Consider the following 57,671-nt stretch of genomic DNA (forward strand, 5'->3'; position numbering starts at 1 on the left):
ATATGAATTTACAATTCACGGGTATGACCAGACGTAGCATTGCTACGTCTCTACAATGATTTGGCATCGAGCTACAAAAATGTATGCAAACATAATTCATGACCAAATTCAGCAACGCCTTTTGGGGCTTACGCATTTTTAACAGATACTTTCCCATCAAGCTCACCTTGGTACTGGTACTTTATTTAGTATCGATGCGATCGCCGCATCTATTTGCAAACCATCCAGCAGCGCTTCCGGTTTAAGAATCAGGCGATGACGCAACAACGGAGGTGCTACTGCTTTCACATCATCTGGAGTGACAAAATCCCGTCCTGCTAAGTATGCAGTTGCTTGCGCTGTCACAAACCAAGAATTAGCAGCGCGAGGTGATGCACCCAAAGCTAAATCTGGATGCTGTCGCGATGCACGTACCAATGCCAACAGATAATCAATAATCGCCTCTGAAACTTTCACTTGTTTGGCTTCTTGCCGCGCCTGTAAAATTTCGAGTACTGTGGCTACAGGTTTAAGACGGGCTATATCAAAGCGACGTGCTGCAAAACCCGCCTGTCGATTTAATAACATTTGCTTTTCCGCTGCTTCATCAGGGTAATCTACCACCAACTTGAATACAAACCTGTCTAGTTGCGCTTCTGGCAAGGGATAAGTACCTTCAAATTCCAAGGGGTTTTGGGTTGCAATCACCCAAAATAACTCAGGTAAGGGTAAACTTTCACCATCCAGCGTTACCTGCATTTCTTCCATAGCTTCTAGCAACGCCGCCTGTGTTTTGGGGGGAGTACGGTTAATTTCATCTGCCAACAGCACTTCGGTAAACACTGGCCCCTTTTTCAAGGTAAAACTGCGGCTATTTAAATCAAAAATATTCGTACCGATAATATCGGCAGGCAATACATCTGGCGTGAGTTGAATGCGGCGAAACTCCGCTTGAATTATCTGTGCCAGCACTTTTACCAAGAGTGTTTTACCTGTTCCTGGTACTCCTTCCAAAATAACGTGTCCACCCGCAAGCAACGCTATCAGTAGCTGTTGTACCAGAATGGATTGTCCGACAATGACTCGGTTCAGCACTTGGCTAAGGCGATTAAATACAGAATGGCTTTCGCTCATGTTGTTATTTATACTGTTAGCGGTTAGTGGTTAGTGGTTGGTAGTTTAACTACTAACTACTAACTACTAACTACTAACCACTCCGATATTTATGTTTATTTACGCACAGTTACTTATTTAAACAAGTAATTTTTAATTTTTAATTTTTAATTTTCCGTAGGGTTTGCCATTTCCCCAGCCAGCTAATCAAGTCTCGTTCGCTGATGCGGTGTTTTCGAGATTGTTGCTGCAAAACAGCATCTAGTTCTGCCGTAGCAGTGCCTATTTGCTGCTGCCAAGCATTGACTAAAGTTTGCTTATCTAGTAATTCTGGCCCTAATCCCAAAGCTTTTTGAAGTTGCAGTTGTTCTTGTTTACCGATCATCTCAATCACAAAGTCGGTGGATTGAGCTTTTTGCAGCACTCCTGCCAATGCCTGGATATAGGCTTCGCTGTTATCAAGTTCGGGTGTATCTAAAGCTACTAGCTTACCAAAACGGCGATTCTGCGCCCAAATTAGCACCACTAGTAAAACTCCTGCCTGGATAAATGCAGGCAATAATGGGGTTTTAATTAAATAACTAAATAAATTCCCTTCGCCTTCACTCTCCCTGACATCGGCATCTTTGTAGCCGTGGATGTACTCATCTACAAATACTAAGTTATTTTTTTGTGTAACTAAATTAGCTAAATACTGGAAATTACTTAAATAATCTTGATAGGCATTGGCAGCCAAATGGGGAGTAGTAGAAAAAATAACTTTGCCTTGACCATGTTTTTCTTCCCAGACAATAGCACCAAAGCGATCGCCTAAAGAAATTTTCCCGTCCTTTGATACAGAAAGCTTTCGTCGTCGTGTTGCGATTTTGACATCACCAAAGGGTGAATTTTGCATGGTGCTAAAGTTAGCCGCTGTCACCCTTGCGCCCACACCTAGAACTACTAAAGTATTGCCAGCTTTTACCCATTCTTTTTGTTCAGACAATAGAATTGGTTCACTTAACAGGCTGTTAATTCTCAAGAGAGTGACGGGACGTTCCTCTACTTTTAAATCCCCAAAAGGCTTTTGCCAGCGCTTGATCGTCGTACCGCGTTCTTGCATAAAAGCATACCAAGCACCATAGCCATCAGGGGCACGGCTATAGGTGGAACCACTATTAATTTTGCTACTACTGGGAGCAGCGATGAAGGTAAGTAAGATTATTACTGCTGTGGCGATCGCACCTAGCCAGACAAGACGGTTTGAGCGTTTCATATCAAAAGGCTAATGGTTAATAGCTAATGGTAAGAGAACAATTAGCTATTAGCAAATTAGCCATTAACTATCTCTTGATATGCCTGCTGACACTGTTCGTAATTTTCCGGTAAAATCTCGGTGCTGCCAAAACACAATTGTTCGTGAGTGGTAATCAAAGTCTCGTAAGGCTGGATTTGCGGACGAGATAAGCCTAGCAATTGCAGATATTCACCATCAGTGCGGCTTTTTTTGTGAGGGAGAATGGCTTGTTCGTGCAAGTGCTGCAACATCGCCAAATAAAGACAGCGACAAGCCTCTCGGTAATTTTCCTGACGGTAAAATTCTTGCGATCGCGCCAACAAACTAGCTACCGACAATTCATTGTCTTGGACTTTAGCATCAGAATTATTAAGATTACTACCTCTAGCAAGCCAGGAATATAAATAAGGACTAAATTCTCGCCATAACCGCCACACCAACCAAGCTAAGAACAAGCCTAGTCCTAGCCAAAACAAAAACTTCAACAGTGATATGAACCAAGGATCTATCGACCATCCAGAAGGTAATTCTGGCAGCGTCGCATCGAAGCGAGACAACTGGTATTCAAACCATTCTCCCACTTGTTGCTGAAACAGAGAAATCTGCCAACCCCAACTAGTCTTTTCAAAAGAATCCGTCGTCATATCATTACAGAACCGTCAACTGCCATAATTTGTGTTTGTATGAATGTACTAGAGAAAGATAATTCGCTGAATTAAGTAAGCGCTTACCAATTTGAGCTTGGATGTAATTGAGTTTAGCGATCGCTTTGACTATTGTCTATCTGAGTTTTGCAAAACTATCCGAAACCCGTGAAAAATCCGGCCATAAATCCAAAGTGACTCTGGATAGTCCTTTTATCTGTTTTTTCACAGGCTGTTGTGTTTTTGGTGCTTGAGGTTGGGGAGTTGCCAATTGTAAAATCATCTCCAGCAACCAAGGACAAAGGCGTTGACACCATACTGCTAAATGACTTTGCCATCCAACTAAAATTTCCGGTGAATCTTTTTGCAATCCACAGATGAATGCTTTAGCCACTCGTTGGGGAGTCATCGGCATCACCCAGCGAAATAACTTTAAGTCGCGCACCATGTCTGTATCTGTAAGAGTTGGCAGTAATGCTAACACTGGGATATTGTATGGGGCTAGTTCGCGGCGTAAAGCTTGAGTGAAACCTAAAATCGCAAATTTGGTAGCTGAATAAGTCGCCATAGTTGGTGCAGCCACCTTCCCCATCAAGCTAGAAACATTAACTATTGTTCCTTCCCTTCGGCTTACCATGCGTCTAGCCATCATATGAGTTAGGGTGTAGGTTCCCAACAAATTCAGAGAAAGTTCCTCTTGAACCTGGGGTAGTTTAGATTGCAAAAAGGAATTTTGGTAGGCTACGCCTGCACAGTTTACCAGCAAATGAATCGGGCCATAACTGCGCCAAAGTTGGGCAACGGCAACATTCACAAACACTGGCTTAGTCAAGTCTAATGCCATGATTGTGGTTTCTACTCCCATTGCCTCTACTTCTTTAGCCACCTCTGCTAACTTTTGGCGATCGCGTGCAACTAAGATCAGCCGCTTCATGCCTTGTTGCGCCAGTTCCAGAGCAATGGCACGCCCAATACCACGGGAAGCCCCAGTAATTAGAGCTACCTTGCCTTGAATATTCATGGATTTGAACCTCCATACTTCCAGTCTTACCGCACCTTAGTCATACAATCGCTATCAGAGCTTTTCCGCAATTGAGTACAAAGTAAGACAAATTATTGAATCTATTGAATTTCACTTAAAATCCTAAGCCGAAAATTAACACTTCACGCGATCGGCAGAATGGATATAACTCATAATTTACTCCTCTGTTAGATACTAGGATTCACCTGTATCGCTAATTGCCTTACACACTTTAACAATTAAAACAAGTACCTGCAATATTTGTTAATAAGAATATCTTAATAATTCTTAAAAATCAAAGTGTATGAAGTATGTATATATAGACTGAGTAATATTTTTTTATATAAGTTACTCTTAATAATTGTTGATTGATATCTTGATTTTCTGACAACCAGTTCAAACTTTTCTTATTTTTCCGAAAAAGAGGCTATTTACCGAAATTTTCATAACTTATTCATAGCTTAGACACAATACAGGCATATTTCGTTTGTATACTAATTATTGACTTAACGAGTTAGTAAATTAAGATTTACGTCTGATGTAAATTAAAACGGCAGAAGGCAAAAAGAGAACCCCAAAAAATCGCCCTTAATAGCCAATTTTTGGGGTTCCCTCCTAGCTTCTTCACTTATGTGGAACAGCCACTCTGTGTGCATCTGTCCATCAAGATTCAATTAATCCCACAGGACAAGCAACGTTTGTTCCTCCTAACCCGCAATACCCACCAGGGTTTTTGCCTAAGTATTGCTGATGGTAATCTTCAGCGTAGTAAAATTCTGGTGCATCGAGGATTTCTGTAGTAATCTTTCCATGACCTGCATTGCTGAGAGCTTTTTGATACGCCTCCCGCGATGCTTCTGCTAGCTTTCTTTGTTCTTCAGAATAAACATAAATCCCAGAGCGGTATTGAGTACCAACATCATTACCTTGACGCATTCCTTGGGTGGGGTCGTGATTTTCCCAGAATACTTTGAGTATGTCAGTGTAACTAATCACTTTGGGATCGTATACAACGCGCACCACTTCGTTATGACCAGTCATTCCAGTACAGACTTCCCTATAGGTGGGGTTAGGAGTGATCCCAGCAGCGTAACCCACTGCGGTAGTGAAAACTCCAGGAAGTTGCCAAAATTTGCGTTCTGCACCCCAAAAGCACCCCATCCCAAACATGGCCATTTCCATACCTGCCGGGAAAGGAGGCAGGATAGGATTACCGTTGATATAGTGACGGTTGGTTACTGGCATAGACTCTGCTCGTCCAGGCAAAGCTTCTTCATGAGTGGGCAAGGTTAATTTTTTACCAAATCCAAATAGCACCATTGACTTAGACTCTGATTGGTGAAAATTATTTTTACTTTACTTAATATTATGAACTACACTTGCACAACACTAAGCGCTAAGTGCAGGTTAAATAATTGCAACCGTCATTCTGGTCTGTCAACAAAGTTTTGATGGGTTCGTAGTCAGGACTTTAGTTCTGAATTTTTAAGCACTGAAGTGCTTACTACAAACCATTAAAATGAATGACACAGACTACTACTAACAAATGACTAATGACTATTGACCATTGGCTCGTTCTTGCTCAATTACAGCGGGTTCAGAGAAATAACTATTAATTTTATTCAGAATCGGTATTAATAGTACCAGCATCACAGCAGAGAACATGTCCCCACCCCAACTGTCATGCAGCCAGTGAAAAGCAGCTTCTTGACCTGTACCATGAAAATACGTAAGTAAAGTGTTGCGAATGATATTGCCGCTAACACTAATTAATACGGCTATTGATAAAAACGAAATGGTTTTATGGCGGGAAGACAAAGCACCAGTCCAATAAAGTAGCATCAAGCCAACATAGAGAGTAGTAAACAACATTTTTAACCCGGCACAGTAGGGAGCCACTTCTACAATGCGTCCTCCCACATATATGTTGATTTCATCAACAGTTACTGCCATACCAAACTGATTTAAAATAAAACCCGCAGTGCCAGCGATGAAGCTTTGTAGAGGAAAGGTATAGGGAGCAATTAAATAAGGTACTAGCGTTGGTGTTGCTAGAAAAACTAACAGCAGGGGAAATCTTTGCAATTTCAAACCGAGAATTCCTTTGAACCACAAGCATAATCCTGTCAGTATGGTGGGAAAGGAAAGATTAACCCATTCACTGATGCCACTTAGATAAAAAATGCCTCCTACTAACAAAAATACAGCACCTAAGGGATGGATACGATTTGGTAGTCTTTGCCATAGCTTCCGATTTTTCCAACTTATATAAGCAGCGAAAGGTAAACCAATAATACCGTGACTAAAATATTCGTGTTCTGTACTGATATTTTTGTTTAGCCAACCATCTAACCAATGGAGTAAAAGGGGAGCATAAAGCAGCCCCAAAATACCTAAAATGCCTAGGCTTAATAATTGTGGTGAAATAGTATGTTGAAATTGACGCTGGTTCAGCATAATTTTTAGCAATAGTCATTAGTCATCGATCATTAGTCATTAGTCATTTGTTAGTAGTTGTAGAGACGTGCCATGGCACGTCTGTACATTGGTTAGTGGTTAGTGGTTAGTGGTTGGTGGTTGGTTGTTAGTGGTTAGTGGTTAGTGGTTGGTGGTTAGCTGTTTCCTTCTCCCCATCCCCCACTCTCTCCATCTCCCTACCTCCCCATCTCCCCACCTCCTTTATCTCTGCTTATTCAAGCTAATAAAAGCTTTTCGGAAGGAGAATTAGTTGCTAGTGCATGGGCGATCGCACCTGTGATTTCCTGAATTTGGCTATTGCTCAAACCTGGATACATCGGCAACGATAAAATTTGCTTTGCCAGCATTTCTGCATGAGGAAAGTCACCGACTTGATAACCTAAATCAGAAAATGCTGGCTGGAGATGACAGGGAATGGGGTAGTGAATGCCTGTTTGAATTCCTGCGGCTGTTAGTTGTTCTTGGAGTGCAGAACGTTCTATAGGACAAGTTTCACAAACTCTGATTACGTACAAGTGATAAACGTGTCCCTCGCCGCTGTGGTTTTTTATAGGGATAATTCCGCTTGCTGCTAGGGGTGCTAGTTGAGTAGCATACTGCTGAGCGATATTTAGGCGATCGCGATTCCACTGCGGCAGATATGGTAATTTTTGCTGCAATACTGCTGCCTGGATCGTATCTAAACGGCTATTTGTACCTGCTTCTGTATGAAAATACTTTTGGGATGCCCCATAATTCCGCAAGCGTACCATTTTTTCAGCTACATCTGGATCTCGCGTAACGAGCATTCCCCCGTCACCAAATCCTCCCAAATTCTTGCTGGGATAAAAACTAAAAGCTGCTGCTATCCCTACTGAACCAGCGCGATATCCCTCTCGTTCGGCTAGATGTGCCTGTGCGGCGTCTTCAAAAATTAGTAGTTTGTAGGTGTCGGCTAAATCCAAAAGCTGTTTTGGCGATACCATTTGACCATAAAGATGCACAGGAATAATAGCTTTGGTTTTTGAAGTAATTGCCTTTGCAGCTGCGTTTAAATCAATTAAAGCTGTTTGGGGATCGCAATCTACAAAAATCGGTTTTGCACCTGCACGTAACACGCCAATTAATGTTGCTACAAAAGTATTGGCTGGCAAAATCACTTCATCTCCAGAACTAATATTACAAGCTTGTAAACCAAGGGCGATCGCATCAGTTCCACAGGCAACACCAATTCCATATTTTGTATCAGAAACCGCAGCAAATGCTGCTTCAAAATCTGACAGTGTTTGCCCTAAAACAAAATCTCCTTGTTTCAATATATTCTCAATTGCCTGTAGGAGATGATTGTAAATTGGTTGGTGTTGTAAATTCAAGTCAACAAAAGGAATTGCTATTGATAGATTATTATTCATTTTCATAAATACTCAAAAATTCGATTTCAAAAAATTGTAGTTAGTAGATAGTAGTTAGTAGTTAGTAGTTAGTAGTTAGTAGTTAGTAGTTAACCACTAACCACTATCTATTTCCCATTCCGATTAGTGTTATCTTACCCAAGTAGAATCGGATACTAACGTAGTCAAGGATTAAAATCAGCAATACTGAGTATAATCGTAACCAAGGAGAAAGAATATCTGTATGGCTCTTAGGCAATAAAGTTGACCCCTAGCACTGCCTTACTGAAGTAAAAACTTTCGGTCAGTGAAAAATTTTACTCCCACCTTGTTGATCCGACAGAAAATTGGGGAATGCTTAAAAATAGCAAATAACCCAGAGACAGTGGTTATATGAATTACATTATCGAAAAATTATCAAGGTAGCGATGGTAATGGTAGAGCCTGAAAACAAATTGTTGCCCTTGAAGGATGGTTGGGCATCCCCGGAAACCCGAGAACAACAACGCCTCAAGGCTTTGTCAGAATTAGGTTTGCGACAACCAGAAACGATTCCAGTTTTTGAAGAAGCGACTCAAACTGCTGCTCATTTTTTGGAGGCACCAATTTCCATTTTGGGATTTGTGGATCAAGAACGCCATTGGTTTAAATCAGCAGTGGGTTTATCTAGGTTGGGATTAATGAATCAGTTGGCACAAAACCGTCAATTGTTACGCCGGGAGTCTTTTTGTACCCAGGTGGTAGAAAATTCGCAAATAATAGTAATAAATGATACAAAAAAACTAACTGATGCAGAGCTTGTTGCCAGCAAGTTGCTACTAGATTATGGCATTCGTGCTTATTTGGGAGCGCCACTATTTGATGCTTCGGGAAATTGTTTGGGCGCACTAGCGGTAATGGATTTAGTACCGCGCAACTTTACTAATCGAGACGTTGAGTTTTTACAAATCATCGCTCGTTGGAGTATGAGTGAATTTGAACGCAACCGACTCCTGCAAGCGACTTCAGAAAGCAATATTTCCAAAAGCGCTCCTGATTGGTCACTCCCAGAAGCAAATACCAGTGAAATTAGAATCACCCCTGTTACATTTTCAACTAACTCAGTTCCTACTAACCAACTCAAGTTAGAACTTTTAGGGCAGTTAACTCAGGAGTTGCGTACGCCTTTAACATCTGTATTAGGCATGGCTAGTGTTCTTGGACGTGAAATTTACGGACCTTTGACTACTAAGCAGAGAGAATATTTAGAAATTATCCAACATAGCGGTCGGTACTTGCTTTCCCTAGTCAATGAAATTTCTGAACTGGGAGCAATGGATGAAGCTGAGAAAGCACTAAATCTCGCTCCTGTAGATATTGAAATGCTATGTCAACAAGCAATAAATACTCTGGAAGAAGCAGCTAATCGCCGCGAGCAAGATATTCGCTTGTCTCTCGAACCAGGACGCAATCGCATTTTGCCTTTAGATAAAGACAAGGTGCGACAAATGCTGTATCACCTAGTTTTCAGCGTGATTCAGTTATCTGCTACAGGTAGCGTTGTGCGAATTCATGTTTCTTATAAAGACGATACGCTCAATATTACAGTTTGGGTTTCGCATCCTTGGTTAGGAGACGGTATCACTGAAGTTGACCCTTATTTTTGCCCTAGCGCAGCGCCACTGCCGGAACTATCAGGTGAGACAGCAATTTTTAATACTCATTTAGAAAACCAGGAAGAAGCAGACAGCTTGCCACTAGTCGCAAACAAGTCTCAAGATGTGAGAGTTTCCACCTCAAGTGTGCTGGATGTGACAAAACGGCATGGTAGCCTCTCACGCGAAAGCTTGGGTTTGTTACTCAGTTGTCAGTTGGCAGAACTGCACGGCGGATATATTTCAATTCAAGGTTCGCCAGAATCTGGATTTCGCTACGTGCTGAGTTTGCCACTAAATCAAGAGAAAGCAGAAGCAATGAATGATGTTTCATCAACTACCGCTTCTTCTTAGCAGTCATCATAAACTAATAGGGAATGGGGAATGGGGAATGGGTGAGAATTATAGAATTATGAATCTTAATTCGGAAAATTTCATAATTCATAATTCATCTAGCATGGTCTATGAACTGGAAGTTTTTCAAATTTTGAGAAATACCAAATTATTATAAATCCAAGTTCTCTGCTCTATGCTAGTTGTTTACAGCATCATATGAATCTAATCTGGCAAAAATTCACTTTATCCTATACTCAAGGAATATCTTGACACCAGCTACCTGCATGGTTCTCTTGTGGGGCTATTGCGCTCTTGGCGGCAAAGCAGTATTTTGTTGCAGTGGGGAGACATAATAGCGGCTGCCTTAGTTAGCTTGGTGTTGGTGTTAGCACCATTTACGGTGAATAATACAACTTTGCTGGGGCTGTTGCTGACAGCTTGTGCGGCATTCTGGCTACTGTTGACTTTATCTGATGAAGTCACATCCTCAAATACTTTGCTTGTCACCCCGATTCACTTATTAGTGTTGCTCTACTGGGGAGTTAGTGTAGTTGCTACAGCTTTATCTCCAGAAAAAATGGCAGCTTTAAAAGGGCTGATAAATTTTACACTCTATTTGCTGCTGTTTGCACTGTGTGCCAGAATACTCAAATCACCCCGCATTAGATCTTATTTGCTGGTTTTGTACTTGCACGTGTCTTTGTTTGTGAGTATCTATGGAGTGCGGCAAAAGATTTTTGGTGCTGCACAGTTGGCAACGTGGGTTGACCCTGAATCTCCATTGTCAAAAAATACCAGGGTCTATAGTTATTTGAGTAATCCAAATTTGCTGGCTGGATATTTGTTACCAGCTGTGATTTTGAGTTTAGTGGCGGTGTTTGCTTGGCAAGGATGGCAGCGTAAAGCTTTGGCTGTCACTATGTTTGTTGTGAATATGGCCTGCTTCCGTTTTGCTGACAGTCGTGGTGGCTTTATTGGCTTGGCGATCGCTCTAATTTTCCTAGTCTTGTTACTGCGCTACTGGTACGGTCAGTACCTACCCCGGTTTTGGCGCATTTGGTTAGTACCGATGCTGTTGGGGTGTTTTTTGGCTGTGTTTGTGGTGATGTTTGGAGTTTCAGAAACTTTTCGCCTCCGCATAACCAGTATTTTTGCTGGTCGTGAAGATAGCAGTAATAACTTCCGTATGAATGTTTGGACTGCTGTGTTTAACATGATTCACGACTATCCAATTTTTGGTATCGGGTCTGGACACGACGTTTTTAATAAAATTTACCCACTCTACCAACTGCCTCGGTATAATGCCCTCAGTGCTTATTCGATTTTGCTAGAAGTTGCTGTGGAAACTGGATTAATTGGTTTGGCTAGTTTCCTATGGTTTTTAATCGTGACATTTAATACAGGTTGGTTGCAACTCCAACGATTCCGGCAATTAAATAGTGTGAATGGTTTGTGGTTAATTGGGGCGATCGCTGCTTTGGTAGGTATGCTAGGTCATGGTTTTGTGGATACTGTGTGGTATCGTCCAGCAGTCAATAGTATCTGGTGGCTATTGGTGGGTTTAGTAGCCAGTTACTGGACGCCTTTTGTTCAAGACCAAACTCGACAAGTAAATTCACCCCATCCAGAACCTACAGCAAACTAAAGCCCGCTCTAGAAAATTAAAAAGGCCTTGGAAAAGAAGAAACCCAAGGCTTTCTGTGTGTTGTCATCTTTATTAAAAGCGTGTGTTATGGAAAATTTTTTGGTTAAATCCGCTTCCACATTTACTGGATGGCGATTCACAAAATTATTCTCTGTAGGTAGTGCCACCAACAGCGTTAGGATCGCGATAACGAGTTGGTTCATCGTTACGCTTCCTACCAGCCAAACCAGCTAGACCTAACAAACCAAGTAATCCTAACCAACCCCAATCAAAACCATCGTCATATCTGGTAGTAGGTGTGGTGGTAGTGGTATCAGGAGCGGTAGGCGTGGTTTGTGCTTGTGCGGGTAAAGTCAAGGGCAAAATTATCATACCTAAGGTAACGATGCCAGCGCCAACAACTTTAGTGAGATTGCTTTTCATGGTGAAAGTTCCTCATCTGTTTCAAAGTTATTCACCACTCTATCGAGACTCTATATGAACAAAATCACTCTATAGCCATAAACTCAACACTTTAAACTCACGCTTAAGATATATTAAAAGCTGCCATCCTTACAGGGGTTCGGATAAGACTTATATCCTGTCAAGCATATATATTGGTTTAATAACCCTTTATAGATTCGTAAGACTGAATATCTTGCAGCATTCTCATAAGAGCCTCTGGTTCTTAATTCTCACCTGCCAGATTGAACCTGATGACGAGGGTGGTGGGCTGCTGCCTCCGGAGTTTTACAACTGGTGCAAGATGTAAATAAGACAAACTAAGGGATTTTTCAGTAATATTAGACGCAAGTACAATTCTCAATGAGCGATAAAAGCGACGGTTACAAAGTTGTTAGTGAAAATCGGCAAGCCCGGTATTTGTATAATATTCTCGAAACCTACGAAGCTGGTATTCAGTTGACGGGAACCGAGGTTAAATCGATCCGTGCAGGCAAAGTCAACCTTCAAGATGGCTATGCTTTGATTCGCAATGGAGAAGCATGGCTAATAAACGTCCATATTTCACCTTATACCGCGAGTGGACAGTATTTTAACCACGAACCACGCCGCACGCGTAAATTACTGCTGCATCGCCAGGAAATTCGGAAGCTAATTGGCAAGGTGGAACAGCAAGGTTTGACTTTAGTACCTTTAAAAATGTATTTCAAACGTGGTTGGGTGAAAGTAAGTGTGGCTCTTGTCAAGGGTAAAAAGCTGCACGATAAGCGAGAAGACCTCAAGAAGCGCCAAGATCAACGCGAAATGCAAAGGGCGATGAAGAATTATTAAATAGTCAACAGTCCAGAGTCAATAGTCCAAAGTTTTTTGACTCTTGACTTTTGACTCTTGACTTTTGACTACCAATTATATTTTTCTTGCCCCGAATCTTCCTTAAATAATCCTAGAACTGGACCAAGAATAGCCCCAACAACAAAACCACCAGCGTGTGCCCAGTAGGCGATGCCGCCACTTTCCATACCGATGTTGCTCGGTGCTTCAAGGCTGGCAACTCCGTAGAATGCTTGCTGGAGAAACCACAATCCGAGAAAAAAGTATGCTGGAACGCGGAAGGTAGGGAAAAAGAAACCCAAGGGAACTATACCCAAAACTTCTGCTTGGGGAAAGCGGACTATGTATGCTCCCAAAACACCCGCGATCGCCCCACTCGCCCCCAAAGAAGGAACAGCAGAACCTTGTGAAAAGTACCACTGAGCTAAGGTGGCTAAAACACCGCAAGTTAAATAGAAAAACAAATATTTGATATGGCCTAACTTGTCTTCTACGTTATTGCCAAAAACCCACAAAAATAACATATTGCCACCCAAGTGCAGCAAACCACCATGTAAAAATTGGGCAGTAATCAATGTCACCCACTCTGGCACGGGCTGATTTACGGAAATTCCTGCAAAACTAGCTGTTAGTTCTCGTGGTACTACCGCAAATAAATGGAAGAACCCGTCTAAATATTGAGGAGGTAGACTTGCTTCATAAACAAAAGCGAGGACATTAGCAGCAATCAGCCCATAAGTAACATAGGGCGTAATTTTTGTTGGATTATTATCTCGAATTGGAACCACAGGCTTTTTTCTTCATTTATTAGAACTAAATTCACAATATCTAAGCTGTCTAGTTTTTTCTTCTAACCTCTGGATAGATTTAGTAATGTGAATTGGGCTTAATTGTTGACTAAGCAAATATCACGGACTGCAAAATCTCATCTAAGTTGATGACAATCTAAATTTTGCGGTGACAAGATATGCTTTAGATGTGTTGTGAACAAAATTCGTAACTATCATAACTACATACTAGCAAAGTTCGGTGTAATTTTATTCTTAAGGGCATTGGCTAAATCAACTCACTAGTTTATATGTCAACAAATACTGAAAAATTTAGTTAGAACTCTTTACCTGGATTATTTATTGGTAGAAGATATCGCAAAATTGATCAAGTGAGGAAAATAACAACTTTGTCAAGATTATGGTTAAAACTTACAGAATTATTGCTATCTATGAAGGTTGTCATCCGTGGATGTTTCAGAAGGAACTAGCATTTGTATGCTACATTCAAAGTTGTAGATATATTTATTCGCACATTTTTTGTTGGGTTGAGTCTTTGATTTTCCCAAGCTATATATGTATGTATATATAGCTAAGTCTTATTTGATAAAAACATCTGTATTGATGATTTGTTACGATTTATAAAATAATCTGTGGCCAATAGCACAGACAATTGTAATCGAGTTCAACTGTGTTAATGCATCTGAATAATGCTTCTTACGGATGGAAGATAAACTTTGTAATTCAACCCTTAGGGAGTTATGAACTGGTACTCCTGTCATAGTATGAAACATAAGAGTACTATCATTATCTGTGTTCACTGATGTGGTAATAGGAACAAATTTCTTAGTAAAAAATGCTAGGGGTGTACTGTCCATGCCCTTGACGATCCTCGTAGTGGATGACGATCCGGGCACTCGTTTGTCTATCAGCGATTATCTTGAACTGTCTGGTTACTCAGTAATTGTTGCTAATGACGGCCTAGAGGCTTTGACAAAGGTGGAAGAGTGCCGTCCTGATTTGCTGGTTACTGATATTGTCATGCCACGAATGAATGGTTATGAACTGGTGCGCCAGGTGCGTCAAAAGCCTGCGTTCCGTTTGCTGCCAGTAATTTTGTTAACAGCACGAACGAAGACGCAGGAAAGAATTCTTGGCTACCAGTCAGGGTGCGATTTGTACTTGCCCAAGCCTTTTGAATTAGAAGAGTTAGGAGCGGCAATTCGTAATCTCTTGGCGCGATCGCAGATAATTCAATCTGCTTTTCGTGCTTCTGAACCGGAGGAGGAAAACCACTCCCAGTTAAATCACACGCAACAATCTCAGTGGCTTTTAGAACTGACACCAAGAGAACGGGAAGTTCTTGAACTTTTGACTCATGGTCTTTCTAATGCTGATATGGGTCAAAAGCTGCACTTGAGTCCTCGGACAGTGGAAAAGTACGTTAGCAGTTTATTGAGAAAAACAGCCACCAGTAATCGAGCCGAATTGGTACGTTTCGCTATGAAGCATGGTTTGGTCGAATAGCTGCCACTAATGCTTTGCTGGGAGAGAAATAAAAAATAAAAGTTTTTAAACTAGATTTAGTATCAGATGCGTTACTAATCTTAAAAGAAGTGATATTGGCGACTTTCAAATTTTTAATTATTTATTGCGATCGCTCTAATTCTCCAAAAGCCAAGCGAGATTCTATCCGATCTAGCACTGCTTGCCAAATCTCATAACCATTTTCGTTCAGATGTAAACCATCTGTGGTTAAGTCTTCGCGCAAATTGCCCTGAAAATCTGCAAACCAATTATAGAGGTTTAAATAATTAACTCCTTCTTGTTGAGCAATCAAAGCCAGTCGATGATTGATACGATTAACGCGGCTATTAGAAATTGTTGGCAGGCGAGTTGGCAAAATTGATTGGATAATAATCACACTATCTGGATGATTCTGCTGCAAACGGCGGATAATCCGGCGATGATTGCTTAAAATCTCCTCATCGGTCGCACCTCTGCGTAAGTCGTTAATCCCAGCCATGACATAAATGACACTTGGTTTAGTTGTGGCAAAAGCAGACAATCTTGTTAAAACACCACTAGAAGTATCTCCAGATATTCCCTGATTCAGCCACAATTTTTCGCTAGGGAGCATTTCTTTGGGAAACCACATGCTCAAAGAATCACCTAGTAAAATACTCAAGCGATTGTTGCCTTGACCTTTAGCGATCGCTTTGGCTTCCATTGCCAATAAACCTTTCCAGTCTTGATAGGTTAATTTATACTTATCCCCTGACTCCGATAATGTCTGCAAGTAATCATCATATGAGCGAGTATAAATCTTACCTGCCTTGAGAGCTGCCAATCGATGGTAATAAAGTTGATTTCCAGAGACAAGCTTACGGGCAGGCTTATAGCTTGGCTTTGGAAATGATTCTGCTACAGCCAAATTGCGATCGCTGAATTCTGGCGAGGGAGTTTCTAAAGTTGGGGCTACCGTTCCACCTACAGCGGGCTGCAAATTCTGTTTTGTATTCCAAGTTACTTGATTGTCTGAATTGATAGTCGATTGCTGTGGTAATACTGGTACAACTATTCCTGTTAACAAACCTGCTGCCAACAGATAAACATCCCTCATGTCGTATTTTCTCCTGTTTTAGTTATTCTCTTTCCAAATCACAGCAGTTATTTGCTGATTACAGGATAATCCTTCATCAGCTAAATCCTCACCTTCTACAGTATTTACACTGTATAGGTGTTATTTCGCTAGCTAGTGAGATTAGTTTTACAATATCTTTAATGTGTTTTACTGTTGCTATATTTGTCTAATATAATACTTGTTTTATTAAAAATTAAGTATTATTACTATATAAACTACTTCTAACACTTCTATAAATTTCTTAATCAAAAAAAGTTTTAACTAATCATGCAGTGAAAATAAATAAACCGTCATGAACAAGTCAAAATGCAGATGCACTCAGCATTATTCCCTTCTGGTTTCAAACACTAAATTTGTTACTCTTCAAACCGATAACGGCTACCGATAGCATAATTTTCATTCATCTCAAACGAGATCCACCGCCTTTGCAAAGTCTCAGCAACGAAACCTGTTGTATTGGAACCTGCAAAGGGATCTAAAATCAGATCGCCTTCATCTGTTAAAAATTTAATAAAGAACTCCGCAAAACCTTGGGGAAAACGCGCAGGATGAGGTTGTATTCCCGCTGCTTTACAGCGACGCAGGTATACACTATTAGATTCAGTATTGGCAATTTCTAATAAGTTAGGTGGAATTGCACCCTGATTATTTTTTTGAAACTTCTCAGAAATATCATGTCCGCTAGGACGCATTTTAGCTTTATAGCCATTTTTGAGTAACTGCTTCATACTCTGGCTGTATGGCTTTAAAACTTTTCTGTTATCAGCTTTCGGGTGAGGCGTTTTCGATAACCACCAAACTACATTTACTGAATCTTTAACGCGAATGCGCCTAATTGTCACCCATTCAGCAGGAGTAGGTAGTCGTGCTGGATTATAGTGATAAAACTCTTGGGCAAGAAAGAAGCCGACTTCCTTACACAACCTGACTAATAATTCATATTGGTAGATACTCCGTACTGGATTACCAGGTAGGTAAGCACCGCCTAAATCCAGTACAAATGAGCCATCATCTACAAGTACTCTTTTAAATTCGTAGGCAAAAGGTAGAAACCATTCTATATATTTTTCAGCACTTTCGTTGCCGTATTCTTTTTTGCGGATGAGCGCGAATGGAGGTGAAGTAATAATTAGATTAATAGTGTTATCTTCAATAAATTTTATTAGCTCTTGGCTATCACCTAAATATGCAGCACCGTAATTTTGAGAGTAATAGGGTGTAAAGTTTATTGCTTTTTCTGATTTTATTTGTTCTTGTGTCAAGAGAATTTGTGCTTATAATTTATTTTCATATCAAATTCTTATTTAAATCCCCTCTTGTTTAGAAAGAGGGGTACTTAAAAGGAAAATAGGGTAGAAATAAAACTCTACCATTTTTTGTAAGGAAGAAATTTACCAGACATGATAACTTTAACGCGATCGCCTTTGGGGTCTTCTTCTTTTTCGATATCTAAAGTAAAATCAATCGCGCTCATGATTCCATCACCGAACTTTTCGTGAATTACCGCTTTCATCGGCATTCCATACACCTGCATAATTTCGTAGAAACGGTAAATCAGAGGATCTGTTGGTACAACTGGGCCTAATCCTTTGACAGGAAATTCTATTAATTCTTTCACATAGCTTTCATCAAGCCCTAATGCTTCAATCAATAACTTTGCCTCTTCCTGTGAAGCACTAGCTTGACGATAGATTACAGCCGCAATCCATACTTCATCACGTCCCAAAATCTTTTCTAAATCTGTAAAGCTTAGTCCCTTGTCTTTTTTTGCTGCTAAAAGTTTTTGAGTAATTTCGGGAATAGACACCTGAAAACTCCTCCGGTGAATTGACTTTCTATACAAGTTATCACTTACTTACCCTTCTGATTCAGTCGGGTAGGGGCGACGGGTTCGCGTCTGCATTTCATCTGCAACAACAAGGCAACTTTTGAGAGTTTCTAATGGTTGTTCACTTACAACACGAGATAGTATTTCTAGCACTGCCTGACGGCTACGACTACGCGGTCGCACTAGCAGTATACCTGGATGAGTGCCTGGTGGAAAGCGGCGAACATCTGAGAAATCTAAATCAAGAGTAATGAAAAAGCGTTCTTCAGCACACACCTGCTGCCAAACAATTTCGTCTTCTGCGCCAGATAACCCTTCATCAGTTACGCGATCACATTCGTAACCAGCTTGCTGCAAAAACTCAACATGGGTTTGTGCCATGTTCTCGTCGAGTTTCACCAACATTTTACTCATCGCAGTGGCAGCAGTTCCTCTTCTCTAGTTAATTGTGCCGCGTAGGCAATCGCAGCCCTAATATCTTCTAAAGTCAGTGGCGGATACTCTTGAATAATTTCCTCAAATGTCAGTCCTTCGGCAAGATTATCAAGGATGACCGATACCATGATGCGTGTACCTTTGATGCAAGGTTTGCCGTGACATACTTGGGGATTGATGCTGATGCGTTCTTGCCAGTTTGCCATGATTCTGATAATTCTTTATTGAGGTTAATTTTCTGCGTAAACAAAGCATCGCTGCTTTAGCTCTAGACAGTAAAAATTTTCTTTGCCATCTTTAGTAATTTACTTCTTCGCTGCTGTAGATTCTGCTTGTTCTCCTGTGCTGGATAACTAAGTATTTTGTCCCAATTATTTTCTGCAAGCTGTTGTTGTCTCTCATGTTTTTCTAACAACTCTAAAGTATCTGAACGTAATTTGTTACCATCACTTAACTCTCGACCTCTGTCATTTAATACCGCAAATAATCTATATGCTTCACTTCTATCCTCACTGACAATATAGATAACATAACAATCCTCTATTACAGATTTTCTCAGGTTTAGAAGATTATTCAGTTTTTGAGCAGTGCTAGAGTTAGGAATATCGTTTAGTACTTTACCAATAAGTTTTTTATTAATAGACTCCCAAGCAGCTTGCAATTTTTTGTGGGAATCTCGTGTAGCTTTGGGATTACGACTATTAACCAAGTCTTCAAAAAATAAGCGATCAGCTTTAGAAAGAGTTAGACGAAGTCGGGGTTGTAATTGACTATTTACTACTTCTTTATATTCTAAATACTCTGATTTTGTTGTGCTAGCATAAGATTTGGCAGTTTGGGAAGTATCTATATCTTTTTCAATTTCGGCTTCTCTTGCAAGAGACTCAAAAGTTCTAATAAGTGAAGCAATCGTAAGTGTGAAAGTGGCCAGTCTTTGCTGACCATCTACTAAATCATAAAGATTTCCTGTATAACTGTTAGGTATATGCTGTTTTATGCTTACTAATCCACCAAAAAAGTGTTTTCTCGGCTGATGAGAATTATTTTGTCTAGCATTATAAAGCACTAACAAATCTTTGATAAAATCATCTATCTCTTCTTGCTCCCAATCAAAAGCCCTTTGATATTTTGGTACTTTGAAAGGAATTCGACGACAGAACAAATCACCTAAGGAAGTACTTTCAGGTTGCATAGTCATAATTATTACACCACTGACTAACCTTATTCATCTGTGACAGGTTAAGGTTATAGCGCTTTTATTTATAAGCAATATTACTTAAAAATGCTTCAAAAACTGTGGGAGCGATCGCATAATCTTTGTACTCATCATTCACTTTTGAACTGAAAACTCAGTAATAAGCTTACTTTGATACCTTATTTTTCACTCACTTTTCAGCATAATTCCTAATTGACAAAAGCAATGTTATCTTAACATGTCATTAATGAACCTTATTACTTATATTAATTGATTTAGCGAAATACAGTTTTGTGTGCAATTATGACCTTATGTATAAAAAATCCCCCACCAAATGGCAGGGGATTATTTAATTACCTATCAAAACTAGCAACCGGGTTAACCGAACTTACCAGCCGTCGAGGCAATGAGGAATGCTGCATAGGTTAGAACATAGCCCACACTAAAGTGAACTAAACCAACCAAACGAGCTTGAACGATAGACAGAGCAACGGGCTTGTCTTTCCAGCGAACCAGGTTCGCAATTGGAGTACGCTCGTGTGCCCAAACAAGAGTTTCAATCAACTCTTGCCAGTAACCTCTCCAGGAGATGAGGAACATGAAGCCGGTAGCCCAAACTAGGTGTCCGAATAGGAACATCCAAGCCCAAACAGACAGGTTGTTCATGCCGTAGGGATTGTATCCGTTAATCAACTGAGCGGAGTTAGCCCAGAGGTAATCACGGAACCAGCCCATGAGGTATGTAGAAGATTCGTTGAACTGAGCAACGTTGCCTTGCCAAATACCTAGATGCTTCCAGTGCCAGTAGAAAGTTACCCAACCTACTGTGTTTAATGCCCAGAAGGTAGCGAGGTAAAAGGCGTCCCAAGCAGAGATGTCGCAAGTACCGCCACGACCGGGGCCGTCGCAAGGGAAGGCGTAGCCGAAGTCCTTTTTATCGGGCATCAGCTTAGAACCACGAGCATCCAAAGCACCTTTAACCAATACTAAGGTGGTGGTGTGGATTGCTAGGGCAAAGGCATGGTGTACTAAAAAGTCACCAGGGCCAATTGTTAAGAACAGGGAGTTAGTACCAGAGTTGATTGCATCCAGCCAACCAGGTAACCAAACGTTACCGTAGTTGGGATAAGCGGTGTAAGCAACACTGTCTGGGTTGGACAACAGAACGTCGAGTCCATACAGCACTTTACCGTGAGCAGCTTGGATGAACTGAGCAAACACAGGCTCAATCAAAATTTGCTTCTCGGGTGTGCCGAAGGCAACTACTACGTCGTTGTGTACATACAGACCCAAGGTGTGGAAGCCCAAGAACAGGGATACCCAGCTCAGGTGAGAGATAATCGCTTCTTTGTGCTTCAGCACGCGCTCTAGCACGTTGCCCTTATTTTGTTCGGGATCGTAGTCACGTACCCAGAAGATGGCACCGTGAGCGAATGCACCGAGCATCAAGAAAATGGCAATGTACTGGTGGTGAGTGTACAACGCTGCCTGAGTTGTGTAGTCCTTAGCAATGAATGCGTAAGGAGGCAGGGAGTACATATGTTGCGCTACCAAGGAGGTGATTACACCCAAGCAAGCTAGGTGCCAACCCAACTGGAAGTGCAGGGAGTTGTTGTAGGTTTCGTAAATGCCTTGGTGAGGCATGTTGAAGGGGCCTTCTACGGATTTGCCGAAGAAGGTTTTGGCATCCATCATTTCTTTGATGCTGTGACCGATGCCAAAGTTGGTGCGGTACATGTGACCGGCAACGATGAACAGTACTGCGATCGCTAAGTGGTGGTGAGCCATATCAGTCAACCACAGCGATTCAGTCTGAGGATGGAAACCACCTAAGAAAGTTAGAATCGCAGTACCAGATCCTTGGGAAGTGCCGAACACATGGTTTGCAGTGTCTGGGTTCTGTGCGTAAACACCCCAGTTACCTGTAAAGAAAGGTTGCAAGCCTGCTGGGTGGGGCAGAGTGCTGAGGAAGTTATCCCAGCCTACGTGCTGTCCGCGAGATTCGGGGATAGCGACGTGAACCAAGTGACCAGTCCAAGCCAGTGAACTTACACCGAACAAACCTGCCAGGTGGTGGTTGAGGCGAGACTCAGCCATCTTGAACCAAGCGAGGCTGGGACGGAATTTGGGTTGTAAGTGCAACCAGCCAGCAAACAGGAACAAGGATGCTAACAATAGCAGGAAGATGGAACCCATGTACAGGTCGCCATTTGTCCGCATACCGATGGTGTACCACCAGTGGTAGACCCCAGAGTATGCAATGTTTACTGGATAGTTAGCTCCACCTTGAGTGAAAGCTTCTATTGCAGGTTTACCGAAGTGGGGGTCCCAAATCGCATGGGCGATGGGACGGATATGAAGGGGATCTTTAATCCACTGTTCAAAGTTACCTTGCCAGGCTACGTGGAATAGAAGGCTGGAAGCCCACAGGAAAATGATTGCCAGATGACCGAAGTGAGTAGCGAAAATCTTTTGGTAGAGATTTTCTTCGGTCATGCCATCATGGCTTTCAAAATCATTTCCCATAGCCATCGCATACCAGATCCGACGTGTCGTCGGATCTTGTGCGAGATCCTGGCTAAATTTTGGAAATTTTGTTGCCATAGGTTAAATAAATCCTCTGACTCTTAGCCATCAAGTATCAGCGTTGTTAGTTGTTAGTTGTTAGTTGTTAGTTGTTTGTTGTTAGTTGTTTGTTGTTTGTTGTTTGTTGTTTATTATTTATTCCAAACAACGACCAACCACCAACAAAATCCTACTAACCACTAACTACTAACCACTAACTGTTCAAGCCGATTACTAGCCTATTGAAAGGATGTGTGCGTGGAAGAATGCCCAGGTTGTGGCAATTCCTCCCAAGAGGTAGTGAGCTACCCCTACAGCCCGACCTTGAATGATGCTCAGAGCACGAGGCTGAATTGACGGTGCCACTTTCAGTTTATTATGTGCCCAGACAATGGACTCAATCAATTCTTGCCAGTAGCCACGACCACTGAACAGGAACATCAAGCTAAATGCCCAGACGAAGTGTGCGCCTAAGAACATCAATCCATATGCTGACAGCGCACTGCCATAGGAGTTGATGACTTGTACCGCTTGTGCCCATAAGAAGTCACGCAACCAGCCATTAATGGTGATGGCACTTTGGGCAAAGTTACCACCTGTAATGTGAGTCACATTACCAGCTGCGTCTACCGTTCCCCAGACGTCAGATTGCATCTTCCAGCTGAAGTGGAAAATTGCAATTGAAATGGTGTTGTACATCCAGAACAATCCGAGGAACACATGGTCCCAACCAGATACCTGACAGGTACCACCACGACCAGGGCCATCACAAGGGAAGCGGAAGCCTAAGTTTGCCTTGTCTGGAATCAGACGGGAGCTACGAGCAAACAGGAATCCTTTTAAGAGAATCAGAGCTGTGACATGAATTTGGAATGCGTGAATATGGTGGATCATGAAGTCCGCCGTACCCAACGCAATTGGCATCATTGCCACTTTGCCGCCTACAGCGAGGATACCGCCGCCGAAGGCATAGCTAACAGGTTGAAGCGCATTAGGTGCAGTTGCACCGGGAGCAATGGTGTGTAGGTTTTGTACCCACTGAGCGAACACAGGTTGCAACTGAATTGCCGCATCCGAGAACATGTCTTGGGGACGACCCAAGGCACGCATTGTGTCGTTGTGGACGTACAATCCAAAGCTATGGAAGCCAAGGAATATACATACCCAGTTCAGGTGAGAGATAATTGCATCTCTGTGGCGAATTACCCGATCCAAAACGTTGTTTTGGTTAACTACGGGATCGTAATCACGCACCATGAAGATGGCAGCGTGTGCGGCACCACCAACAATTAAGAAGCCACCAATCCACATGTGGTGAGTGAAAATGCAGAGTTGGGTAGCGTAGTCGGTTGCCAAGTACGGATACGGAGGCATCGCGTACATGTGGTGTGCCACGATGATGGTCAGCGAACCCAGCATGGCAAGGTTGGTTGCCAACTGAGCGTGCCAAGAGGTGGTCATGTTTTCGTAGAGACCCTTGTGACCTTCACCAGTGAAGGGGCCTTTGTGGTTTTCCAGGATCTCTTTGATGCTGTGACCGATACCCCAGTTGGTACGGTACATGTGACCGGCAATGATGAATAATACTGCGATCGCCAAGTGGTGATGGGCAATATCTGTCATCCACAAGCCACCCGTGACTGGGTTTAGACCTCCCTTAAAGGTGAGGAAGTCAGCATATGTACCCCAGTTCAATGTGAAGAAAGGCGCTAAACCATTGGCAAAGCTGGGATACAGTTCGGTCAACAAGTCTTTGTTCAAAATGAACTCGTGGGGCAACGGTATGTCCTTGAGGGCGACTCCCGCATCCAAAAGCTTGTTGGTGGGCGCAGATACGTGAATTATGTGTCCTGCCCAGCCTAAGGAACCACAACCTAGCAAAACTTGCAAGTGGTGATTCAACATTGACTCGGCGTTCTGGAACCATTCCAACTTGGGAGCGCGCTTGTGGTAGTGGAACCAGCCGGCAAACAAGAGTAAGCCTGCTAATACTAGACCACCAATCGCAGTGCAGTACAGTTGGAACGAGTTGGTGATACCCCAACCACGCCAAACTTGGAACAAGCCAGAAGTAATTTGAATACCGTGGAAGCCGCCGCCGACATCCCCATTCAAAATATCTTGACCAACGATTGGCCAAACGACTTGAGCGCTAGGTTTGACGTTCAGAGGGTCGCTCAACCAAGCTTCATAGTTTGAAAAACGAGCGCCATGAAATATCATCCCGCTCAGCCACAAGGTCACTACTGCTAAGTGACCGAAGTGTGCTGCGAATATCTTGCGGGAAATGTCTTCTAAATCACTTGTATGTGTATCAAAATCGTGGGCGAGTGCATGCAGGTTCCAAATCCACGTAGTGGTTTTGGGACCTTTGGCTAGAGTTCTGTCGAAATGTCCTGGCTTAGCCCACCTCTCAAATGAAGTAGGAACCGGGTCGTTATCGACTATTACTCTTGCTTTTTTTTCCTCTCGCTCCGGAGGACTTATTGTCATTCGACCTCCTCTCTTAAAAAGGACTGAGGAATTATGTTTGCCACAAGCTGTCTTCTTAGCTTTAGTGAACTTTAGCCGCATCCTCCAGAAAGAGGGTGGAGCAGCAATGAAGACTCTATGTGGAGAGTGGTTTCTGTTGAATTATAAAGTCTTCTCTCACACATTGTTGGAGACATTTTAACAATAATTCAAAATCCTTGGAGTAATTGTGTAATCTGCTTTTCGCTTTTAAAAGACTTGTCAAAAAGTCAATAGTTTCTCTATTTATTTTACAAACGGAAACAATTCGCAAACTTTATAGTTCTATTTAGAGCAAATCATCTTAATCACCTTTATTTTGGTTACAGCATTCTTACCAAATAGCGTGTATTTCCGTTATGAGGATTACTAAAACATGGTTAAATTACTATTAAGAAAAATAGTTATTTTCCTTACATAAGATTAAGTTATGCTGAAATAAGCAAATTGACACTCAGATTCTTCAGGCAAGAGCAAGGCAAATTTTAGCCTTTGGGTCGTAGTTATAATGGGTAGTCTGAGCCAAAATAATCTGTCAGTTGTTAAATGAGTATCATCGGTGGAAAGTATGAACTCCTGGCGGACAGCGGCTTTAACTCTCCTAAAGTCGCTAATGGCATTAGTTTTGGTATTGAGTTTAACCAGTTGTGGTGAGAAAGCTGTTAGCCAAGAACCGTTTGGTAAGTTGCGAGAAAGTCCTCAAATTACAACCAAGCAATTCTCAGAAGTTGCCCCACCAGCCGTAATTCAAGAACTACGTCAAAGTTTGGAAGTTTATCAACCCCAGGTATCAATACTTGCTCCCCAGTCAGATGAAGTCCTTCAAGACAACAAAGTTGCAGTTCGCTTTCAAGTAACAGATCTACCTATATATAAGGACTCGCAACTAGATATGGGTCCCCATCTGCACGTAATTGTTGATAATGAACCATATATAGCTGTCTACGACCTCAAGCAGCCTCTGGTTTTATCTGACTTGTCTCCAGGTACCCATACCCTACGTGTATTTGCCTCCCGTCCTTGGCACGAAAGTTTTAAAAATGAAGGCGCTTATGCCCAAACGACATTTCACATTTTTACTAAAAGCGATGACAATAACCCCGATCCAGCCTTACCCTTGTTAACCTACAGCCGTCCCAAGGGCAGCTATGGAGCAGAACCTATTCTGCTAGACTTTTACCTAACTAACGCCCCATTACACTTGGTAGCTAAAGATAACCACAACGACCAATTTGCAGATTGGCGGATTCGCTGCACAATTAATGGTGAAAGCTTCGTTCTCGATCGCTGGCAAGCAGTTTATCTCAAAGGCTTTAAGCCAGGTAAAAACTGGGTAAAACTGGAATTTCTCGACAACCAAGGCAACCCTGTTAAGAATGAATTTAACAGTACGGTTCGGCTGATCACCTACGAACCCAAGGGTAAAGACACCCTTTCTAAAATCGTTAGAGGAGAACTGTCAGCAGATCAAGTTCGCTCAATTGTAGATCCTAGTTACACAGCGAAAATACCAACTGCTGAACCTACACCCACTCCTACAGCAACGCCTACACCTGAACCTACACCAGAAATACAGCCCAAGGAAGAAAAACAACCCATTCTTGAAATAGAACCCACTCCCACAGCAACACCTACACCTGAAGCCACACCAGAACCACAGCCTCAAGAAGAAAAACAGCCAGTTCCTGAAATAGAACCTCAACCAGCGCCATCAACACAACCAGAAAAACCGAGATTTGGCGGATTTTTCAATCGTCGTGCAGGCAAGATGCCCACACCACCACAAACAGTGGAACCATCACCGAGTGTATCTCCTACTCTGCCAGAGATTATCGAGACTCCAGCGCCAGAAACAACAGAAGAACCACAACTAGATGTTTTACCAGAAGCAGATCCAAAATTATTACCTCAAAAAGTTGCTCCCCAGCCAGAAAAACCAGAACTAGGACGATATTTCAATCGCCGACAGTACCCCAATGCTGCACCATCTCCTAGTTTGCCGTATGCTCAACCAAAGATGATTCAGCCATCTGCACCGGAACCATTGGAAAACACACCCACACCTGAACAACCAAGCAGCGAAACCCAAAATCAATCGTGACTGTGTTTGCTGAAAGCTGAACTAATACTTTCTTGGTACAGGCAGAGTAGAGTATCTACTCTGCTATTTTTTTATAGATTAAAGTAAAAAATTTTGATGCTCTGCGGGCTGTAGACGCCCGGATGCAGAAGGTTTGTACCAATACTCTGCGCCCTTGGTGCGTTCTCCTTTGCATCCTATACGTTACTTTCAGTATGCTCTACCGTATTATGAATTTTTTTATATGATGATCGCATCTAAAATTAGATCCAGCTATCAGTAATCACTAGCCTGCAAAGATACTCAACCGCAACCGTTGAGATAAAGCTTCGACAAAGCCAAGTGCTGCTACAGGATTACCCGCAGGATCTAAAGGAGGACTGTAACAGGCGATCGCTCCTTTTGTTGGTACTATTGCCAAAAGTGTACCGCTGATACCTGATTTCATTGGTAGACCAATTCGCAAGGCATATAAGAAAGAAGCCTCATACAGTCCACAGGCAAGCATCAGCGCGTTGACAATTTGACGATGCTGCGGTGATACCAATCCACTTTCACAAGCCAAAAGCTTTCCCAACCGGGCTAGGTATTCCACCTTTCCAGATAGACAGCATATCTGCTCGTATGTGTCAAGAGCAGCTTCTAAATCATTTACATATCCAGTTTGGGCAAGATATTGGCTAATCGCTCGATTAGTTTGAGAGCCTGCTGAACGTACCGAAGCGAGCATGGCTTCATCTAACTTGAACTGACAATCTGTGATTTGATTCAGCCATTGACAGAATTTTTGAGTGCGATCGCTAGCGTCTTTTCCTGGTAATTTATCAGCGAGAGTAATTGCCCCACTATTGATCATCGGATTGCGGGGATAGCCGCCATCAGCAATTAGCTGTTCTAGAGAATTGAAACTAGCATGAGATGGTTCAATGCCAACCCACTCAAAAACCATTTCTACTCCCAGATGTTCTAGCAGATACAGCAGTGAAAACGGCTTAATGGCACTCATCAGCGGAAAAACACAACTTGTATCGCCGACACTGAAACTTTTTCCTGATGCACAGCAGATGTGAACTGCAAACCAATGGGAATTAGCCACAGCCAATCGCGGAATGCGATCGGCAACTCGTCCTTGAGATGCTTGCAATTTGGCTTGTTGTATGCAGGCTAATAACTCAGTGGGAGTAAGGGTTTCCAGTTTTCTCAAAGCAATTAGGAGTATTTCTAGTTAATGTAAAGAATGAGCGATCGCCCACCGATATCTTAAGTTTTCATTTTTAATTATTATGACTCCCCGTGTAAGAGCGCCAGAACTACCGCAAAACTATGCTTGGCTTAATACCGAAAAACCCCTATCTCTTCAGCAACTCCTTGGCATTACTTTAAAAATAACTTCTTGAACTAGCAATTTGTAGTGAATATTTCAGCATTAATTGCAAACTGATAATTATGATGTTATTTTTTCAAAGTTTTAACTAATTGGATGTCAAGTAATTGGCAGAATATCTTAGAAATTATGTTTAAAGTATTGTGGTTGTTGCCCAATACAAATTAACTTCGTTTGATATTGATATGAGCGATAAAATTATACCGCTAGATTGTGATGATGTTGTACTTTTGGGAAATGATACATTTAAAGCTAGTAGGCTAAAAGAGCTAGTCGATAAACAAATTAGACAAAGATTACACCGATGCGTTTATGAATCTAACAGTCTTGAACCTGGTGTTTCTATATTTGAATTATTTAATTTAATATCTCTGAGTGAACATCATATCAAACTACGTGAAATTCAATACAAGTATGTGATAAATTGCCAAGTATTAAGAATTGGCAGTCAAGGGTGGCAGAAAGGAAAACTAAATATAGAGGTATGTATTTTATCTCTTGATCCTAATCTCAATCAAATTTATTTGGAATTTTACCCTGAAGAAGCGATTGAATATGACCCTATTTTCGATGATATTTGCAAAATCATCGCTGAAAATTAGGTAATTTGATCAAAAATAAAATATAGTTTTCTTTGTGTCTTCGTGTCTTGGTGGTGAAAAAATCAAGTTTTATTAAACACCAAGGCACTAAGACACCAAGTACAATAATTCCTCAATGACTATGAATACCATTCTTCATATCACCCAATGGGAGAAATGGAAACAAGCGCAACTAGCAGGTATGTATAGGGCTGATAGTCTCGACTCTGAAGGCTTCATTCATTGTTCTACACCTAAGCAAATAATTAAAGTTGGTAATAATTTTTTTGCCCATCAAAAAGGATTGGTACTTCTATTTATTGATTCCGATCAAGTTAAAGCGGAAATTCGTTATGAAGCGGCTGAGGTAGACGAACTATTTTCTCATATTTATGGTGCTTTGAATATTGATGCTGTTTTCAAATTTGTTGATTTTAATCCAGGAAAAGATGGATTTTTTCAAATGTGCCCAGAGTTACAAGAAATATCTGAGTAGATGACATGGCATTTGTGACGGTGCGATCGCCATAAAATTGGGTTTGCAGATTCTGCGTAATGGTAACATTACGCCAAGAATATTATAGAAACGCTAATCTTTGCGTTTATGCAACTGCCCATTACCAAAAATCGCCAAAAACTGCCATGTTCAAACTCATAGATGTATTTTGGGCTTATACTTTTATTGCTATATTAATCCTCGTTGGGCGGTTGATTAGGCAACGCCTCCGGTTACTGCGATCGCTATACATACCCAGTTCGGTTGTCGCTGGTATAGTTGCTTTACTACTGGGGCCAGCTGCTTTTGGTGCGATCGTCAAAGCACTAAATCCAGAATCTCCCCTTGTCAACGGTTTATTTTCTGAAACTGTGCGGACGGTTTGGTCACAGTCTCCTAGCATTTTTATTAATATCGTCTTCGCCACTATATTTCTTGGACAGTCTATTCCAGGATTGCGAGAATTTTGGCGTCAAGCTTCACCCCAAGCGGCTTTCGGTCAAACTCTCGCTTGGGGACAATACGTGGTAGGTTTGATACTAGGGATTACCGTGTTAACACCAGTTTTTGGCTTGCCTCCCATTGCAGCATGTTTAATTGAAGTTGCCTTTGAAGGTGGACACGGAACCGCAGCAGGAATGGCACCAACTTTTGTAGAATTGGGCTTTGCGGCTGGGCCAGATTTATCTCTAGCTTTGGCGACGGTGGGGCTTGTCTCTGGAGTGATTACAGGTACATGGTTAATACACTGGGGACGCCGCACAGGACGTGTGCAAATCAGCCGCGAACCGCTAGCCGAGTCGGGAATGCAAGAGGGAAATCTCTCAGATGAACCCCATGCTATTAAAGTTGCGAGAGAAAATTTATTCCGCGAACTACTTATTGACCCATTGTCACTCAACTTTGGTTTTGTGGGATTGGCGATCGCTTTCGGTTGGCTAATCTTAGAAGCATTGCGTTTATTAGAGTTGATTACTTGGGGTAGAGGAGACGGACTAAAGCTAATACCCTACGTGCCCCTATTCCCGATCGCACTCATAGGCGGGATAATTGTGCAGTATTTGCTAGTACGTACTGGTCGTAGCTACTTGATTAGCCGTCCCCTGATCGAACGCATTGGCGGATTGGCGTTAGATGTCACAATTGTCACAGCACTAGCAACGATTTCTCTATCTGTGTTGGGTGAAAATTTCGCTCCTTTCATGATTTTGTCTGTTGCTGGCATCACTTGGAATGTGTGTGCCTTTCTTTTTCTGGGCCCCCGTCTGCTACCTTTCTACTGGTTTGAACGCGGAATTGGTGACATGGGACAATCGATGGGAGTGACTTCTACTGGGTTATTGCTATTGCGGATGGTTGATCCGGATAATCGTTCCGGCGCTTTTGAGAGTTTTGCTTATAAACAATTGCTTTTTGAACCTATTGTTGGTGGAGGACTATTTACCGCTGCTGCACCACCTTTAATTGCTAAATTTGGTTCGCTGCCGATTTTGCTGCTGATATCATTAATTTTGGCATTTTGGCTGATCTTTGGTTTTTATAACAGCAGACAACTGCGGAAGCATGATTTAACAGTCCAGTAAGGTAAGAAGATGGAAAGTCAAGGTTTTGATGCAGGTGAATATGTTGAACAAATGGCTGCGTTGTTGGATTTACAATTGCCTGATGAGTATCGGGATGGGGTGGTAGCAAATTTTGAGAGAATTAGAGCGATCGCCCAAGTGGTAAATTCCTTTCCTCTACCTGAAGAAGTTGAAGTAGCACCCGTGTTTGAACCATGAATCTAGATTCAGCAGATGCTGTATCTATCGCCACAGCAGTGCGCCAAGGTAAAATTAGCGCGGTAGAAGTTACAAAAGCTGCCTTACAAAGAATTGCAGCCCGAGATCGCGAACTCAACTGTTTTACCGCAGTGACAGCTGAAACTGCTTGGGCTGATGCAGCAACAATTGACAGAGAAATTGCCCAAGGTAAAAATCCGGGGTTACTTGCTGGTGTACCTTTCGCCGTTAAAAATCTTTTCGATATTGCTGGAATCACAACGCTTGCAGGTGCAAAAATCAATGCTGAAAATCCTCCAGCAATGCAAGATGCAACGGCGGTAGCACGATTGAAACAAGCAGGTGGGATACTTGTAGGCGCATTAAATATGGATGAGTACGCCTATGGGTTTGTGACGGAAAACTTCCATTATGGTGCTACTCATAACCCCCACGATCTCAAACGGGTAGCTGGTGGTTCGTCGGGTGGTTCGGCGGCGGCGGTGGCTGCTGGGTTGGTTCCGCTGACACTGGGTTCTGATACTAATGGTTCAATTCGTGTACCCGCTGCTTTGTGTGGCGTTTTTGGTTTCAAACCAACTTATGGAAGGTTATCTCGTGCTGGCGTAGCTTTATTTTCCAGCAGTTTTGACCACATCGGCCCCTTTGCCCGTTCAGTACGGGATATTGCCACAGCTTTTGATGTACTGCAAACAGAAGATGAACGCGATCCGGTTTGTACAAAACGCCTGCCTGTAGAGACGTTGCATGCAACGTCTCTACACAATCATGCAACGTCTCTACACAATCATGCAACGTCTCTACACAATCATGCAACGTCTCTACACAATTTAGATGGTATCAGAATTGCGATCGCCGATGATTATTTCCGTAAAGGAGCAAATGTTGAAGCTTTGGAAGCAGTGCAAAAAGTAGCAGATGCTTTGAACGTCGCTGAGTATGTAACTATACCTGAAGCACATCGCGCCCGTGCCGCAGCGTTTGTAATTACAGCTTGTGAGGGGGCAAATCTGCATTTGGAGAAGTTGCGTCAACGTCCGCAAGACTTCGATCCAGCGACGCGCGATCGCTTTCTTGCGGGTGCGTTAATTCCTAGTAGTTGGTACATCCAAGCGCAGCGATTTAGGAGATGGTTTCAAGATAGAGTTCGCGAAATCTTTCAGAAGGTAGATGTAATTATTGCCCCAACTACACCAATTTCTGCACCATTAATTGAACAACAAACCATGATTTTAGACGGTGAAGAAATTCTCGTCCGTCCTCATTTAGGATTATTCACTCAACCATTATCATTCATTGGCTTGCCTGTTTTATCAGTGCCAATTCAAAGTTCAAATGCTTTACCGTTGGGAGTACAATTAGTAGCCGCACCCTATCATGAAGAACTAATTTTACGAGTTGCAGCAGTTTTAGAAGCAAGGGGTGTGATATCAGCACCTGTTGTATAGAAAAAGCATTAAATGAATTTACTTGAGAGATTTAAGGTTGTTCTGCTAGACATGAATGGTACGTTTATGTTTGAGGGCGATCGCTTTTCTGAGGATTAAAGCCAATCGGGTAAAGTAGCAATCAGGCAGAGGCAGTTATTAATGATTTACTAGATTTGGGATTTTTTTAATATCTGCTTGATTGCATTATGTAACGCGAAAATTAATAGATCACCGCTTCTTCTTTTTAGAATTTTTTGATTTACTTTGTGAAGTAGCAACACGACCAAAACCTTTACTTGGTAATGCTTGAAGAGACATTGTCTTTTCTACATTTTCAACAGATAAAGGTGATGCTTCTGATTTTAATTGGCTCGTCTCTACTTTTAAAGTGGCAGCTGTAATTTCTTGCTCATCAACAGAATTTTTACTTCCAGATTGTGGTTGATCATTTGTAGTGGTAGATTCAACATTTTGCAGAATTTCTGGCTTTACATCAGAGGTAACATCTTCAATTAGTTGTACATCATTTGAGGATATATCCACAAATTTTGCGACATCATTAATAACCACATCAAAAGGTTGCTGAACTTTATCTGCAACTACATCCTCTATGTAAAGATATTATCTAGTTTCTTTATAACAAAAAAATTAGGTGGGTTACTCCCACCCTGATATACTCTTAGCGTGAATTTTAAGTCCTCAATTCGGAGGGTCAATCTTATTTACCACTGCCGCCCAAATAATCATTGGTGAACCCACAGCTAAACAGAACAACCACTGCTGAAAATTCAATGGCGCTGTTTCAAACACCTCATTAATCAAAGGCACGTGAGCAAAGATGATTTGCAAAATTATAGCTCCAACAATGCCAAAACCAATTGCCGGAATATCCACATTCTCTTCAATTGTGCCATCCATCTTGGCAATCAAATTCGGTATTAGTTGACTAATACTCAACAGATAAAAAATCCGCCCTGCAATCAAAGAATTTATCGCCATCGTCCGGGCTAAATTTAAATTACCTGTGGTGTATTCAATATATTCAAAAACCCCAAAGATAACAATCCAGTTAAACAGAGAAATTGCCAAAATCCGCTTCATCCGGCTACTCGAAAGTAATGGTTCATTGGGATGACGAGGCGGCTGTTTCATCACGTTTTTTGCCTTGGGTTCAAAAGCTAAAGGCACTGTCATCGTGATAGAATTCAGCATATTTAACCAAAGAACTTGTAACGACAAAATCGGCAACTCTCTTGACAACAAGGTGCTTAACAAAATTGTCATTGACTCCCCACCATTGACAGGGAGAATAAAATAAATCGCTTTTAAAAGATTCTTGTAAACCGCCCGTCCTTCTTCCACCGCTGCTTCAATCGAAGCAAAATTATCATCGGTAAGCAGCATGTCCGCTGCTTCTTTAGCAACTTCCGTACCAGCACCGCCCATCGCAATACCAATGTCTGCTTGTTTTAATGCAGGTGCGTCATTGACACCATCCCCAGTCATAGCGACTATCTCGCCTTTTGACTGCAAAGCTTCCACTAAACGCAGCTTCTGTTCTGGTGCAACACGAGCAAATACTACACCTTCTTCTGCTACATGTGCCAATTCTTGTTTATCCATCTGTGCTAGTTCTGCACCAGTAAATGCTAGAACAGAACCATTTTTATTAATTCCCATGCGTCTAGCTATTGCTTGGGCCGTTACAGCATGATCGCCCGTAATCATCTTGACTTGAATTCCCGCTTCTTGACAGGCTTGTACTGCTTTCGTTGCACTTTCGCGAGGCGGATCTATCATCCCCTGCAATCCTAAAAAAATTAAGCCAGTATCAATATCGGCATGATCTACTGTGATTTGCTTATCGCTTACTGACTTTTTTGCCAGCGCTAGTACTCGCAACCCCTGCCGTGCCATAATATTCACTTCTCGCTCAATCGTTGTTTGGCGAAAAGTTTCTACACAGTCTATAGGGTGGGGTTGTCCATCAGTACTTAGCAACAGCGTACAGCGATTGAGAATTGCCTCTGCTGAACCTTTGACATAAATAATCTTACCCCTGGGAGTTTCGTGCAAAGTTGCCATGTACTGAAACTCAGACTCAAAGGGTATTCCATCCAGTCTAGGCATTTCGTTTACTAAGGCAGACTGGCTAAAACCTGCTTTTTTCGCAGAGGTAATTAATGCCCCCTCTGTTGGATCGCCAACTACTACCCACTTGCCATTCTTCTTTTCTAAGTGAGAATCATTGCACAATAATCCGGCGATCAGGCATTCTTGTAAACCTTTCTCGCTGTTCAAGCTAATCGGTTGGTCATTTACCAGGATTTCTCCTTCTGGTGCATAACCTACACCAGTAACTTCATACTGATGTCCTCCCGCGTAGATTGCTTGCACAGTCATCTGATTTTCTGTCAGGGTGCCAGTTTTATCAGAACAAACGACAGTCGCACTCCCTAAAGTCTCCACTGCTGGCAACTTGCGAATGATCGCGTGCCGCCGCGCCATGCGGGAAACACCAATTGCCAGTGTTACTGTCACTACTGCTGGTAGCCCCTCGGGAATGGCACTCACGGTTAAAGTTACAGCCGCTTCTAGGGCGTCTTGCAAATCTCTATAGCTGAGTCCCACCACAAACGTCAGCGTTGCCAATCCCAATACCACCCGTAACCAACTTTGGCTGAATTTATCAAATTTCCGAGTTAAGGGTGTAGAAAGGTCGGTATGACGTTCCATTAGTTGGGAAATTCGACCTGTTTCGGTGGCGTTTCCTGTAGCAACTACGATACCCATCGCCTGTCCAAAGGTGACGAAACCACCTGCGTAAGCCATATTTTTACGCTCAGCTAAGGGAGTGTCAGCCTTTAAAATTTGGGTATCTTTTTCTACTGCTACTGATTCACCTGTGAGTGCTGATTCATCAACTTGTAAATTTCGTACTTGCACTAACCGCAAATCTGCTGGCACTTTGTCACCAGAGGCAAGCATGACTAGATCGCCTGGTACTAACTCTCGGGATTGTACGCGTAATTTCTTACCATCACGAATCACAGTAGTTTCTGTAGTAATGGCTTTGACTAGTGCCGCGATCGCACTTTCGGCTTTGGATTCCTGTATAAATCCAATGATGGCGTTGGTGGTAGTAACACCCCAAATCACCCCAGCATTCACAAAACTGCCTGAGATCGCTTTGACTAATCCCGCACACAGCAAAATTATCAGCAGTGGCTGGTTAAATTGCAGCAAAAATTTCAACCACCAAGGTTTGCCTTTCTTCGCTGTTAGTTCATTCGCACCAAAATCAGTTAACCGCCGTTTCGCCTCAGCACTACTCAAACCTTTTTCTAAGTCAGTTTCTAAGTAGGCGATCGCTGCCGCAGTTTCTAAAGTATGCCAAACTTTGGGCTGCTCTTGGGGCAGTCCGACTGAAGATATAGTTTGAACCATAACTTAATTCTTTTTAAAGGTGTTATCTTATATATAACACTCTTAATTAGTGCTAAAGTTGATTCTGCACTAAAATCATTAAATGATTGTTATCATATTTTTCAATACTTGTTGTCTTGTATAAGCAATGAGTATGCTTGCCATAGAGGTGAGGCTCAAATTCGGAAGGCTAAAACGCGTGAACTTGGAACTGTCTACCCCCTTAGAGTTAATAGGACGTTCGGCGGAATTTCAGCGGATAGTTGAAGTTTTGGCAGAAGATGGTGACTTGCTGATTGCAGGAGTACCCGGAAGTGGACGGCGTACCTTGGTACGAGGGGCAGCTTTGGCAGTGGGGGCGATCGCACTAGAGATAGACTGTATTCGCGCCACGGATGGAGAGAGATTTGTGCAATTGCTGGCAGAAGCGATCGCCCAAAGTTTCGATGCAGTCAAAATTCAAGACTGGGTTAATAACAGCGGTAAGGAATTTTTCAGCTTTCACGCAGAAGAGATCCCTCCAACTCCCCTTGAAAAGGGGGGCGATGTTCCCCCCTTATTAAGGGGAGATAGGGGGGATCAATCCATATCAAACAGCGGCAAACTGATACTAATTCGCTCCCTTAACCAAAAGCAGTTATGGCAAGCATTTGAAACCTTACTTGAGTTACCCCAAATCTTAGCGGGATCTCAAGATAAGCGAGTAGTCCTGATTTTGCAGAGTTTTCCCCACATCCGTTCATGGGATCGTCATGGTTTGTGGGAAAACACACTGCGGCGAGAAATTAACCAACAAACTCATGTAAATTATGTGCTAATAGCAACGATTGCCGAAATAACCCACCATTCTGAAGAAACTAACCATCCACTGGAAATTGTCCAGTTACCACCTTTAGCGAAAGATGTTGTCGCAGTCTGGGCAAGAGAGATTTTACAGACAGTAGGATTAACATTTGATCCTCGCTCAAAAGCACTGCAACTATTTCTAGATGCGGTACAAGGACACATTGGCGATGCCACGGCAATAATTCGCCGCCTGCAAGCGTTGCGCCGTCCCGATGGATTAATCACTGAACAAGAAGTACAGCAAGCAGTTGCAGAATTGCTCAAAGATTTATCTATCATCTTTGAGTCCTTATTAATGCTACTCCCAAGCAATCAAGTCCATCTTTTAGAATGTTTGGCTACCGACCCCACTGAGAAACCCCAAAGCCGAGAGTATATTCAAAAACATGGTCTTTCTCGTGGCGGCAGTCTTCAGGGCGCACTAAATGGACTTCAGCACAAAGGCTTGATTTACGGTGCTGAGCAACACTATCAGCTAGCATTACCTTTACTAGCTTTATGGTTACGTCAGCGTTTAAGTGGATAAAATCGAACCTAGCGCTCTGTTGAATACAAAAACTTGAAGCGGGATACAATCGCCCTGATGTTTTTGTGCTGGATGATTGGCGTTAATTTAGTACGGCTTTGCGTAAAATAGTAGCATTTTAAACGCAGAGGCTCGCGGAGGTAAACGCAGAGGGACGCGGAGTTTTGGTGTAAGAGTTTCGTGCGTGGATTATGCAATGTTGTGTTTAACAAAGAAGATTTATGAAAGTTTACGAACTTCAAAGTAAGGCGGGCATTGATGCACTGAAATTGGTTGAACGACCGGAACCCAGACCCGAATCAGGCCAAGTTCTTGTGCGCGTAAAGGCAACGTCCTTGAATTACCGTGACTTGATTGTTGCTGAAGGAAGTTATGGATCTGGACAGAAATACCCTCTGATTCCTATGTCCGATGGTGCGGGTGAAGTTGTAGCCGTGGGTGAAGGGGTAACGCGAGTAAAAGTAGGCGATCGCGTGGCGGGAATTTTCTTTCAAGCCTGGATCGATGGTCAACTCAACCGAGAGAAGATGAAATCGGATTTGGGGGGTGGTATTGATGGTATGTTGGCTGAATATGTCGTTTTACACCAAGATGGGCTAGTAATATTACCTGAGTACTTATCCTATGAAGAAGGTGCTACCTTACCCTGTGCAGCTGTTACAGCATGGCACGCCTTAGTAACTAAAGGTAATATTGGTGCAGGCGAAACCATATTATTACTCGGTACAGGAGGAGTATCTATATTTGCCCTTCAGTTTGCCAAGATACACGGCGCGAGGGTGATTATTACTTCTAGCAGCGATGAGAAATTAGCACGCACTAGAGAATTAGGTGCTGATGAGACGATTAACTATAAAATAAATCCTGATTGGGAAAAGAAAGTTTATGAACTCAGCGATCGCACTGGCGCAGATCATGTAGTAGAAGTAGGTGGCGCTGGGACTTTACCGAAATCTCTACAAGCGGTGCGAATTGCAGGACGTGTTAGCTTGATTGGTGTACTCTCTGGTAGAGGAGCACAGGTAGATCCTTTACCCATAATCTTTAAGAGTCTAACAGTACAGGGGATTTATGTAGGTAGTCGGAAAATGTTTGAGGCAATGAATCAGACAATTTCTCAGCAGCAAATCAAACCCGTAATAGATAGGGTGTTTCCGTTTAGCGAAGCACAGGCTGCTTACCGTTACCTGCAAAGTGGATCTCATTTTGGAAAAGTGGTGATTCAAGTGAGTGGTTAGATCCTTGGTGTCTTAGTGTCTTGGTGAGTCCAGCCCCCGTCTTGGTGAGGAACGCGGTCTTGGGGGTTTCCCCCATGAGCGATTCCGAACCTGTAAGGGCTTCTGCCGAGATGGAGGACTGGTGAACCCGGAGGGTGGTGAAAAAATTTTGTTTAACCACCAAGGTACCAAGACACGAAGAAAGCATTGTAATTTAATAATAAGAAAGTGGTAGTAAGTAACTTACTACCACAAACGTTCCTGTGCAAGAACGTATTTTGTAGGGTGGGCATTGCTCACCCTACATAATTTAGTATACATCTTTTTAGAATACAATCAACATCTTTAAAGAGTCTTTTAGGATGAATTAAATCTACTAGCGAATCTTAAGGCATACTATTAAGATGCGAAAGTAATGATGAGTGGCGACGTGAGCAAACGATTTACTGTAACTCTTCCAGACTCAGTATTTGAAGATTTAGAGGTGTTGGCAGATGCACAAGGCAGGCCAACAGCCAACCTTGCAGCTTTTTTGATTGAAATTGGTATCAAACAGGCTAAAGAACAAGGCGAATTTCCAGATAAACAAAAAAATTCCTCCACAGCAAAGAAGGTTAAGGAGGATGCATGAAGTGAGCGATCGCATTTGCCTAGCTGTCTAGCTATTTACTTTTTGTTGTCAGCTAGGGGCGATCGCATTTTATGTTCCATGACCTGCACTTAAAATCTTTGTTTAAAGCAAGATGAACTTATGTGAATCATATTGAAGCATCGAAACTTAAGCTGTACTTTTCTAGTTAATTTATAAAAAGCGAGAAAAATATGGTATGGCAAAGCGAATTTCGGTAGATATTGAAGGCTTAAAGGAAGAAATTGAGCAAGCGTACTCCAACGATAAATTTTGGTGTCAGCTATCACTAGCTCAGAAGATTCGCATACTTATTCAAGATGGCTTAGAGAAAGCTAGAAGCCAGCAAAATAAACCAAATTAATATTTAAGCCTTTAGAGAAGTGTAAAAATCCCTATTAGGATTCGACTTCTATATTTTATGCCTGCCAAGCTATTCTCACTCGTTAGTTTAATTGCTTGTGTTTCCTGGTAAACTCGGGGGATAAGTGACGATTGTTACAATTAAAATTTTACTAGTTGATGACTGCCTGGAAGACCGAGAAACCTACCGCCGCTACCTATTGGGGGATAACCAACACACCTACAGTATTTTAGAGACAGAGACTGGGGAAGAGGGTCTAGAATTGTGTCAGCAGCAATTTCCCGACGTGATTTTGCTTGATTATCTGCTGCCAGACATGGATGGGCTGGAGTTTCTCAACGAGTTGAAAACTCAGTTAGGTCAAACAAACCTTCCAGTCATCATACTAACGGGTCAGGGAGATGAACAGGTAGCAGTACAGGCGATGAAAAGCGGTGCGGCTGACTACTTGGTTAAAAGAAATACAACATCAGAGAGCCTTTGTCTTGCTATTGAAAATGTACTAGAAAGAACTCGTTTGCGTAGGCAGCTTCTTGAGAGCGAAAAACGTTTCCAGGCTACATTCAACCAAGCAGCTGTTGGTATCGCCCACGTCGGACTAGCTGGACAATGGTTACTGGTGAATCAGAAGCTTTGCGACATTGTGGGTTATACTCGCGAGGAATTGAATCGGCTAACTTTCCAAGACATAACACATCCCGATGACCTCAATACCGATTTGGAGTATGTTCGCCGGATATTGGCTGGTGAAATAGAAACGTATTCGCTAGAGAAACGTTACATTCGTAAAGACAATACCTATATTTGGATTAATTTAACCGTCTCTCTAGTTAGGGAAGCATCTGGTGAACCAAAATATTTTATCTCTGTTATTCAAGATATTACTGCCCGCAAGCAAGCCCAAGCAGCACTGCAACAAGCTCATGCGGAGTTAGAAAGACGAGTGCAAGAGCGAACCAGCGAACTCCAGCAAGCCAACGAGGAATTGCACATAACCCTGGAAGAACTACAAGTCGCTGAAGAGGAACTGCGCCAGCAGAATGAAGAACTGGCTATAAGCCATCAAGCAATAAAATTGGAACGCCAGCGTTACCAGGATTTGTTCGAGTTCGCTCCGGATGGATACTTAGTAACTGATACTCAGGGAAATATTCGAGAGGCAAACCGTACAGCAGCTACCTTGCTCTCCATACAACAGCAGCGTTTAATCGGCAAACCACTGTTTGTCTTTATTGCCAACCCAGAACGCCAGGCTTTTCAGACTCGATTCGCACAGTTGCAGCCTATGCAGAACTGGGAAGTTTACCTCAAGCCACACAAAGGAGATCCTTTCCCGGCGACGATCGCTTTGAGTAGTATACATGACGAACAGGGTCAGCAAGTGGGTTGGCGCTGGCTGCTCCGCGACATTAGCGATCGCAAACAGGCAGAACAGAAAATCCGCGAACAGGCTGCTTTGCTTGATGTCACTACCGATGCCATTTTTGTCCGCGATTTAGAATGTCGGATCTTATACTGGAATCGTGGCGCTGAGCGTCTGTACGGCTGGCAAGCAGCAGAAGTACTAGGTAGAAATTGTTACGAGTTTTTATGCAAGCAAATATCAGCTCAAATCGAAGAGGCTTTCAGAACTGTTGTTGAGCAAGGAGAATGGCAAGGCGAGCTAAAGAAAATCGCGAAATCTGGACAAGAAATTATTGTCCAAAGTCGCTGGACACTCATGCGCGATGGTGCGGGACAACCAAAATCTATCCTCGCCGTTGATACCGACATCACCGAGAAAAAACAACTCCAGCAACAGTTTTATCGGGTACAACGCCTAGAGAGCCTCGGAACCTTAGCAAGCGGTATTGCCCATGATTTGAATAACATACTGACGCCCATTCTGGCAGTCGCTCAACTGCTGCCACTTAAACTTCCCTATCTTGATGAGCAAAATCGGCAACTGCTGAAAATCCTGGAAGACAATTCTAAACGCGGTGCAGATCTCGTCAAGCAAATTCTGTCGTTTGCACGGGGTGCGGAAGGGAAGCGGATTCCTCTACAACCAAGACACCTGCTCAAAGAAATTGAGCGGATTGTCAAAAATACATTTCCCAAATCAATTGAAATCTGCATTGATATACCAACGCCAAATCTTTGGACTGTCTCGGCAGATCCCACGCAAATACATCAGGTGTTGATGAACTTGTGTGTAAATGCTCGTGATGCTATGCCTAATGGAGGCACTCTCACTATTTCTGCTGAAAATCTATTTGTTGATGAAAACTATGCCAGAATGAATCTGGAGGCAAAAGTGGGTGACTACGTGGTTATAACCGTGTCGGATACAGGATGCGGTATGCCACAAGAGGTACTGGAGAGAATTTTTGAACCCTTTTTCACAACCAAAGAACCAGGCAAAGGTACAGGGTTAGGTCTTTCTACGGTTATTGGTATCATCAAAAACCACGGTGGTTTTATCAATGTCTATAGTGAAGTAGGCAAAGGCAGCCAATTTAAGCTGTACTTGAGTGCCAGTGACACAAGGGCAATACTATCAGCTGATGACTCCGAGATGGCTAGAGGAAACGGCGAATTAATTCTGGTTGTGGATGACGAAGTATCTGTTCGAGATGTTACCAAAGCCTCACTTTTAAACTACAACTACAGAGTCCTGAATGCCAGTGATGGCATTGAAGCGTTCTCACTCTACGCCCAACACAAAAATGAAATCAGCTTGGTGTTGATGGATATGCAGATGCCATCGATGGATGGGTTAAATGCTATTCGCGTTCTGCAACAAATGAATCCCTCTATCAAAATTATTGCCATTAGCGGACTCGCATCTAATCTTAAGCTTTTAAAAGCTAGTGGTATTGGCGTGCAAGCATTTTTATTGAAACCATACACCATTAAAGAATTATTAAATACTATTAAACAAGTTTTTTTTACGCATTTTTACTGACGGCGTCGTGATGGAACATTTGAACATTTGCAAGTTCGCAACTGCTTTTCTTGGCTTGTAGTAAGCACTTAAGTACTTATACAATTTTGAAAAAATAATGCGACAAATAGACATTGTAGAGACGCGCCATGGCGCGTCTCTACATCAGGATGTGTTGTAAACATTTATTCAATCGGTATTACTACGAACCATGTGTAGTTCTAGTTTTGAGAATTGGTATTGCCTGCCTAATAAAGAATGTGTTTGTCACAATATTTAAATAAGCCTATTTTTTATTTTCAGAAATGCCTTCTAAACGTAAACCGCCAGTCAGTGTTGTGCAATCCTGCGACTGGCCGATTGAACAATTACCAGGATTGTCACCAGAGGCAAAATCCCAACTCCAAAACTGCGGCATTACCACCACAAAAGCACTAGTCGAACAAGGTAAAACTCCACAGGCTAGGCTCATGCTGGCAAATAAATTGCAAATCCATCTTCAATATGTCAATAAATGGGTGGCGTTGGCGGATTTGGCGCGGATTCCTAGCGTTGGCACTCAATATTGTGGATTATTACTTCATGCTGGTGTTGGTTCTGTGGCGCTGCTAGCGACTCTTCCCATCCACAGATTGCATCAGCAAATTTTGCGCTTACAGGTGGCGACAATGCAACGGCGGGATTTATGCCCTTCTGTTGAGCAAGTACAGCAGTGGAGTCAGCAAGCGGTAAAAATTATGAATTATGAATTATGAAAATTTTCATCATTTATCATTCATAATTTCTATTCCCTAGCCAGTACGCCGTTGAGAAAGATATCAGCAAGTCCTTCTGCCATTTGCTGCATTTTTTCGGGAGGGGCGTTGGGTTCCATCAGGGTGTTGTGAGAAAAGCCGGCGATCGCAAACATTCCCAAAAAAACTTTTGCTACCAATTTCGCATCCATTTGGCGATAAATGCCTCTATCCATTGCAGTTTGGAAGAAAGCTTCGGCAACATCGGTCATTTTGGCAATCACTTCTGACTGGATGCGATCGCGCAAGTCGGGGTGAAACTGCGCCTCCATAAAACACACCCGCATCAAATCGGCATTTTTTTGCATGTTCCACATCCGGCGGCGCATCACTTGAGCTACTGCTTTGTAACTGCCCATTTCACTTAATTCTGTGAGCAGATCGGTGAGAATCTCCACCCAGCCAGCAGTAGCAACCTCCACCAAAATTGCCTTTTTATTGGGAAAATGGCGAAATAGCGTTCCTTCCGCCACGCCTGCTGCTTGCGCTAAATCGCGAGTGGTAGTGCCATCAAATCCCTGGGAGGCAAACAACCGCCTTGCCGCTTGTAAAATGCGGCTACGCGTTTGCGCCTCTGATGGCGGCGGAGAATTAAAAACACGCATAACAGTTATAGTGAAATATCCGGAACTGGACTCGTAGCATTATTGTCTTACGACAAGTACAAAAAGCACAGAAAGCTTAATACAAGATTAACGCCCTACTCGCAAGTATCCTGTTTTTTAGGTAATGAAACTTTACTTTCATTTTCGCTTATGAACCAGTTGTATTGCTCAGATCAAATTCAAGTCCGAAAAAAAGCAACTCAGCTAATAGTCACGTTGCTTTTAGCATTAACCTTGGCGTGGGGGTTGCTACCACCAGTTGCTTTTGCTAAAACTCAAACTCTACCACCTCAAAGCTCAATTCAACCCTATTTGGATCGAGTGATGAAGCAACTGACGGAGTTTCGCCTCGACAATGGTATGAAATTCATTGTCTTTGAACGCCATCAAGCACCTGTAGTTTCTTTTGTTACCTATGCGGATGTAGGCGGGATAGATGAACCAGAAGGAAAAACAGGTGTAGCACACTTTCTAGAGCATTTAGCTTTCAAAGGTACAACCAGGATTGGTACAAAAGATTACAAAGCCGAAAAACCGCTACTAGACGAATTGGATCGGTTGGCTGAGCAAATTCAAACTGCGAAAGCAGCTGGCAAAAAAGATGAGGTTGTTAAGTTAACAGCCGAATTTGAGAAAGTGGAAGCGCAAGCCGCCAAGCTTGTCCAGCAAAATGATTTAGGGCGAATTGTTGAACAGGCAGGAGGTGTGGGTTTAAATGCCAATACTTCCACAGAAGCCACTCGTTATTTATACAGCTTCCCTTCTAACAAGTTGGAATTGTGGATGTCACTGGAGTCTGAACGATTTTTAGAACCTGTATTTCGGGAATTTTATAAAGAAAAAGATGTCATTTTAGAGGAGCGACGCCTGCGGGTGGAAAATTCACCCATAGGCATGATGTTGGAGAAATTTATTGATGCGGCTTTCAAAGTCCATCCCTACAGGCGTCCGGTGATTGGTTATGACGAAGATATCCGCAACTTAACACGGGAAGATGTCCAGAAGTTTTTCGACACGCACTATGTACCAAGTAATTTAACCATCGCCATTGTGGGAGATGTCAAACCCACTGAAGTCAAAAGACTGGCGCAAATTTACTTTGGGCGGTACAAAGCCAAATCAAAACCTGATGAAAATCTGCCAGCAGAACCACAGCAAAAACAAACCCGGGAAGTGGCGTTAAAGTTAAATTCTCAACCTTGGTATTTAGAAGGCTATCATCGTCCAGCAGTTATCCATCCAGATAACGTAGTGTATGACATTATGGGTAGATTACTGAGTGACGGACGGACATCGCGCTTATACAGTTCTTTAGTGGAAAAGCAGCGGTTGGCACTTTCAGCCCAGGGTTTCAGCGGATTTCCGGGAGATAAGTATCCGAATCTGATGTTATTTTATGCTCTCACGGCTCCCGGTCATACAGTTGACGAGGTGGCAGTGGCGTTGCGAAAAGAAATTGACAGACTCAAGACTGAACCAGTGTCAGCTATTGAGTTAGAACGGGTGAAAACGCAAGCCAGAGCAGAATTGTTGCGAACGCTCGATTCTAATATGGGTATGGCGCAGCAATTGTTGGAATACGAAGTGAAAACTGGTTCTTGGCGAAATTTGTTTAAGGAGTTGGATAAATTAGAAGCCGTGACGGCTGCTGATATTCAACGGGTAGCACAAGCAACTTTTACGCCCCAAAATCGTACTATTGGCAAGCTGTTGTCGCAGCAAGGATGAACAAAGTATGCAGAGGTATAAGAGAAAGAGCAAAAGGCAAATGACGATTTCAAATTTCAAACTTATGATTCCGAATGGGAAACGGTTGGTTTATGCACTGGTTGTTGCTTTTGCCTTTGTACTTTTGACTTTTAATTTATCTTGGGCGGCAACAGCAGCAAAACATTATACGGAGTTGCAGTTTGCACCACTGCCTGAGGTAAAGTTACCAAAGTACGAGCGGTATCAGCTAAATAACGGCATAGTTGTGTATTTGATGCAAGATCGCGAATTGCCCTTGGTAAAGGGTGGGGCGATGATTCGTACTGGCGATCGCTGGGAACCGGCAGATAAAGTTGGTTTGGCTGAGTTGACAGGCAAGGTAATGCGAACTGGGGGAACTGTTTCCCATACGCCCGACGAAATCAACCAAATGTTAGAACAACGGGCAGCTTCAGTAGAAATCAGTGTTAATGAAAGTAGTGGCACTGCAAGTTTTGAAGCCCTCAGCGAAGATACAGAAACAGTGTTAGGTTTGTTTGCTGAGATACTGCGAGAACCAATGTTTGCTCAGGATAAACTGGAGTTGGCAAAGACGCAGGCACGTGGACAGATAGCACGTCGTAATGATACTCCAGATCAGATTGCTCAGCGAGAATTTACGAAATTGATTTACGGCAAGGAAAGTCCTTACGCCCGTACAACTGAGTATGCAACGATAAATAATATTTCCCGTCAGGATTTGGTGAAGTTTTACCAGCAGTACTTTTACCCCAATAATATGATTTTGGGGATTGTGGGGGATTTTGACCCCAAGAAAATGAAATCGCTAATTCAAGCCAAGTTTGGTGACTGGAAAGCCAACCCAAATTTACCTAAACCCCAATTGCCAGAAGTGTCACAAGCCAATCAAGGTGGTGTGTTTTTTGTTAATCAACCACAACTGACTCAGAGTAATATTCTCATCGGACATTTGGGAGGACAGTTTAACAGTCCCGATTATCCTGCATTGGATGTGTTAAGTGGGGTGTTAAATGGCTTTGGCGGACGCTTGTTTAATGAAGTGCGATCGCGTCAGGGGTTAGCTTACTCGGTATACGGTTACTGGAGTCCCCGCCATGACTATCCTGGTATGTTCATTGCTGGTGGACAAACGCGATCGGACGCGACTGTGCAGTTTGTGAAAGCTCTGCAAGCAGAAATCAAACGCCTGCAAACTCAACAAGTGACGCCCAGAGAACTAGCTTTTGCTAAGGAGTCTACTCTCAATTCGTTTGTTTTCAATTTTGAAGATCCTGCTCAAGTCTTGTCACGCTTAATGCGGTATGAATACTATGGCTATCCCTCTGATTTTCTATTTCGCTATCAAAAAGCTGTAGCAGCAACGACAGCAGCAGATGTACAGCGAGTGGCACAACAATATCTCAAACCAGATGCACTGATAACTTTGGTTGTGGGGAATCAAACCGCCATTAAACCACCATTGACACAGCTAGCAACACAGGTAACGCCAATAGATGTAACAATTCCTGGTTTACCACAACCCCAGGCAAGAAATTAAGCGATACTTGTTAAGCTCTATTTATTAGGGGTATCAGAACTTGGTTGATTAATTATATCAACCAAGTTTATTTTTATACATGAGTTTTTATATATTTCTTTACTTTTTGAGTGAATTTCAAAGACCAGTTTATTGTACAAACTTGTGTCAAAATTGTAGTAATCTTTGCGCTAAATTTATTTATATCTTTACATTTAAAAAACCAACATTAATTTTATATCTGATAACATAATTGCAGAAAAATACTTTGCTTATTTTTCGAGGAAAAGAATAATGATTATTTGTGATTTAGATTTGTGTGAAGCAGTAGAATTTGATAACAAAATTGTCGGTGGTGCAATGACTTATACTTATGCTGACACAGACACTTCTCCAACTTATGCTGATGCAGAAGCTGGTGCAATTGCTTTTGGAGATGTCACTGGCGCTCTTAGCGAAACTGAAACTACTGTTCGTAATAATCCTGGTATAACAACTAGCATAGCTCGGGCAAATGCAGTTGCTTGGGCTTGGGATGAAAATGGCTTTTCTATGTCTCGAAGTACGAGTGTTAAAATTAATGTAAATAGCAAAAATTAGTTAACTAAAATAGTTAATTTCTCTGGAACTTTCCTTTTCAAATATTTGCTATTTACTGTATTTCCTTGCTCTTGTAAAAGACAAGGGATTTTTTATTTTTTATATTCATTCAGTCTGTGTTGACTTCAAGGAATACGTGGCGACCATCAGGTGTTACTAATGATATCGAACGCTCCGTAGTTTAAACCGAAGTGAGTCAGCCCCTTCGGGGAATTAAAAATTAAGAATTAAAAATTAACATTCCCATTTTTAATTTCCAATTTTTAATTGGAGCAAAGTGACGGTCATCAGCAGGAAAGTGCAAACTGCTATGACCGCATATATTAATTATTAGTTTCACAAATATGGAGTGGCAAATTCTTAGTCTACTGATAATTAGCCACTTGTGGAAACATTAATTATCGCTGAAAGCTTTTTAGAAGCTTTCAGCGATTTTTGTAACCTTAGGGAGATTTTCGTCCAGTTTTCAACTCGCCATTATCGAGGTGAAACACTTGACAAATAATCTCCTTCAAAGAGGTTCGCTCAATTGGATTGGAATTAGTAAACAGCAGAAACTGAGTTAGCGATAGAAGCAGAGTATTTATCCTCTACAGCTTCAGTAGCAGTCTCAGCATCTGAGTAGGTGTCTTTACCAAATGCATTAGCTACAGCTTCACCCTCAGCAACATTACCTTTGATCTCAGGCTTGGATACTATACTGCTGACAACATTGGACTTGATGTTGATGTTCTTTTTAAAGTCCTTGTTAAACTTGATGTCGAATGCAGTGGGATAGCTTCCGCCTACAATACCTTCTCCTTCAACAGCTTCCAAATGATTCAAATCAGAAATAATCATGGGTTTCTCCTGAGAATTACTTAATCAGCTTGAGGAATCTTTTAGCAACCAATTTATTTCTTATTGGTTACATTTTTACTTTAGCGTAATCACAAAAAAAATCAATACTTTTTCGTTTTTTATTGATAAATATAATTAATGATATTTCAATTATTTTTCAACTAAATACAAGGATTTTTAATGTTGATAAAATAGGTAAAATTTGCAATAAAAAAACTGAGTAATAATCAATAAACCTTTATTACCCGGATATAATAATTATCAATAAAATTAATATTTATTTGTTTGCCATCAAAAAATGACTTGCAAAATTTAGATTTGCTAACTTTAAAATTAATTAAAAATCTCCATTAATTCATCGCGTTATCGAAAGTTATCAATTATCAGAAAATCTTTGAAACTCAATGAGCTATTTAGTATGGTTAAAAACCAACTCAAGCTTGCTGCAACAGTTCCTCTTGTGGTTGCAAATTGGCATCCGCATCTAGCTGAGTCACAATTTCTATTCCCTCTATTTGTTGCTTTAACCAATTAGAAAACAATTCTGTAATGATTTTTCCGCGTAACTCTTCATCTAATTGGGGTTGAATGATTTCTTCAACCCAAATTAAATAAACTCCTTTGGGTGTGGTAATGGGTTTGAGAACCTGAGGTGGAGTTGCGGCAAATACAGCCGCCGCAATTTCTGGACGAAATTCTTTGCGGTATTGGACTCCTTGATATCCACCAGCACGACGGAGTTCTGGTTCGAGTATGTATTGGCGAGCAATTTCTGGAAAACTGATTTCGCCTTCCTCTAGCGCATAAAACAGTTCTAAAGCGAAGTCTCTATCATCAAAGACAACTTCGTAGGTGACGGCAGCGATGTAATCAAGTTGATGCTCATAAAAGAACTTTTCAACGTGGTCTGAAAATAAATGATTGGCTAGCTTCTGTTCCAGAACTTTGTTGCGGACTAGTTCTTCAAACTCATGCAGAGACAGATGATGTTTCTTCAACCACGCCCAAGTGTCTTTTGCTTTGACGAGTTTTTTCTCTGAACGTAGATTGTCTCCTTCTTGCTGTATTTCTTCTTCTGTAACTTGAATACTTGCTTCTTGGGCTGCTTGGGCAATAACTCTTTGAGATGCGATCGCCTCCACAACACTAGGAATTTGGCAGGAGAGTTTGAGTTTGTGAATGATGTCTGAGCAAGAAATGGTCAGATGATTGGACATAAAGCTATTCCTCCAATTTTGTGATTTGTCCTTTGTCATTTGTCATCCGTTCTTACTAATGAATGACCAATGACCAATGACTAATGACTAAAGCTCTAAACCGTCTTTTTGCAGTTTCTTGAACGGATCTAAAACAAAGTCAATTACGCGCCGCTGACGAATAATGACTTCAGCGGTTGCTGTCTGACCGGCAGTCAATGGAATACGTTTGTTGCCATTGTGGACATACTGCTGGTCTAGGGCGATGTCTAACTCAAAGTTTTCTACGTTTCCTAGGGGTGTTTGACTAACTTTGGAGTCGGGAGATACCCAAATAACTTTCCCTTGGACGATGCCGTACTCTTGGAAGGGATAGGCGTCAAACTTGATTTTGACTGGCATTCCCACCTTCAAGAAGCCACTGTGTTGGTTAGGCATCTGAGCTTTGAGTATGAAAGCTTTATTTTTGGGTGCAATTTGGGCAACTCTCTGACCGGCTTGTACCACTGCTCCTGGTTTGGTAACTGGTAACTCAAAAATCACCCCATCAATGGGCGATCGCACTATTCGTTGCCGCAACTGAAGATTTAAGGATATGATTTGGCTTTTCGTTTGAGCAATTTGGGATTGCAGGACAGCGATTTGTGTTTGCAGGTCTTTGAGTTGTTGCTGATTTTTCAGAACTGCCAGTTTACCAGCTTGCACTAAGCTTTGATAGCTATTTTGCTCTTCTTGCAGTCGCAGTTGTGCTTGCTTGATATCAGACTCCAACTGACTCATTGTTGCCTGATAACGACTCTGTTCCTCAGCTAAGCGCAATTCTGCTTGTTTAACGTCAGATAAAGCCTTTTCATAGAGTTGTCTGCTTTCTTGTTCTTCTTTTTTGAGTTGATCGATTTGAGTTGCGGAAACGGCGCCATCCTTTACTAATTGGCTAAAGCGCTCGACTATTCTTGAATCTATGCTTAAACGATCTTGAGTGGAATTCTGGTCATTCTGAGCAGTCTTAATCTGCTGGTGTGCCTGATTTACTAATGCCTGTTTTTCTAATTTTTGTAGGTTATAGACACTCTTTTTGGCATCCAGGTCTTGTTTTGCCTGGTTCACCTGGGACATTTTTTCCAAGATCTGGGAGCGATTTTGTTGCTCTTGAACGCTAAGTGTCAACAGTAATTGGTTTTTAAGTACATTCAGTTGCGCCCTTTGGTTTTGTAATCCAGAAAGTTTTTCCTGGGCTTGCTGGAGTTCTGTTTGCAAGATATCAGACTCGAGTTCAAGCAGAACCTGTCCAGCTTTGACAGTGTCACCTTCCTTGACCATGACAGCTTTAACACTCCCACCTGCTAGAGAGTCCAATTTTTGCGTTGAGCCTTGAGGTTCTATACGTCCTCTGGCGCTTCCAGTTTCATCGACCTTAGAGAGCATTGCCCAAGGTAAGGCGAGGACAGCAAAACCTACCAGCGTGTACAGCACACCACGCGTCCAAAGTCTGGGTAAGGCATCTAGTAGTTCTTCAGTACCGTAATGTAATTCTTTAGTATGCTCTGGAGCTTCTACCTGTTCCTCAGTCTCAGTAAAGCCTTGAGTCTGGGTTGGACTTGGATACTCATCCCGCTCATCAGCCTGTGCGGATGAGAAATTGGGAGATGGATATGGCATATTCTATTCCTCAACACGTAGATGGGGAGGTGAGGGATTGGGGATTGGGGATTGGGGATCGGGGATTGGGCATTGGAAATAATCAACAACCAACCACTAACTACTAACCACTAACCAATGTACAGACGTGCCATGGCACGTCTCTACAACCACTAACCACTAACCGCCAACAACCAACAAACAACCACCAACAATTCCCTAGTCCCTAGATTTAACCAGCTTGAGCTAGTTGTTGTTGATTCAGGTAGTAGTAATGACCTTTTTTAGCGATTAGTTCATCATGAGTACCGCTTTCTACCAATACGCCACGATCCAAAACAAGAATCAAATCAGCATTGCGTACAGTAGAGAGGCGATGGGCAATGATTACACTTGTGCGTCCTTTGAGAATAGTTTTGAGATTGTTTTGAATAATGCGTTCTGATTCAGCGTCTAGATGGCTGGTGGCTTCATCCAGAAGTAACAAGCGGGGATTTCCCAGTAAAGCACGGGCAATAGCTAGGCGTTGGCGTTGTCCACCAGAGAGCATTCCGCCATTTTCACCGATTTGGGTTTCGTAACCCAATGGTAGTTGCTGAATAAATTCATCTGCTCCTGCCAATCGTGCTGCTTGAATAACATCTTCTATAGAGGCATCTGGGTGAGCTATAGAAATGTTTTCGCGGATGGTGCCACCAAATAAAAAGGTATCTTGGTCTACAACACCTATTTGAGAACGGAGCGATCGCAGGGAAATATTAGTGACATCATGACCGTCAATCAATACCTTGCCCTCTGTCGGTGGGTATAAACCCAAAATCAACTTACTGAGAGTCGTTTTTCCAGAACCACTGCGTCCTACCACAGCTACCATTTGCTCTGGCTGGATTTCAAAGCTGATATTTTCCAGCACGTTAGTCTCACTTTCTGGGTGATAGCGGAAGGTAACTTTATGAAAGCGAATATGACCGCGAAGACTACCTATGGACTTGCGGGGTTTATTTTGCAAGTCTTCTTCTGGTTCTGCTTCTAAGACATCATTGATACGTTCAGTGGAAATAACGATTTCCTGCAATTGATTCCACAGCAGTGAAAGCCTTTGAAAAGGACTGATGACATTACCCACCAACATGTTGAAAGCAATTAATTGCCCTACGGTGAGTTCCCCGTTAATCACCAAAGTTGCTCCGTACCAGAGTAATGCAGTATTCACAAAGGTATCGATAACACCACTGATGATAGAGAGGCGGTTGCCAATTATCTGAGCATTAAAGGCTTTTTTGACCAAGTTATTCAGCAACTCTTCCCAACGCCAGCGCACTGTCTGTTCAATGGCCAATGAACGGACAGTGCGAATTCCTGTTAGTGATTCGATCAGATAGCTGTTTTCTTCAGCTCCAGCATTAAAAATCTCTCTGGAGATGCGGCGCAAAATACTTGTGCTAGCCAGCGCCAGGATAAAAAATGGTGGCACGGTAAACAGCACAAATAATGCCATGCGCGAGCTATACCAGAACATCATGCCCAGATAGATCGCCAATGTCAGTAAATCCAGCAAGACTGACAGAGTCTGACCAGTCAGGAAGCGTTGAATTTTTTGGTTTTCATCGATGCGCGAGATGATGTCCCCGACGTAACGGGACTCAAAATACGAGAGGGGCAAGCGGAAGGTATGTTTAATAAATCCCACCAATAGGGCAATGCTAACGCGGTTAGCAGTGTGATCTAGCAGATATTGCCGCACTCCGCTCATAGTGACGCGGAACAAACCAAAAATGATCATCCCCAAAGCAACAGCATTTAAGGTGTTAGCACTGCGTTGTACCAGCACTCGATCCAATAGCAGCTGGGTAAACACCGGCGTTACCAGTCCAAATATCTGAATCAGGACTGAGGCGATGAAGACCTCTAGCAGTACCTTATAGTGAGGTTTGACTAACTCAAAAAACTTCCATAAGCCAACACTTTCGTCCTTGGCATCTTTCAGTAGGGCTGTGGGTTGCAGCAACAATGCGTAACCAGTCCAACCCGCTTGAAATTCCTTGGGGGTCAAGGTACGTTTACCGATGGCGGGATCGCCTACAATTACTTGCTTTTTTGTGATTTCATAGACGACGACAAAGTGCTTGCCTTCCCAGTGGGCGATCGCTGGTAGAGGTTGTTCTGCCAATTTATCGAAACTGGCTCTGACGGGACGGGTAGCAAAACCGAGACTTTCTGCTGCTGTGGCGATCGCACGCAGAGATGCGCCACTGCGGCTGACGTTGGTCATATCCCGCAGGCGATTGACACTAAAGCGCTTACCCCAATAGTTACCTATCATCACCAAGCAAGCAGCGCCGCAGTCAGAAGCACTTTGTTGGGCATAAAAGGGATAGCGTCGAGTTAGGCGTCCCCACCAATGCCCTACTTGCACTTTCGGACTGGGAAAATAAGGACGCGGTTTTTTTCGCTTTACTTTTGACTGTTTTGTCGCTGCTTCTGGCTGTGGAAAAGGAATAATTTTTCTATGAGTGTGAGGTCTTTGTGTTCTCAAGCCACCAAGCGGTGTTTCACTCTCATCAATAGTGGTTTGACGGTCGCCAGAGTCACTAAATTTCCCTAATTGCGGCCAGTATTGCAGTGCTGTTTGCCAATCAGAAGCTTTCAGACAGTAAATGATTGTAGGTTTTAGCACCTGCCAATTAGCCTGAGCTTTTGGAGCGTAGATATCCCCCGCTGTTAGTCTTTGACCATGAGAATGCAGCAATTCTCCTCGATAAACCAGCCACAATTGGCAATCTTGGCATAGTTCTACAGGTAGGGAGCCATTTTCCAGATGATGCCGCTCACACAGAGAAAGAGCTTTCAGCATTTCTGGCACAATTTTCTGGCGCGGTGATGAGTTTTGGCTATAACCAACAAGCAGATCCCAAAGTTCTGCTTTTTGGTAGAGGCGATCGCGAATTTTGGGAGAATTGTCCATCAAAGCTTGTAGCACCTCACCCCTGAGATGGTAAAGCTTTAAGTTGTCAGAAGCCCTGGCTGCATATGGCTGGAAGTCTGCTGTGGGAAACAGCGTCATCTCACCAAACGATCCCCCGACTGTGACAGTAGCGAGCAAGTTATCACAGCTATCGAGCAATCTGACTTTACCCGCAATGACTATATAAATTCCGGCACTCGCCTCTGTTGCGTGCCAGAACTGCTTCGCTATGGGTGGTTCTAAGATTTCCACCGCCGCCAAACAGTTTTCCAATTCCTCTTGTGAAAGCGTCTCACCCAGAATTGTGGTGAGTTGCTGGTCTACTAGCTGTTGCTCGGAAAACACAGATGGTACCTCCTCACTTCCAGAAAGAATCTTGTTCATGGAAACTAGGCTCAAAAAATTTGCATGACAAGTAGCAAATTGATCGTGTGTCTGACAGCCACATCAATCATTTAAAGATTTCGGGCCTATCAGGGAGTCCTAGCGGTAAGGAGGTAGATAAATTCCTCTGCTTTAACAAAGCCTTCAGCGGTGTTAAAAAATTGCTGCGGAGCTTGTCAGCACTTTTAAAAGCTTGACACTTGAAAGCTTGATATTGACTAGAATGAAGTGTCATAATTATCGCTAGTTGCCGTCAATCGCAAAACGCGGGCATATAAATCCGCGGCAGTTGTGGAAACTCTCTTAGCCAATGTTTCACAGCTGCTCGACTTGTTAGCCCTCAAAGGCTAATTCAAGGAGTTACATGATGTGCAACTAAGACTGGGAGCTTCCCCCCTGGTGTTTAGGGAGTCTAGGGGGGCTGTTCTCGGTTTAGCTCAAACTTCGGAGGATTTTTCCCTCAGTGTTTAGGGAGTCTAAGGGATGTAGTAAAGTTTGGCTAAGATTTCGATTAGCATAGCTCCCAATTTGATGTACTTCTTTTGGAAGAAAAGGGAACCTTATGAGTACATCACATTACTCATGGAATTATGTTAAATAAACAAATCTTGATTTTTTAAGATGTTCTTACCAATAGACATCGGTATTTACCTGATGAGCAGTAGTATGCAAGCCTGAACATATAAGAAAAAAACATGGCTGTTGTATCCTTAAAAAACAACAGTAAACTAAAAATCATCTTAACCAGCGAACCATTCACTGGTTAAAAGATATATCAGACACGAAACTATTCCGCGATTTAATTTCAAAAGTGTAAAGAAGGAATCTTTCTCGGTTTGCGTCAAAAGGTTAACGATCACATAAATGCTCATAGAACCGTCGCAACCCCTATTTTTGTGTTTTAAGATATTTTTAGTAAATCTATCAAAAGGCTGATTTGCCTAAATCAAAATCTTTTTTACTAAACAGGTTCCAAAAATTTGGAAGAAGTTTATGCTCTCAAAAATATAAGCTTCTGAAGTTAAACACTAGCGCAAAATTTCCTAGTAATTGTTGCGCTAAGTCTCCGTCACTGTTTTGTAACCGCCATATCGTACTAAACCTGAATATATTGCAAAAAACCGGAACTTTTGAAAAAACACCAATAAGAACTGTATGTTCCTGCAATTTGTGGGAATCTGACACCGTTATTTTGTATATTTACAAACATTTTGTCAACAGTTTTAGATCAAATTTACAATATTTTGTTAATTCTTCACGGTCTCTTCATCAATTCTTTAATATATAGTTTTATAAATAATGGTGCTAGTACCTAATATTCGGGGCTAATTTTTCCCCTGTTAAGAGTTCCCGCCCCGAAGGGGTACGATCTTCACAAGGAGAAGTTGTAAAAGAATAGCCTCCACGCAAGGATAGCTATTTTTATTTTTATAAATATTAATAAATATTAGATTGGATACTATATCTTAAGTTAAAAAGAATGTAGCATGTAATCTATCTCAGCAGTTAACCACTGTTGAAACATGTTATTGAGAATTTCTTCATACCTTTGGTGTGTTAATTCTGCTGGTATAAACTCTTCAACCATAAGCAAATGATAACCTTGCTCAGTTTTAACTGGACCTATTAACTGTTTAGGTGGAGTACTAAATGCAATCGCTGCTAAATCTGGTTGGATAGCCCAGCGATAAATTTTTCCTTCATAACCACACTTGTGTCTGCGATTATCATCAAGATCGTAAACATGAGCTGCTTCATAAAAACTGATTTCACCTTCTTCAATTTGATAGTAAAGTTCTTGAGCAAGTTTTTCATGAGCAACTACGATCTGATAAAAGATTGCTTGCTCAAACTCTAGGCGATTTTGGATAAAAAACTTTTCTACTTCTTCGGCAAATAGCGTCTGTGCTAATTTTTGAGTCAGTAGCCGATTGCGAATTCCGATTTCCCAATCATGAGGACTAACAAATTGCTCTGCTAACCATGCCAAGGTGTCTGCTGCTTTCTCCAAACGCTTTTCACGACGTTGATTATCTGCTTCAGCTTCAATTTCTTCTGCTGTTACATTTATCCCTTTTTCTTCAGCTACGTGCTGTATCACTTTTTGAGACAAAATATTTTGATATACCTCTCTCAAACTCATTTCACTTTTGAGATAGTTGACAATTTCCTCCGGGGCTATACTTATTTGTGAGAAATCATTATACATAAAACATGATTAGTAAAAACAAATATCTGTTGGATCAATTAAAAATAATTGTCCAAAAATGATTTATATTAAACTTTTATCTCAAGCAAAATAAATATAAATTGTCGAAAATACTGAAAATATCTTTATATTTCGGTATTTTAGAATGTATTGCAAATGCTTAATAAGCTGTAGAATTTACTCACAATAATTTTATTAAAAGGTGATATATTTCAGCTTTCTAACAACTTCATGATTACCTTTGTAGTAATTTTAAAGTGTTAATTGTTTAAGTAGCGTCAGAGCAGCTTCTCGCAGAGTACCCGGAAGGCTTCTAGAACGTCGATTCAGTATTCAGAAATTGTCTTTATAGGTGAGACAAGGGAGAGTGGGCAGACACCCTTCGGGAAGTCAAAAGTACCAAGTCAAAAGCATGCCCAAGGGGCGCAGCGTAGACGCCCTTTGGGCGACTTCCCGTAGGGTAGGGTCAAAATTAAAATCTTTACTTTTGACTTTTGACTTTTGACTTTTCTTCCCCCTTGTCCTCCTTGTCATTTGAAGATTGCTGTTGTTAACTACTAATTATTAACAACTAACAACAAGAGTGTTTTAGTAAGCTAAATTCTCTAGAGTTTCCCGCAAATAATGCTGTACCTGTTGCTCAAGGCTGAGCTTTTGGAATTGCACATCGCGTTCCAACAGCCAGCGTTGGAAACCAGAACTAGCTGCGATCGCGCACTTTAAACTATTCCATATTTCGGTATCATAAGCGAATTGGCGATCGCTGGAAGTTTGAATTTGAGCCATAGTTCTTCA

45 protein-coding genes and 1 pseudogene are annotated in these 57,671 nt (G+C 42.1%); 19 read left to right on the top strand and 27 right to left on the bottom strand.

Annotation, left to right across the window (positions count from 1 at the left end):
- Nucleotides 1–162 precede the first annotated feature (162 nt).
- The 7 genes from HXY43_RS04985 to HXY43_RS05015 form a co-directional block, all read right to left on the bottom strand.
- Nucleotides 163–1,113 (bottom strand): MoxR family ATPase, encoded by a 951-nt coding sequence (locus HXY43_RS04985; protein ID WP_290880706.1) that lies wholly within the window; start codon nucleotides 1,111–1,113, stop codon nucleotides 163–165.
- A 139-nt stretch (nucleotides 1,114–1,252) separates the two neighbouring features.
- Nucleotides 1,253–2,347, bottom strand: coding sequence for a DUF4350 domain-containing protein (locus HXY43_RS04990; protein WP_290880708.1), 1,095 nt, complete (start codon nucleotides 2,345–2,347; stop codon nucleotides 1,253–1,255).
- Between the two features lie 56 nt (nucleotides 2,348–2,403).
- Nucleotides 2,404–3,012, bottom strand: coding sequence for a DUF4129 domain-containing protein (locus HXY43_RS04995; RefSeq protein WP_290880710.1), 609 nt, complete (start codon nucleotides 3,010–3,012; stop codon nucleotides 2,404–2,406).
- A 136-nt stretch (nucleotides 3,013–3,148) separates the two neighbouring features.
- Nucleotides 3,149–4,033 carry an SDR family oxidoreductase gene (locus tag HXY43_RS05000; RefSeq protein ID WP_290880712.1) on the bottom strand — a complete coding sequence of 295 codons (885 nt, stop codon included), beginning with the start codon at nucleotides 4,031–4,033 and terminating at the stop codon, nucleotides 3,149–3,151.
- A gap of 663 nt (nucleotides 4,034–4,696) precedes the next feature.
- Nucleotides 4,697–5,353, bottom strand: a complete 657-nt coding sequence (msrA, locus tag HXY43_RS05005) for a peptide-methionine (S)-S-oxide reductase MsrA (RefSeq protein ID WP_290880715.1) — start codon at nucleotides 5,351–5,353, stop codon at nucleotides 4,697–4,699.
- Nucleotides 5,354–5,590: 237 nt separating this feature from the next.
- A complete protein-coding gene (gene crtB / locus HXY43_RS05010) occupies nucleotides 5,591–6,490 on the bottom strand; it encodes a cyanoexosortase B (RefSeq protein WP_290880717.1) in 900 nt (299 codons plus the stop codon).
- Between the two features lie 236 nt (nucleotides 6,491–6,726).
- A complete protein-coding gene (locus tag HXY43_RS05015; protein ID WP_290880725.1) occupies nucleotides 6,727–7,908 on the bottom strand; it encodes a DegT/DnrJ/EryC1/StrS aminotransferase family protein in 1,182 nt (393 codons plus the stop codon).
- A gap of 407 nt (nucleotides 7,909–8,315) precedes the next feature.
- Between HXY43_RS05015 and HXY43_RS05020 the strand changes: the two genes are divergently transcribed.
- Together HXY43_RS05020 and HXY43_RS05025 are read left to right on the top strand one after the other, a co-directional pair.
- Entirely contained in the window at nucleotides 8,316–9,869 is a 1,554-nt protein-coding gene (locus HXY43_RS05020; RefSeq protein WP_290880728.1) for a GAF domain-containing sensor histidine kinase, read from the top strand.
- Nucleotides 9,870–10,067: 198 nt separating this feature from the next.
- Nucleotides 10,068–11,496 (top strand): annotated as a pseudogene (locus HXY43_RS05025) (IctB family putative bicarbonate transporter).
- A 144-nt stretch (nucleotides 11,497–11,640) separates the two neighbouring features.
- On the opposite strand, the gene HXY43_RS05030 reads toward HXY43_RS05025, so the two are convergent.
- Entirely contained in the window at nucleotides 11,641–11,919 is a 279-nt protein-coding gene (locus HXY43_RS05030; RefSeq protein WP_290880731.1) for a WGxxGxxG family protein, read from the bottom strand.
- Nucleotides 11,920–12,300: 381 nt separating this feature from the next.
- Between HXY43_RS05030 and smpB the strand changes: the two genes are divergently transcribed.
- The gene (gene smpB / locus HXY43_RS05035; RefSeq protein ID WP_290880733.1) at nucleotides 12,301–12,768 is read left to right on the top strand and encodes an SsrA-binding protein SmpB; all 468 of its coding nucleotides are present in this window, start codon (nucleotides 12,301–12,303) and stop codon (nucleotides 12,766–12,768) included.
- Nucleotides 12,769–12,836: 68 nt separating this feature from the next.
- Here the strand turns inward: smpB and HXY43_RS05040 are convergent, their stop codons facing one another.
- Nucleotides 12,837–13,556 (bottom strand): rhomboid family intramembrane serine protease, encoded by a 720-nt coding sequence (locus tag HXY43_RS05040; protein ID WP_290880735.1) that lies wholly within the window; start codon nucleotides 13,554–13,556, stop codon nucleotides 12,837–12,839.
- Between the two features lie 855 nt (nucleotides 13,557–14,411).
- On the opposite strand from HXY43_RS05040, the gene HXY43_RS05045 reads away from it, so the two are divergent.
- Nucleotides 14,412–15,062: a response regulator transcription factor gene (locus HXY43_RS05045; protein WP_290880738.1), complete on the top strand. Its 651-nt coding sequence runs from the start codon at nucleotides 14,412–14,414 to the stop codon at nucleotides 15,060–15,062.
- A 121-nt stretch (nucleotides 15,063–15,183) separates the two neighbouring features.
- On the opposite strand, the gene HXY43_RS05050 is transcribed toward HXY43_RS05045, so the two are convergent.
- From HXY43_RS05050 to psaA, 8 genes are all read right to left on the bottom strand, one after another.
- Nucleotides 15,184–16,158: an SGNH/GDSL hydrolase family protein gene (locus tag HXY43_RS05050; protein ID WP_290880741.1), complete on the bottom strand. Its 975-nt coding sequence runs from the start codon at nucleotides 16,156–16,158 to the stop codon at nucleotides 15,184–15,186.
- Nucleotides 16,159–16,535: 377 nt separating this feature from the next.
- A complete protein-coding gene (locus HXY43_RS05055; protein WP_290880744.1) occupies nucleotides 16,536–17,441 on the bottom strand; it encodes a site-specific DNA-methyltransferase in 906 nt (301 codons plus the stop codon).
- Between the two features lie 104 nt (nucleotides 17,442–17,545).
- The gene (gene cynS, locus HXY43_RS05060) at nucleotides 17,546–17,986 is read right to left on the bottom strand and encodes a cyanase (RefSeq protein WP_290880746.1); all 441 of its coding nucleotides are present in this window, start codon (nucleotides 17,984–17,986) and stop codon (nucleotides 17,546–17,548) included.
- Between the two features lie 48 nt (nucleotides 17,987–18,034).
- Nucleotides 18,035–18,421, bottom strand: a complete 387-nt coding sequence (locus tag HXY43_RS05065; protein ID WP_290880749.1) for a DUF5615 family PIN-like protein — start codon at nucleotides 18,419–18,421, stop codon at nucleotides 18,035–18,037.
- Nucleotides 18,418–18,648, bottom strand: coding sequence for a DUF433 domain-containing protein (locus HXY43_RS05070; RefSeq protein ID WP_290880751.1), 231 nt, complete (start codon nucleotides 18,646–18,648; stop codon nucleotides 18,418–18,420). Before HXY43_RS05070 ends, HXY43_RS05065 begins: the two co-directional genes overlap by 4 nt.
- Nucleotides 18,649–18,710: 62 nt before the next feature.
- Nucleotides 18,711–19,640: a DUF262 domain-containing protein gene (locus tag HXY43_RS05075; RefSeq protein WP_290880753.1), complete on the bottom strand. Its 930-nt coding sequence runs from the start codon at nucleotides 19,638–19,640 to the stop codon at nucleotides 18,711–18,713.
- A gap of 375 nt (nucleotides 19,641–20,015) precedes the next feature.
- The gene (psaB, locus tag HXY43_RS05080) at nucleotides 20,016–22,241 is read right to left on the bottom strand and encodes a photosystem I core protein PsaB (protein WP_026732788.1); all 2,226 of its coding nucleotides are present in this window, start codon (nucleotides 22,239–22,241) and stop codon (nucleotides 20,016–20,018) included.
- A 195-nt stretch (nucleotides 22,242–22,436) separates the two neighbouring features.
- Entirely contained in the window at nucleotides 22,437–24,695 is a 2,259-nt protein-coding gene (gene psaA / locus HXY43_RS05085; protein WP_290880756.1) for a photosystem I core protein PsaA, read from the bottom strand.
- Nucleotides 24,696–25,281: 586 nt separating this feature from the next.
- On the opposite strand from psaA, the gene HXY43_RS05090 reads away from it, so the two are divergent.
- Nucleotides 25,282–26,814 carry a hypothetical protein gene (locus HXY43_RS05090; RefSeq protein ID WP_290880757.1) on the top strand — a complete coding sequence of 511 codons (1,533 nt, stop codon included), beginning with the start codon at nucleotides 25,282–25,284 and terminating at the stop codon, nucleotides 26,812–26,814.
- A 265-nt stretch (nucleotides 26,815–27,079) separates the two neighbouring features.
- Here HXY43_RS05090 and HXY43_RS05095 read toward each other — a convergent pair whose 3' ends face one another.
- Nucleotides 27,080–27,997, bottom strand: coding sequence for a glutaminase (locus HXY43_RS05095; RefSeq protein WP_290880759.1), 918 nt, complete (start codon nucleotides 27,995–27,997; stop codon nucleotides 27,080–27,082).
- Between the two features lie 323 nt (nucleotides 27,998–28,320).
- On the opposite strand from HXY43_RS05095, the gene HXY43_RS05100 reads away from it, so the two are divergent.
- From HXY43_RS05100 to HXY43_RS05120, 5 genes are all read left to right on the top strand, one after another.
- Entirely contained in the window at nucleotides 28,321–28,779 is a 459-nt protein-coding gene (locus tag HXY43_RS05100) for a KGK domain-containing protein (protein ID WP_290880761.1), read from the top strand.
- Nucleotides 28,780–28,900: 121 nt separating this feature from the next.
- Nucleotides 28,901–29,254, top strand: coding sequence for a DUF952 domain-containing protein (locus HXY43_RS05105; protein ID WP_290880763.1), 354 nt, complete (start codon nucleotides 28,901–28,903; stop codon nucleotides 29,252–29,254).
- Nucleotides 29,255–29,313: 59 nt separating this feature from the next.
- Nucleotides 29,314–30,837, top strand: a complete 1,524-nt coding sequence (locus HXY43_RS05110; RefSeq protein ID WP_290880766.1) for a sodium/glutamate symporter — start codon at nucleotides 29,314–29,316, stop codon at nucleotides 30,835–30,837.
- A 9-nt stretch (nucleotides 30,838–30,846) separates the two neighbouring features.
- Nucleotides 30,847–31,035: a DUF4089 domain-containing protein gene (locus HXY43_RS05115; RefSeq protein WP_026732796.1), complete on the top strand. Its 189-nt coding sequence runs from the start codon at nucleotides 30,847–30,849 to the stop codon at nucleotides 31,033–31,035.
- Nucleotides 31,032–32,483 (top strand): AtzE family amidohydrolase, encoded by a 1,452-nt coding sequence (locus tag HXY43_RS05120; RefSeq protein WP_290880771.1) that lies wholly within the window; start codon nucleotides 31,032–31,034, stop codon nucleotides 32,481–32,483. The genes HXY43_RS05115 and HXY43_RS05120 overlap by 4 nt, the downstream gene beginning before the upstream one ends.
- Nucleotides 32,484–32,693: 210 nt before the next feature.
- Here the strand turns inward: HXY43_RS05120 and HXY43_RS05125 are convergent, their stop codons facing one another.
- The gene (locus HXY43_RS05125; RefSeq protein ID WP_290880773.1) at nucleotides 32,694–33,035 is read right to left on the bottom strand and encodes a hypothetical protein; all 342 of its coding nucleotides are present in this window, start codon (nucleotides 33,033–33,035) and stop codon (nucleotides 32,694–32,696) included.
- 129 nt (nucleotides 33,036–33,164) lie between these two features.
- Nucleotides 33,165–35,912 (bottom strand): HAD-IC family P-type ATPase, encoded by a 2,748-nt coding sequence (locus HXY43_RS05130; RefSeq protein ID WP_290880775.1) that lies wholly within the window; start codon nucleotides 35,910–35,912, stop codon nucleotides 33,165–33,167.
- A gap of 178 nt (nucleotides 35,913–36,090) precedes the next feature.
- On the opposite strand from HXY43_RS05130, the gene HXY43_RS05135 reads away from it, so the two are divergent.
- The 6 genes from HXY43_RS05135 to HXY43_RS05165 all read left to right on the top strand — a co-directional run bounded on the left by HXY43_RS05135 (nucleotide 36,091) and on the right by HXY43_RS05165 (nucleotide 43,153).
- A complete protein-coding gene (locus HXY43_RS05135) occupies nucleotides 36,091–37,263 on the top strand; it encodes an ATP-binding protein (protein WP_290880777.1) in 1,173 nt (390 codons plus the stop codon).
- A 221-nt stretch (nucleotides 37,264–37,484) separates the two neighbouring features.
- Complete coding sequence (locus HXY43_RS05140) at nucleotides 37,485–38,501, top strand: NAD(P)-dependent alcohol dehydrogenase (RefSeq protein ID WP_290880779.1); 1,017 nt, start codon at nucleotides 37,485–37,487, stop codon at nucleotides 38,499–38,501.
- Nucleotides 38,502–38,895: 394 nt separating this feature from the next.
- The gene (locus HXY43_RS05145) at nucleotides 38,896–39,111 is read left to right on the top strand and encodes a hypothetical protein (RefSeq protein WP_367161461.1); all 216 of its coding nucleotides are present in this window, start codon (nucleotides 38,896–38,898) and stop codon (nucleotides 39,109–39,111) included.
- A 196-nt stretch (nucleotides 39,112–39,307) separates the two neighbouring features.
- Complete coding sequence (locus tag HXY43_RS05150; RefSeq protein ID WP_290880781.1) at nucleotides 39,308–39,472, top strand: hypothetical protein; 165 nt, start codon at nucleotides 39,308–39,310, stop codon at nucleotides 39,470–39,472.
- Between the two features lie 124 nt (nucleotides 39,473–39,596).
- Complete coding sequence (locus HXY43_RS05160) at nucleotides 39,597–42,419, top strand: PAS domain S-box protein (RefSeq protein ID WP_367161462.1); 2,823 nt, start codon at nucleotides 39,597–39,599, stop codon at nucleotides 42,417–42,419.
- Between the two features lie 284 nt (nucleotides 42,420–42,703).
- Nucleotides 42,704–43,153: a DUF4332 domain-containing protein gene (locus tag HXY43_RS05165; RefSeq protein WP_290880784.1), complete on the top strand. Its 450-nt coding sequence runs from the start codon at nucleotides 42,704–42,706 to the stop codon at nucleotides 43,151–43,153.
- A 29-nt stretch (nucleotides 43,154–43,182) separates the two neighbouring features.
- On the opposite strand, the gene HXY43_RS05170 is transcribed toward HXY43_RS05165, so the two are convergent.
- On the bottom strand, nucleotides 43,183–43,797 hold the full coding sequence (locus HXY43_RS05170; RefSeq protein WP_290880787.1) for a TetR/AcrR family transcriptional regulator: 615 nt from the start codon (nucleotides 43,795–43,797) through the stop codon (nucleotides 43,183–43,185).
- Nucleotides 43,798–43,947: 150 nt separating this feature from the next.
- On the opposite strand from HXY43_RS05170, the gene HXY43_RS05175 reads away from it, so the two are divergent.
- The 3 genes from HXY43_RS05175 (at nucleotide 43,948) to HXY43_RS05185 (ending at nucleotide 47,644) form a co-directional block, all read left to right on the top strand.
- Nucleotides 43,948–45,525 (top strand): pitrilysin family protein, encoded by a 1,578-nt coding sequence (locus HXY43_RS05175; protein ID WP_290880789.1) that lies wholly within the window; start codon nucleotides 43,948–43,950, stop codon nucleotides 45,523–45,525.
- A 40-nt stretch (nucleotides 45,526–45,565) separates the two neighbouring features.
- Nucleotides 45,566–47,065, top strand: a complete 1,500-nt coding sequence (locus HXY43_RS05180) for a pitrilysin family protein (RefSeq protein ID WP_290880791.1) — start codon at nucleotides 45,566–45,568, stop codon at nucleotides 47,063–47,065.
- Between the two features lie 273 nt (nucleotides 47,066–47,338).
- Nucleotides 47,339–47,644: a hypothetical protein gene (locus HXY43_RS05185; protein ID WP_290880792.1), complete on the top strand. Its 306-nt coding sequence runs from the start codon at nucleotides 47,339–47,341 to the stop codon at nucleotides 47,642–47,644.
- A gap of 540 nt (nucleotides 47,645–48,184) precedes the next feature.
- Here the strand turns inward: HXY43_RS05185 and HXY43_RS05190 are convergent.
- The 6 genes from HXY43_RS05190 to HXY43_RS05215 all read right to left on the bottom strand — a co-directional run bounded on the left by HXY43_RS05190 (nucleotide 48,185) and on the right by HXY43_RS05215 (nucleotide 57,662).
- On the bottom strand, nucleotides 48,185–48,484 hold the full coding sequence (locus tag HXY43_RS05190; RefSeq protein WP_290880793.1) for a hypothetical protein: 300 nt from the start codon (nucleotides 48,482–48,484) through the stop codon (nucleotides 48,185–48,187).
- Nucleotides 48,485–48,918: 434 nt separating this feature from the next.
- Complete coding sequence (locus HXY43_RS05195) at nucleotides 48,919–49,701, bottom strand: peptidylprolyl isomerase (protein WP_290880794.1); 783 nt, start codon at nucleotides 49,699–49,701, stop codon at nucleotides 48,919–48,921.
- A gap of 87 nt (nucleotides 49,702–49,788) precedes the next feature.
- Nucleotides 49,789–51,339: an HlyD family efflux transporter periplasmic adaptor subunit gene (locus HXY43_RS05200; protein WP_290880795.1), complete on the bottom strand. Its 1,551-nt coding sequence runs from the start codon at nucleotides 51,337–51,339 to the stop codon at nucleotides 49,789–49,791.
- Between the two features lie 211 nt (nucleotides 51,340–51,550).
- Nucleotides 51,551–54,667, bottom strand: coding sequence for a peptidase domain-containing ABC transporter (locus tag HXY43_RS05205; RefSeq protein WP_290880796.1), 3,117 nt, complete (start codon nucleotides 54,665–54,667; stop codon nucleotides 51,551–51,553).
- Nucleotides 54,668–56,138: 1,471 nt separating this feature from the next.
- Nucleotides 56,139–56,876, bottom strand: a complete 738-nt coding sequence (locus HXY43_RS05210) for a peptidylprolyl isomerase (RefSeq protein WP_290880798.1) — start codon at nucleotides 56,874–56,876, stop codon at nucleotides 56,139–56,141.
- Nucleotides 56,877–57,464: 588 nt separating this feature from the next.
- The gene (locus tag HXY43_RS05215) at nucleotides 57,465–57,662 is read right to left on the bottom strand and encodes a hypothetical protein (RefSeq protein ID WP_290880800.1); all 198 of its coding nucleotides are present in this window, start codon (nucleotides 57,660–57,662) and stop codon (nucleotides 57,465–57,467) included.
- Between the last annotated feature and the right edge of the window lie 9 nt (nucleotides 57,663–57,671).

This window comes from Fischerella sp., assembly GCF_013388695.1.
Taxonomy (GTDB): Bacteria; Cyanobacteriota; Cyanobacteriia; order Cyanobacteriales; family Nostocaceae; genus PCC9605.

Coding starts and splice junctions, on each gene's coding strand:
- HXY43_RS04985 (WP_290880706.1), bottom strand. CDS start 1,113: ATGAGCGAAAGCCATTCTGTATTTAATCGCCTTAGCCAAGTGCTGAAC.
- HXY43_RS04990 (WP_290880708.1), bottom strand. CDS start 2,347: ATGAAACGCTCAAACCGTCTTGTCTGGCTAGGTGCGATCGCCACAGCA.
- HXY43_RS04995 (WP_290880710.1), bottom strand. CDS start 3,012: ATGACGACGGATTCTTTTGAAAAGACTAGTTGGGGTTGGCAGATTTCT.
- HXY43_RS05000 (WP_290880712.1), bottom strand. CDS start 4,033: ATGAATATTCAAGGCAAGGTAGCTCTAATTACTGGGGCTTCCCGTGGT.
- msrA (WP_290880715.1), bottom strand. CDS start 5,353: ATGGTGCTATTTGGATTTGGTAAAAAATTAACCTTGCCCACTCATGAA.
- crtB (WP_290880717.1), bottom strand. CDS start 6,490: ATGCTGAACCAGCGTCAATTTCAACATACTATTTCACCACAATTATTA.
- HXY43_RS05015 (WP_290880725.1), bottom strand. CDS start 7,908: ATGAAAATGAATAATAATCTATCAATAGCAATTCCTTTTGTTGACTTG.
- HXY43_RS05020 (WP_290880728.1), top strand. CDS start 8,316: ATGGTAGAGCCTGAAAACAAATTGTTGCCCTTGAAGGATGGTTGGGCA.
- HXY43_RS05030 (WP_290880731.1), bottom strand. CDS start 11,919: ATGAAAAGCAATCTCACTAAAGTTGTTGGCGCTGGCATCGTTACCTTA.
- smpB (WP_290880733.1), top strand. CDS start 12,301: ATGAGCGATAAAAGCGACGGTTACAAAGTTGTTAGTGAAAATCGGCAA.
- HXY43_RS05045 (WP_290880738.1), top strand. CDS start 14,412: ATGCCCTTGACGATCCTCGTAGTGGATGACGATCCGGGCACTCGTTTG.
- HXY43_RS05050 (WP_290880741.1), bottom strand. CDS start 16,158: ATGAGGGATGTTTATCTGTTGGCAGCAGGTTTGTTAACAGGAATAGTT.
- HXY43_RS05065 (WP_290880749.1), bottom strand. CDS start 18,421: ATGAGTAAAATGTTGGTGAAACTCGACGAGAACATGGCACAAACCCAT.
- HXY43_RS05070 (WP_290880751.1), bottom strand. CDS start 18,648: ATGGCAAACTGGCAAGAACGCATCAGCATCAATCCCCAAGTATGTCAC.
- HXY43_RS05075 (WP_290880753.1), bottom strand. CDS start 19,640: ATGACTATGCAACCTGAAAGTACTTCCTTAGGTGATTTGTTCTGTCGT.
- psaB (WP_026732788.1), bottom strand. CDS start 22,241: ATGGCAACAAAATTTCCAAAATTTAGCCAGGATCTCGCACAAGATCCG.
- psaA (WP_290880756.1), bottom strand. CDS start 24,695: ATGACAATAAGTCCTCCGGAGCGAGAGGAAAAAAAAGCAAGAGTAATA.
- HXY43_RS05090 (WP_290880757.1), top strand. CDS start 25,282: ATGAACTCCTGGCGGACAGCGGCTTTAACTCTCCTAAAGTCGCTAATG.
- HXY43_RS05105 (WP_290880763.1), top strand. CDS start 28,901: ATGAATACCATTCTTCATATCACCCAATGGGAGAAATGGAAACAAGCG.
- HXY43_RS05110 (WP_290880766.1), top strand. CDS start 29,314: ATGGTAACATTACGCCAAGAATATTATAGAAACGCTAATCTTTGCGTT.
- HXY43_RS05115 (WP_026732796.1), top strand. CDS start 30,847: ATGGAAAGTCAAGGTTTTGATGCAGGTGAATATGTTGAACAAATGGCT.
- HXY43_RS05120 (WP_290880771.1), top strand. CDS start 31,032: ATGAATCTAGATTCAGCAGATGCTGTATCTATCGCCACAGCAGTGCGC.
- HXY43_RS05130 (WP_290880775.1), bottom strand. CDS start 35,912: ATGGTTCAAACTATATCTTCAGTCGGACTGCCCCAAGAGCAGCCCAAA.
- HXY43_RS05140 (WP_290880779.1), top strand. CDS start 37,485: ATGAAAGTTTACGAACTTCAAAGTAAGGCGGGCATTGATGCACTGAAA.
- HXY43_RS05145 (WP_367161461.1), top strand. CDS start 38,896: ATGATGAGTGGCGACGTGAGCAAACGATTTACTGTAACTCTTCCAGAC.
- HXY43_RS05150 (WP_290880781.1), top strand. CDS start 39,308: ATGGCAAAGCGAATTTCGGTAGATATTGAAGGCTTAAAGGAAGAAATT.
- HXY43_RS05165 (WP_290880784.1), top strand. CDS start 42,704: ATGCCTTCTAAACGTAAACCGCCAGTCAGTGTTGTGCAATCCTGCGAC.
- HXY43_RS05170 (WP_290880787.1), bottom strand. CDS start 43,797: ATGCGTGTTTTTAATTCTCCGCCGCCATCAGAGGCGCAAACGCGTAGC.
- HXY43_RS05175 (WP_290880789.1), top strand. CDS start 43,948: ATGAACCAGTTGTATTGCTCAGATCAAATTCAAGTCCGAAAAAAAGCA.
- HXY43_RS05180 (WP_290880791.1), top strand. CDS start 45,566: ATGACGATTTCAAATTTCAAACTTATGATTCCGAATGGGAAACGGTTG.
- HXY43_RS05185 (WP_290880792.1), top strand. CDS start 47,339: ATGATTATTTGTGATTTAGATTTGTGTGAAGCAGTAGAATTTGATAAC.
- HXY43_RS05190 (WP_290880793.1), bottom strand. CDS start 48,484: ATGATTATTTCTGATTTGAATCATTTGGAAGCTGTTGAAGGAGAAGGT.
- HXY43_RS05195 (WP_290880794.1), bottom strand. CDS start 49,701: ATGTCCAATCATCTGACCATTTCTTGCTCAGACATCATTCACAAACTC.
- HXY43_RS05200 (WP_290880795.1), bottom strand. CDS start 51,339: ATGCCATATCCATCTCCCAATTTCTCATCCGCACAGGCTGATGAGCGG.
- HXY43_RS05205 (WP_290880796.1), bottom strand. CDS start 54,667: ATGAACAAGATTCTTTCTGGAAGTGAGGAGGTACCATCTGTGTTTTCC.
- HXY43_RS05210 (WP_290880798.1), bottom strand. CDS start 56,876: ATGTATAATGATTTCTCACAAATAAGTATAGCCCCGGAGGAAATTGTC.
- HXY43_RS05215 (WP_290880800.1), bottom strand. CDS start 57,662: ATGGCTCAAATTCAAACTTCCAGCGATCGCCAATTCGCTTATGATACC.